The organism is Pseudomonas sp. NBRC 111124, assembly GCF_001320245.1.
In the GTDB taxonomy this organism is placed as follows: Bacteria; Pseudomonadota; Gammaproteobacteria; order Pseudomonadales; family Pseudomonadaceae; genus Aquipseudomonas.
Genome location: NZ_BCBA01000043.1, coordinates 115,344 through 173,014, shown reverse-complemented (window position 1 = coordinate 173,014; position 57,671 = coordinate 115,344). Strand labels below are relative to the sequence as shown.

46 protein-coding genes and 3 pseudogenes (2 of these 49 cut by a window edge) are annotated in these 57,671 nt (G+C 62.3%); 28 read left to right on the top strand and 21 right to left on the bottom strand.

What is annotated here, in order from left to right; translation table 11 throughout:
* From tssA to APH28_RS18150, 15 genes are all read right to left on the bottom strand, one after another.
* A protein-coding gene (gene tssA / locus APH28_RS18220; protein WP_060511742.1) for a type VI secretion system protein TssA crosses the window boundary here: on the bottom strand, positions 1 to 192 show its start. It extends 906 nt beyond the left edge of the window; the window shows 192 of its 1,098 coding nt (coding positions 1-192); its start codon is at positions 190 to 192; the stop codon falls past the left edge of the window.
* A 95-nt stretch (positions 193 to 287) separates the two neighbouring features.
* Positions 288 to 806 carry a type VI secretion system tube protein Hcp gene (locus tag APH28_RS18215; RefSeq protein ID WP_060511740.1) on the bottom strand — a complete coding sequence of 173 codons (519 nt, stop codon included), beginning with the start codon at positions 804 to 806 and terminating at the stop codon, positions 288 to 290.
* A 144-nt stretch (positions 807 to 950) separates the two neighbouring features.
* On the bottom strand, positions 951 to 3,443 hold the full coding sequence (gene tssM / locus APH28_RS18210) for a type VI secretion system membrane subunit TssM (RefSeq protein WP_060511737.1): 2,493 nt from the start codon (positions 3,441 to 3,443) through the stop codon (positions 951 to 953).
* The gene (gene tagF, locus APH28_RS18205) at positions 3,440 to 4,348 is read right to left on the bottom strand and encodes a type VI secretion system-associated protein TagF (RefSeq protein ID WP_060511735.1); all 909 of its coding nucleotides are present in this window, start codon (positions 4,346 to 4,348) and stop codon (positions 3,440 to 3,442) included. The genes tssM and tagF overlap by 4 nt, the downstream gene beginning before the upstream one ends.
* Positions 4,345 to 8,145, bottom strand: coding sequence for a type VI secretion protein IcmF/TssM N-terminal domain-containing protein (locus tag APH28_RS18200; RefSeq protein WP_060511733.1), 3,801 nt, complete (start codon positions 8,143 to 8,145; stop codon positions 4,345 to 4,347). Before APH28_RS18200 ends, tagF begins: the two co-directional genes overlap by 4 nt.
* Before the next feature lie 30 nt (positions 8,146 to 8,175).
* Positions 8,176 to 8,892 carry a type IVB secretion system protein IcmH/DotU gene (icmH, locus tag APH28_RS18195; protein WP_060511731.1) on the bottom strand — a complete coding sequence of 239 codons (717 nt, stop codon included), beginning with the start codon at positions 8,890 to 8,892 and terminating at the stop codon, positions 8,176 to 8,178.
* Positions 8,889 to 10,232 (bottom strand): type VI secretion system baseplate subunit TssK, encoded by a 1,344-nt coding sequence (tssK, locus tag APH28_RS18190; protein WP_060511729.1) that lies wholly within the window; start codon positions 10,230 to 10,232, stop codon positions 8,889 to 8,891. Before tssK ends, icmH begins: the two co-directional genes overlap by 4 nt.
* Entirely contained in the window at positions 10,229 to 10,951 is a 723-nt protein-coding gene (tssJ, locus tag APH28_RS18185; protein WP_060511727.1) for a type VI secretion system lipoprotein TssJ, read from the bottom strand. Before tssJ ends, tssK begins: the two co-directional genes overlap by 4 nt.
* Positions 10,952 to 10,975: 24 nt before the next feature.
* Positions 10,976 to 13,573: a type VI secretion system ATPase TssH gene (gene tssH / locus APH28_RS18180; protein ID WP_060511724.1), complete on the bottom strand. Its 2,598-nt coding sequence runs from the start codon at positions 13,571 to 13,573 to the stop codon at positions 10,976 to 10,978.
* Positions 13,570 to 14,640: a type VI secretion system baseplate subunit TssG gene (tssG, locus tag APH28_RS18175; protein ID WP_060511722.1), complete on the bottom strand. Its 1,071-nt coding sequence runs from the start codon at positions 14,638 to 14,640 to the stop codon at positions 13,570 to 13,572. The genes tssH and tssG overlap by 4 nt, the downstream gene beginning before the upstream one ends.
* Positions 14,604 to 16,424 carry a type VI secretion system baseplate subunit TssF gene (gene tssF / locus APH28_RS18170; RefSeq protein ID WP_060511720.1) on the bottom strand — a complete coding sequence of 607 codons (1,821 nt, stop codon included), beginning with the start codon at positions 16,422 to 16,424 and terminating at the stop codon, positions 14,604 to 14,606. The genes tssG and tssF overlap by 37 nt, the downstream gene beginning before the upstream one ends.
* A complete protein-coding gene (gene tssE / locus APH28_RS18165; RefSeq protein WP_060511718.1) occupies positions 16,424 to 16,906 on the bottom strand; it encodes a type VI secretion system baseplate subunit TssE in 483 nt (160 codons plus the stop codon). Before tssE ends, tssF begins: the two co-directional genes overlap by 1 nt.
* A gap of 26 nt (positions 16,907 to 16,932) precedes the next feature.
* Positions 16,933 to 18,435, bottom strand: a complete 1,503-nt coding sequence (gene tssC, locus APH28_RS18160; RefSeq protein ID WP_060511716.1) for a type VI secretion system contractile sheath large subunit — start codon at positions 18,433 to 18,435, stop codon at positions 16,933 to 16,935.
* Positions 18,436 to 18,449: 14 nt separating this feature from the next.
* On the bottom strand, positions 18,450 to 18,989 hold the full coding sequence (gene tssB / locus APH28_RS18155; protein WP_060511758.1) for a type VI secretion system contractile sheath small subunit: 540 nt from the start codon (positions 18,987 to 18,989) through the stop codon (positions 18,450 to 18,452).
* Positions 18,990 to 19,053: 64 nt separating this feature from the next.
* Positions 19,054 to 19,803, bottom strand: coding sequence for a hypothetical protein (locus APH28_RS18150; protein WP_060511756.1), 750 nt, complete (start codon positions 19,801 to 19,803; stop codon positions 19,054 to 19,056).
* A gap of 539 nt (positions 19,804 to 20,342) precedes the next feature.
* Between APH28_RS18150 and APH28_RS18145 the strand changes: the two are divergent.
* A pseudogene (locus APH28_RS18145) lies at positions 20,343 to 20,914 on the top strand (ADP-ribosylglycohydrolase family protein); the annotation flags it as partial.
* Positions 20,915 to 20,961: 47 nt separating this feature from the next.
* On the opposite strand, the gene APH28_RS18140 reads toward APH28_RS18145, so the two are convergent.
* The 3 genes from APH28_RS18140 to APH28_RS18130 are packed head-to-tail and all read right to left on the bottom strand — an operon-like array spanning position 20,962 to position 22,925.
* Positions 20,962 to 21,279, bottom strand: coding sequence for a hypothetical protein (locus APH28_RS18140; RefSeq protein WP_060511754.1), 318 nt, complete (start codon positions 21,277 to 21,279; stop codon positions 20,962 to 20,964).
* Between the two features lie 60 nt (positions 21,280 to 21,339).
* Complete coding sequence (locus APH28_RS18135) at positions 21,340 to 21,876, bottom strand: hypothetical protein (protein ID WP_060511715.1); 537 nt, start codon at positions 21,874 to 21,876, stop codon at positions 21,340 to 21,342.
* 23 nt (positions 21,877 to 21,899) lie between these two features.
* The gene (locus APH28_RS18130; RefSeq protein ID WP_060511713.1) at positions 21,900 to 22,925 is read right to left on the bottom strand and encodes a hypothetical protein; all 1,026 of its coding nucleotides are present in this window, start codon (positions 22,923 to 22,925) and stop codon (positions 21,900 to 21,902) included.
* A 267-nt stretch (positions 22,926 to 23,192) separates the two neighbouring features.
* Here APH28_RS18130 and tssI point away from each other — a divergent pair, with 267 nt between their 5' ends.
* The 19 genes and pseudogenes from tssI (at position 23,193) to APH28_RS18040 (ending at position 45,593) form a co-directional block, all read left to right on the top strand.
* Positions 23,193 to 25,043: a type VI secretion system tip protein TssI/VgrG gene (gene tssI, locus APH28_RS18125; RefSeq protein ID WP_060511711.1), complete on the top strand. Its 1,851-nt coding sequence runs from the start codon at positions 23,193 to 23,195 to the stop codon at positions 25,041 to 25,043.
* An 11-nt stretch (positions 25,044 to 25,054) separates the two neighbouring features.
* On the top strand, positions 25,055 to 25,642 hold the full coding sequence (locus APH28_RS18120; protein WP_060511709.1) for a hypothetical protein: 588 nt from the start codon (positions 25,055 to 25,057) through the stop codon (positions 25,640 to 25,642).
* 39 nt (positions 25,643 to 25,681) lie between these two features.
* Complete coding sequence (locus tag APH28_RS18115) at positions 25,682 to 26,143, top strand: DcrB-related protein (protein ID WP_054886857.1); 462 nt, start codon at positions 25,682 to 25,684, stop codon at positions 26,141 to 26,143.
* A gap of 4 nt (positions 26,144 to 26,147) precedes the next feature.
* Positions 26,148 to 30,350 (top strand): RHS repeat-associated core domain-containing protein, encoded by a 4,203-nt coding sequence (locus APH28_RS18110; RefSeq protein WP_060511707.1) that lies wholly within the window; start codon positions 26,148 to 26,150, stop codon positions 30,348 to 30,350.
* Entirely contained in the window at positions 30,347 to 30,895 is a 549-nt protein-coding gene (locus APH28_RS18105) for an imm11 family protein (protein WP_060511704.1), read from the top strand. The genes APH28_RS18110 and APH28_RS18105 overlap by 4 nt, the downstream gene beginning before the upstream one ends.
* A gap of 88 nt (positions 30,896 to 30,983) precedes the next feature.
* Positions 30,984 to 32,291, top strand: a pseudogene (locus APH28_RS18100) (type IV secretion protein Rhs); the annotation flags it as partial.
* A gap of 35 nt (positions 32,292 to 32,326) precedes the next feature.
* On the top strand, positions 32,327 to 32,806 hold the full coding sequence (locus APH28_RS28685; RefSeq protein WP_156340916.1) for a hypothetical protein: 480 nt from the start codon (positions 32,327 to 32,329) through the stop codon (positions 32,804 to 32,806).
* 184 nt (positions 32,807 to 32,990) lie between these two features.
* Positions 32,991 to 33,509: a hypothetical protein gene (locus APH28_RS18095; RefSeq protein ID WP_256249903.1), complete on the top strand. Its 519-nt coding sequence runs from the start codon at positions 32,991 to 32,993 to the stop codon at positions 33,507 to 33,509.
* Positions 33,510 to 33,644: 135 nt separating this feature from the next.
* Positions 33,645 to 34,040: a hypothetical protein gene (locus tag APH28_RS18090; protein ID WP_060511702.1), complete on the top strand. Its 396-nt coding sequence runs from the start codon at positions 33,645 to 33,647 to the stop codon at positions 34,038 to 34,040.
* Positions 34,041 to 34,346: 306 nt separating this feature from the next.
* Positions 34,347 to 34,799 carry an NTF2 fold immunity protein gene (locus APH28_RS18085; RefSeq protein WP_256249896.1) on the top strand — a complete coding sequence of 151 codons (453 nt, stop codon included), beginning with the start codon at positions 34,347 to 34,349 and terminating at the stop codon, positions 34,797 to 34,799.
* Positions 34,800 to 34,951: 152 nt separating this feature from the next.
* Positions 34,952 to 35,389, top strand: coding sequence for an NTF2 fold immunity protein (locus APH28_RS18080; protein ID WP_060511700.1), 438 nt, complete (start codon positions 34,952 to 34,954; stop codon positions 35,387 to 35,389).
* 196 nt (positions 35,390 to 35,585) lie between these two features.
* Complete coding sequence (locus tag APH28_RS18075; RefSeq protein WP_177334275.1) at positions 35,586 to 36,119, top strand: DUF4303 domain-containing protein; 534 nt, start codon at positions 35,586 to 35,588, stop codon at positions 36,117 to 36,119.
* A gap of 384 nt (positions 36,120 to 36,503) precedes the next feature.
* Positions 36,504 to 37,679, top strand: coding sequence for a M20 aminoacylase family protein (locus APH28_RS18070; RefSeq protein WP_060511697.1), 1,176 nt, complete (start codon positions 36,504 to 36,506; stop codon positions 37,677 to 37,679).
* Between the two features lie 84 nt (positions 37,680 to 37,763).
* Positions 37,764 to 39,074 carry a citrate-proton symporter gene (locus APH28_RS18065; RefSeq protein WP_060511695.1) on the top strand — a complete coding sequence of 437 codons (1,311 nt, stop codon included), beginning with the start codon at positions 37,764 to 37,766 and terminating at the stop codon, positions 39,072 to 39,074.
* A complete protein-coding gene (locus tag APH28_RS18060; protein ID WP_060511693.1) occupies positions 39,071 to 40,528 on the top strand; it encodes an amidase in 1,458 nt (485 codons plus the stop codon). The genes APH28_RS18065 and APH28_RS18060 overlap by 4 nt, the downstream gene beginning before the upstream one ends.
* A gap of 69 nt (positions 40,529 to 40,597) precedes the next feature.
* The gene (locus tag APH28_RS18055; RefSeq protein WP_060511692.1) at positions 40,598 to 41,371 is read left to right on the top strand and encodes an IclR family transcriptional regulator; all 774 of its coding nucleotides are present in this window, start codon (positions 40,598 to 40,600) and stop codon (positions 41,369 to 41,371) included.
* A 64-nt stretch (positions 41,372 to 41,435) separates the two neighbouring features.
* The gene (locus tag APH28_RS18050; RefSeq protein ID WP_060511689.1) at positions 41,436 to 42,095 is read left to right on the top strand and encodes an ABC transporter ATP-binding protein; all 660 of its coding nucleotides are present in this window, start codon (positions 41,436 to 41,438) and stop codon (positions 42,093 to 42,095) included.
* Positions 42,092 to 44,539, top strand: coding sequence for an FtsX-like permease family protein (locus tag APH28_RS18045; protein WP_060511687.1), 2,448 nt, complete (start codon positions 42,092 to 42,094; stop codon positions 44,537 to 44,539). The genes APH28_RS18050 and APH28_RS18045 overlap by 4 nt, the downstream gene beginning before the upstream one ends.
* The gene (locus APH28_RS18040; RefSeq protein ID WP_060511684.1) at positions 44,529 to 45,593 is read left to right on the top strand and encodes a lipocalin-like domain-containing protein; all 1,065 of its coding nucleotides are present in this window, start codon (positions 44,529 to 44,531) and stop codon (positions 45,591 to 45,593) included. The genes APH28_RS18045 and APH28_RS18040 overlap by 11 nt, the downstream gene beginning before the upstream one ends.
* A gap of 48 nt (positions 45,594 to 45,641) precedes the next feature.
* Here the strand turns inward: APH28_RS18040 and APH28_RS18035 are convergent, their stop codons facing one another.
* Both APH28_RS18035 and APH28_RS18030 read right to left on the bottom strand, forming a co-directional pair.
* Positions 45,642 to 46,637, bottom strand: coding sequence for an aldo/keto reductase (locus tag APH28_RS18035; RefSeq protein ID WP_060511683.1), 996 nt, complete (start codon positions 46,635 to 46,637; stop codon positions 45,642 to 45,644).
* A gap of 99 nt (positions 46,638 to 46,736) precedes the next feature.
* Positions 46,737 to 47,588 (bottom strand): LysR family transcriptional regulator, encoded by an 852-nt coding sequence (locus tag APH28_RS18030; protein ID WP_060511681.1) that lies wholly within the window; start codon positions 47,586 to 47,588, stop codon positions 46,737 to 46,739.
* Positions 47,589 to 47,812: 224 nt separating this feature from the next.
* Between APH28_RS18030 and APH28_RS18025 the strand changes: the two genes are divergently transcribed.
* From APH28_RS18025 to APH28_RS17990, 8 genes and pseudogenes are all read left to right on the top strand, one after another.
* On the top strand, positions 47,813 to 48,547 hold the full coding sequence (locus APH28_RS18025; RefSeq protein ID WP_060511679.1) for a gluconate 2-dehydrogenase subunit 3 family protein: 735 nt from the start codon (positions 47,813 to 47,815) through the stop codon (positions 48,545 to 48,547).
* 3 nt (positions 48,548 to 48,550) lie between these two features.
* Complete coding sequence (locus APH28_RS18020) at positions 48,551 to 50,335, top strand: GMC family oxidoreductase (protein ID WP_060511677.1); 1,785 nt, start codon at positions 48,551 to 48,553, stop codon at positions 50,333 to 50,335.
* Positions 50,336 to 50,347: 12 nt separating this feature from the next.
* The gene (locus APH28_RS18015) at positions 50,348 to 51,583 is read left to right on the top strand and encodes a cytochrome c (RefSeq protein WP_060511675.1); all 1,236 of its coding nucleotides are present in this window, start codon (positions 50,348 to 50,350) and stop codon (positions 51,581 to 51,583) included.
* Between the two features lie 221 nt (positions 51,584 to 51,804).
* Complete coding sequence (locus APH28_RS18010) at positions 51,805 to 52,827, top strand: LacI family DNA-binding transcriptional regulator (protein ID WP_060511673.1); 1,023 nt, start codon at positions 51,805 to 51,807, stop codon at positions 52,825 to 52,827.
* A 69-nt stretch (positions 52,828 to 52,896) separates the two neighbouring features.
* Positions 52,897 to 53,676 carry a sugar phosphate isomerase/epimerase gene (locus APH28_RS18005; RefSeq protein WP_060511671.1) on the top strand — a complete coding sequence of 260 codons (780 nt, stop codon included), beginning with the start codon at positions 52,897 to 52,899 and terminating at the stop codon, positions 53,674 to 53,676.
* A complete protein-coding gene (locus tag APH28_RS18000) occupies positions 53,669 to 54,619 on the top strand; it encodes a sugar kinase (protein WP_060511669.1) in 951 nt (316 codons plus the stop codon). Before APH28_RS18005 ends, APH28_RS18000 begins: the two co-directional genes overlap by 8 nt.
* 63 nt (positions 54,620 to 54,682) lie before the next feature.
* Positions 54,683 to 55,967: pseudogene (locus APH28_RS17995) on the top strand (MFS transporter).
* Positions 55,968 to 55,984: 17 nt separating this feature from the next.
* Positions 55,985 to 56,950, top strand: a complete 966-nt coding sequence (locus APH28_RS17990) for a D-glycerate dehydrogenase (RefSeq protein ID WP_060511665.1) — start codon at positions 55,985 to 55,987, stop codon at positions 56,948 to 56,950.
* Between the two features lie 126 nt (positions 56,951 to 57,076).
* Here the strand turns inward: APH28_RS17990 and cprA are convergent, their stop codons facing one another.
* Positions 57,077 to 57,671, bottom strand: partial view of a cationic peptide resistance protein CprA gene (gene cprA, locus APH28_RS17985; protein WP_060511663.1) — the 3' portion only. 554 nt of this gene lie beyond the right edge of the window; only the last 595 of its 1,149 coding nucleotides appear in the window; the start codon falls outside the window, past its right edge; the stop codon is at positions 57,077 to 57,079.

Below are 57,671 nucleotides of genomic sequence, written 5' to 3'. Positions count from 1 at the left end.
CTGGATGACCTGTTCCCAGTCGGCAGTTTTCAGGTCGGTCTGCCAGTCGCCTTGGGTCAGGTAGTCAGGGTCTGCCCGGCGCGCCTCCTTGATCTGGTCGAACAAGGCAGAGAAGCTCAAGTCTTCGCCACTGCCACCGTCGATCGGTGCGGCCAGCTCGGCCAGCGAAAGGTCGTTGAGGATTTCAGGCATAAAACACTCTGATCAGGGGAGGGGAGCGGTGTGCCGGGTAACCCGGCACACTGCGGAACATGGGCCGCCTGCGCGGCCCATGGGCAAGCAAGTGCTTAGGCGAACACTTTGTTCGCGGTGCGGTCCCAGCCACCGACGATGTTGCCGCCAGCTTGGCCGTCGGTGCGGTTCTGCTGGGTGTAGGTGGTCTTGATACGAGCGAAGTTGAAGCTGATCTCTTCGATCGGCAGGTCGCTCACCGTCTTGTCTTCACCGTTCTGGTTGCCACCGGCGACGAACTTGACCGACGACACCACGACTTCTTCCATGTCGATGGTCAGGTAGGTGACCTTGTCGCCACCGGCACGGTTGACGTTCAGCTTCAGCTTGGCGATGTGCTTGCCGGTGCAGCAGTGTTCGAACAGCTTGGCCGAAGCCTTGTCGACTGCCTTGCGGATCTTGAAGTCGCTCAGGGCAACACGCTCGGAGGACGCACCGCCCGAGGAGCTGGCGGTAGCCGAGGTGGCCTGGGTGGCGCCGTACTCGTAGCCCAGCACTTCGATCCAGTCCTTGTGCTTGTCGTCCAGTACTTCGCCTGGGATGCCGTCGATTTGGATATACGCGTCAAAAGCCATTGTGAAACTCTCCATTAACATCATTTGAAGGGTTGCTCATGCACCCCTTGGTTTTGACCTCGCCGAACGGGTCGGCAGAGGTAGCTTGCCGCCAGCCAGGCCTCCTCCTGTGAGGCCCGGCTGGCCGGTTCTTGCGGCGCGGCCTCAGTTCAGCCCGCGCACTTCGATCTCCACCCTTCTGTTGGGCTCCAGGCACTTGATCAGCTGTGCCCGTGGTTGTTGCATGTCGCAGTTGACCAGCGGCTTGCGGCTGCCTTCACCCTGGGCGACCACCAGTTCGGCGGGCACGCCCTTGCCGACCAGGTAGGTGCGGATGGTCTGCGCCCGTTGTTTTGACACCTGCAGGTTGCCCTGGCTGTCGCCGAGCTGGTCGGCATGGCCGGAGATGACGATCTTGCCAATATTGGGCGTGTTCAGCAGTTTGCTGGCGATCGCGCTCAACTGGTTCTGGCCTTCGTTCTTCAGGCTCTGGAAGTCGGCGCGGCCAAAGGCGAACAGCGTGTCGGACTCCAGCGTGATGGTTTCGATCGAACGCAGCGACTGCGCCCGCAGGCTGTCGATGTAGTTGCGAGAACTCGACATCAGGAACGCGTTGTCGAGGATGCGTGGCACGTCCGGCTCACGGATCTGGTCGCTGTAGAAGGTGATCTGGCGGCTGGCATACAGGTAATCCTGGTTGCCACCTTCGCTGCCGGCCGCCGCCATGCTCTTGCCGATCTGGCGGGCGATGGCCGGGTACCAGTAGTCCGGCAGGCGCGCCTTGAGGAAGGCCGGGTCGGCCTTCTCGCGCTGGGCCGGCGACAGCATCACGTAGGTGTCCAGGGTCGCCTTGCCGAAGTCGGCGATCGACTGGGCGCGGTTGTCATGGGGCAGGGCCTCGGCCTGGACGCTGTCGACACCGCTCACCGGCTGCAGCTCGCGGGCGTTGCGCTGGTAGACCTTGAGCGTGGTCAGCAGGTACAGGGTACGGGTCAGGTTGTCGGCCGTGGGCTTGAGCATCACGTTCTGCAGGGTGGCGAAGTAGCGCGTGCGCAGGACAGGCTCCACCTCATGGCCTTGGTACAGGCCCAGGCGCATGCCCAGTGGCACGCCCTGTTCGTGGTGCTGCTGATAGTAGTGCGCAGTCCAGAAACGCAGGCGGTCGAGGCTACGCCAGGCGGTGTATTGGCCGCTGGCGGCCTTGTCTTCGGCCTTGGCCTGGGCCAGTTCGCCGGAGATGCTGGCCAACGTGGCGCGGTTGTTCAGGTACGACCAGCCCCACAGGCTGCACAGCACCAGGCCCGCCAGGCTGGCAGCGCCCACCCAGGCGCCCTTGCGCCGACGTTCGCGACGGTTGCTGGTGTACAGCGCGACCAGGTGCTGGTCAGGGATGATCACCTTGCGGAACAGGCTGTTGATGAACAGGGGCGCGGGTTGGCTGCCAGCACCGGCGGCGTCCGCGCCCTGTTCGAGGGCGAAGCGTTCGGCCACATGCTGGCCGTGGCTGCCCCATTGGGCTTCGTCAGCCTCCAGTGCCGCGGTGAAATAGAAGCCACGCAGCATCTCGGCATTCTGATAAGGGTTGGCACGCAGCAGGCTGTCGACGAACTGTTGCAGGCGCGGCTTGAGCGCGGCCAGTTCCAGCGGGAAACGGTAGGCAGCGTCGTTCTGCCGGGTCACCTGGATGTCCTGCTGCACCAGCTGCTGGCTCGCCACGTGCTGCCAGTAACCGGTCAGCTCGTCCATCGCCTTGCCAAAGCGCTGGCCCCAGTCGGCCTGCTCGTAGCCCTTGTGCGAGAAGGTCTTGCCCATCACCTCGCCGCGCGCGGCATCATCCAGCTGGCGGTAGAACGGGGTGAAGCCGGGGATCAGGTCGCACTTGGTGAACACCAGGTAGATCGGCAGGCGCACTTCCAGCAACGCGCAGCTTTCCTGGATGCGTTCGCGCAGGCGCTTGGCCACGCGTTCCTGGTCTTCGGCCGAGCCATGCAGGATGTCGGCGATGCTGACGCTGACGATCAGGCCATTGAGCGGGCGACGTTGACGGTGCTGGCGCAGCAGCTGCAGGAAGCCGCGCCATTTGCCGGCTTCTTCGGGGCTGTTCATGTAGCGCCCGGCGGTGTCCAACAATACCGCTTCGGAGCTGAAGAACCAGTCGCAATTACGCGTGCCGCCCAGGCCCGAGACCCGCGCGCCTTCGCGCTCGGCATAGGGGAAGTTCAGGCCCGATTGCAGGATCATGGTGCTTTTGCCAGCGGCCGGCTGGCCGATCACCAGGTACCAGGGCAGGGCGTACAGCGCATCCTTGGCGGCGGTGCCGCGCGGCTTGTTGCTGTGCAGGCGTTCGATGCTTTGCAGCAGGCGCTCGCGCAGCAGGCTGATTTCCTCACGGTCGGCCGGGGTGGCATTGAGCACTGCCTGGTCGGCGTCCTCGCGCAGCAGGCCTTCGAGGTTGTGGTGCTGGCCGGCGCCGCGGTACAGCAGCAGCACATAGCCCGCCGACAACAGCAGGAACACACCGATACCCGCCAGCAGGCTGTGCAGCGAGGCGAAGCCCAGGGCACGGCCGCAGGCCCAGACCAGGAAGATCGCCAGGAAGAACGCCACCCCCAGCAGGTAGGGTTGGTAACGCAGGCAGTAGTACTTGATCTTGTTCATACAGGCGTCGCATCCAACGCATCGACAAACTGGTCGATTACGTGTTCAAGAGGTCGGTCGTAGTCGTGTGCACGCGGCGCCGTTGCCAACGGGCTGAGCAGCTCCAGGTGCTGCTGGGCTTCGGCGCAGCCACTGAGCAGGCGATAGGCGCTGCTGGCATGGCGTGAGGGGAAGCAGTACAGCCGCGGGAGCATGAAGTCGTCGGCCAGCAGGCTCACCGCCGGCACGCTCGGGTGCCCGCTCATGCGCGTCAGCCAGGTCAGCCAGAGGTCGGCCGTGGGGTTTTTCAGCCCGCGTTCGGCCGGCAGCGGCAGTTCGATGCCGCCTGTGAAGTCGCCGTGCAGCGTGGCCCGGCTGGCCTGCAGCCGCGCCAGCGCTGTGGCACTGTCGAAATTCGGCCAGGACCCGTGCAGGGCGCGAGCGACATCGGCAAAGCTGAAGTCGTGGAGGAACTTGGCGTGCACCCGGCGGAACAGGTCGAGGTCCTGCGCCTGCAACGGGCGTAGGGCCTTGATCCGCTCGAACAGGCTGGCGCAGTCGGCGCCTTGCACCGCCTGGTGCAGCAACGGCTTGATCTGCGCGCTGAACAGTTCACCGAGGGTGAACGGGTTGAGCAGTGCCGCACCGTCCTCGCCCTTGAGCAGCTGGAAGATGAAGAACGGGTAGCGCCGCTGGCTGGCGTCACGCGAGCTCAGCAGGCCTCCGAGCAACCAGTTGCCATTGCGCGCTCGGTAGTTGAAGAAGCATATCGGCAGCGCGTCGAACAACGCCTGCCAGTCTTCGCGGTGGCGCATGGCCGCCAGCGAGGACTGCAGCCAGGCGTCGAACTCGCAGACTTCTTCCGCCGCACCATGCAGGCTGACGAAGTCCGCGCTCGACGGCAGCTTGCCGAAGCAACCGATCATTGCGCGCCCCTGTCGTTGAGGGCGCTGAGGGCCTTGACGTCACCCAGATCGGTCAGCTTGACCCCACCGAAGTTGCGCACCACCAGGCTCACCCGGCCATTGGCGGTGTTCCAGCTGAAGCGCTGCTGGATGCCGTCGAGGTCTTCGACCCGGGCGCTTTCGTTCATGCGCAGCAGGCCCCAGCGCCCTGGGAAGTCGAACACGGTAACCCGTGCGCCACTCAGGGTGACAACGTCCAGGCGAGCGCCCGGTGCATTGCTGGTGCCCGGCCAGGCAAAGCGGTTCCAGCTGCTGCGGCCGTTGCGGTAGTGCTGCTCCTGGCCATCCAGGGTGAACACGATGTCGGTGAAGTTGGCCGAAGGTTCCAGCATGATCTCAAAGCCGTTGTCACGGTCCGACAGGCTGGCGATCACCTGGCCTACGGAGCTGGCCTTGTCGATGCTGTTGAGCATGCGCGGGTTGACCAGCGCTGGCCCCTTGCCGTCACCCGCGCCAAGGCCTTCACCGCCGGCCAGGTTACCGATCTCGTTGCGTTTGAAGGCCGGCAGCAGGCCGCTGTCAGGGTCGACGAAGCGCTGCAGGTCTTTCACCGAGGCTTCGTTGCGGCTGCCGCCAGCAATGGGGTAGCGGTGCGCCATGACCTGTTCCCACGGCTTGGCGATCTGCTGTGCCCAGGCCTTGGCGATCTGCTGGCCGGCTGGGTCGCGCAGGGTCGCCCAGGCGTACTGGATGGGCAGGCTGAACAAGCCCTGCAACGAGCGCGACAGGCCGTCCTGGCTGGTGTCGACGCTGCTTTCCACGTAGTTGCGTACGGTGGTGACTTCGCTCGGCTGGCCTTCCAGGGTTTCGCTGATCAGCTGTTTGCTGCTCTTGCCGACATCCTGCGAGCGCTGGATGTTGTTCATGCGCACCTTGAGCTTGCGCAGCGCCGCCAGGTAGCGGTCCATGATGGTGCTGTCGGCGCCTTCGGCGTTGTTCTCGGCAAATACCCGCGCCACCGGCTCGAAACGCTTGGCCAGGCTACCGTCGTCGACTGCCGGCAGCACCGGACCGACATTGTCGGGCAGGGCGTCCTTGCTGTCGAAGATGCCGGAGACCTTGCTCCAGAAGCCGTCCTCGCGGGCGACACCCGGGGTCGGGATGGCGTGCTTGACCGGCAGGTCCCACTGGGTGTTGTCGTTGACCGCTGCCAGTAGGTTCTTCACCGGCGAGTTCTGCACGTCGCTGAGCAGGCCCAGTTGCTCAGTAGCCGTTGCCAGGTCGGTGAAGTGACGCACGCCGACGCTGCTCACCATCTTGTACCAGGCCTGGGTGTAGTCACGCTTGTAGCGGGTCATGAACTCGCGGACGAAGTTGGCTTTCTGCACGATGGCATCGCCACCTTCGCCATCCAGTACCCAGTCCGACTCGTTGCGCAGGTTGCCCGACACCAGCTTGATCAGCTCAGGCTTGACGAAGGTGTCCCAGCCCTGGCGGGTGTAGATCGCCGGCACGCCGGCGGAGCCATACAGCAGCGCGCGGCCCGGTTGCGGCACCAGGTCGTTGAGGCTCAGGGCTGGGAACTGACGGCTCGATTCGAGTTGCAGGCGCAGGTATTCGCGATCGACCAGCGAGCTGGAGATCATGAACGACTTGAGGTTTTCCCGGGTTGCGTTGATCAGCTGCTCGTTGCGTGGCAACGACGGTGCTTCGCCCTGTTCCAGCAGCTGCACGTACAGTGGGGCATTTTCTTCGATCACGCCAGCATCGGCCGGGGTGCCTTCACCGGCAGCGCTGGCCCAGGCCTGGGGCAGGCTGGCGGCAACGAAGGCTGCATCGGGGTGGGTTTGGGGCTCGGTCAGCAGCAGGTACAGCTTGAGGGTGTTGTAGGCATCGATGATCGACGCCACCTGCTGCTCGTCGAGGCGCCCGAGCATTTCCTCGGACAGCGACAGGCCGCCGGTGGTCGCCGACAGTTCGGCGGCATCGCTGGCGGTGGCCAGGTTGACCTTGGCGGCATAGCCACCCATGCGGGTATTGCTCAACGCGGCCTGGGCCTTGGCCGCAACCGCCGGTGCCAATGGCTTGCCACCGCGCTTCTTCTGCGGTGCCGGGGTGAATTCCAGTTCCTGGTTGATGCCGCTGGCAAAGGTATTGAACGCGCGCATCTGCACTTGCAGGCTGCGGGCGATCGGCTCCAGCGCCTGACTGCGCAGTTGCGTCAAGTACGCCGTGCGAGTCACCTGGTGGATTGCCTCGCCATGGTACAGGCCGGCACCGAGTTTCAGCGGCACACCCTGCAGGCGATGAGCTTCGACGGTTGCCATCTGTTCGCGCAGCACTTCCAGGCCCTTGCCAGCGGCCAGCAACTGCTCGCGGTCTTCCGCCTGCTCGATCTGGGCCAGTTGCCCGCGCAGGCTGTCCAGCCACTGGCGGTTGTTGGCGAACGACAGCGCCTGCCAGCCAATGAACAGCACCCCGGTGGCGGCGGCCAGGCCCAGCAGCAGCGGGCTGAAGCCGGCCTGGCGGCCCAGGCGCGAATGGAACAGGGTCAGGTCGCGGTCAGGGAAGATCACCCGGCGGAAGGTGTCGGTGATGAAGTAACTGCGGTTGACCACGGCCTTGCTGGCGCTCTGACTGCCGTCGTCGTAGGCGGCCTTCAGGGCGAACTCGTCGGCGATGGCGTCTTCGTAGACCTGCCCCAGGTGCTGGTCGGTCTGCAGTGCACTGGTGAAGTACAGGCCGCGCAGCAGCAGCGGGGCACCGCCGCGGTGGCCACGGGTGAAGTGTTCGAGGAACTGCTCGAGCACACCGCTGAGGGCGGCGAAGTATTGCGGGAAGTTCAGCAGGGCGCTGTCAGCCTCGGCACCGAGGGCGATCATTTGCGCATCAACGTGCTGGCGGATGTGACCCTGCAGGTTCCTCAGCCGCGTTTGCAGCACGGCGTGCAGGCCATTGTTGCGGATTTCCGACAAGCCGAAGGTCATGCCCAGCGGCTGCTGGCGTTGGTGCAGGTCAAGGCCGTCGAATGCCTGGTTGAAGCCAGGCAACTGGTCGGTCTTGGTCAGCATGAGGTAGACCGGCGGGTTGGCGCCCAGGCACTCGGCGTATTCTTCCACCCGCGCGACCAGCTGGGCAGCCAGGGCGTTGCGTTCATCGCTGTTGGCCGCCAGCAGTTCGGGCAGGCTGACCACCAGCACCAGGCCATTGATGGCGGCCTTGCCCCGCTGCTTGCGCAGCATGCGCAGGAACGCCGAAAACTCACTGGCCGACTGGTCGTCGCGCAGGTAGCGGCCAGCGGTGTCGATCATCACCGCGTCAGGGCTGAAGTACCAGTCACAGTGCTGGGTGCCGCTTTCGCTGTCGTTGGCCGTGGCGATGGTCGCCGACAGGCCCGAATGGGTCAGCAGCGAGGTCTTGCCAGCGGCCGACATGCCCACCACCAGGTACCACGGCAGGTCGGATAGCGCCGCCTTGCCGCCGCCACCGGCCGAACGGTCGGTGCGCAGCATGGCGATGGCGTGCTTGAGGCGCTCGCGCAGCACTTGCTGGTCGCGGAACTCGCCAGCGGCATTCAACGAGCGGTCGACCTCGATCTGCAGCAGGTTCTCCAGGTTGTGCTCGGCGCGGATGCGCTGGTACTGGCGCAGCACGATGACCAGCAGGAAACAGGCGCTGATGATCGCCAGCGCTTCGGGTACGTGATGGCGCAGCCAGGGCACCAGCGGTGCGGCCAGCCAGCAGATCAACAGGCTCGCCAGCCACAGCAGTGGCAGGAGAATCCAGAAACTCTTCAACAAACGCAGTAATGTTTTCATGTCTTCCTGACTCGGCTACCTGAAGTGTGTTCAGGCACTGAACAGCTGGCGGATTTGTTCGGAAAGGGCGGCAACGTCCTTGTCCAGCAACCAGTCGAGCGTCAGGTACACCGCAACGCAGACCAGCGCGATCAGCGCCAGGTACACCCACAGCGGCACCTCATGGCGCAGCATCTGCGACACCTGGTCGGGCAGCGCCCAGTCGGGGGACAGGGCCTTGGGGGCCTTGCGGTAGCGGGCAATATCCTGGCCGAGGGTGTTGGCCAGGTAGCGCAGTTGGTCCTTCTGGCCGATGCTGAACTTGCCTTCGAAACCCAGGGCCAGGCACAGGTGATACACCTCGAGCACGTCGATGTTCTGCTTGACGTCAGCGCGCAGCGTGTCGATTTTCTCGAAGAAGCCTTCACCCGCCAGGTGCACACCGAAATAGCGGAACTGCAGCGGCTGCAGTTCGAAGTGCCGGCGCAGTTCGTTGTCACCCGAGCGCAGCACGCTTTCGTCAAGGAACGCGCACAGCGCGTATTGGGTGTCCTTGACCTGCTCGACGCTGTAGTTGGCGGCGCGGGCATCACGTTCGAGGTTGGCGAAGAAGCGCTCGACACTGCCTTCGAAGGCCTGCACCGAGGTGACCTGACGGCCACGGCGCACGATCAGCGCCATGCTGATGAAGTCCTGGACCAGGTCCTTGAGTGTCGGTTTGTCGTTGGCGGCCGCGACGGCGCCCTGTTGCAGTACGGCTTCGGTCATTTGAGCACCGCCATCAGTTCAAGCTTGAGGTTGGTAAAGGCACTGGGCGCGTAGAAGCAGATGGTCTGGGCATTCATCATTCGCTCATACACATGGCCGTGCGGCTCGATGGCGAAGTACTGGTTGTCCAGGCGCACCGGGATCGCGTTGGGCAGCCGCGCGGCGTGGTTGAGGGTGACGCCGGGCATGGCGCTGTTGACCACCACTTCGATGTCTTCCGGCGAGCCGATCTTGAATGCCCGTGGCACCAGTTCCAGCAGGCTGGCACCGGGCATGTCGGCGTGCACCGAGACATAGAAGTCGGCCTCGGCCAGGCGCGGGTCGCGCAGCTGGCCTTGCCAGTACGACGGTTTGGTCTGGGTGAGGTTGATGACGATGCACTGGTTGGGCACGACGTTGTCGAGCATCACCCGGATCATCTCGTCGAGCTTGACCAGCGATGCTGCCGGGTCGAGATGGTCGTAGTCGGGGATATCGCTGAGCTGGGTGTCCAGGGTAAAGGTCAGCAGGCCGCCAGCCAGGTCGGCGAGGAACAGGTACAGGCGCTCCGGGTGCAGGCGGGGGTGGGCCAGCAGGTGGGCCAGCTGCGGATGAGCGCGGTTGACCGTGTTCAGCAGCCAGAACAGGGTGACGTCGCTGGAGCCGAACTCGGCGATCTGGTCGGCACGCTCGCGGCGCCGGCCGGACAACGCCTTGCTCTTGGCCTGCAGTGCGCCGAGCAAACGCTTGCCGATCCCGGCCAGGGTCTCGTGGTTGCCCAGGTGCAGGGTCGGGTGGACGAAATGCGGGTCGAGGTTGAAGCCGCCCATGCTGTTGCGCGTGAGCTTGGCCAGCGGGCAGTGGCTGTAGCCGTCCAGGTTGTCACCGTCGACCAGCAGCACCACGTTCAGGCGCAGGCTGGTGATTTCGTTTTCCAGCTCGCCTTCGTTGAGGTCGGGCAGGGTGGCGAACTGCTTGCGAAAACGCCGGGCGGCCTTGTGCTCCTGGCCATCCTCGACGTAGTTCAGGCCGAACGGCTCGGGTAGCTTGAGCGCGGCATAGACTTTCAGCTCGTTGGCCTTGAGCAGGTCCTTGAGGTCGCGTGCGGCCGGCAACGGGTCGTGCTGCGGTGCGTCGTACAGGCTGCCGTCGGGAAACACCAGCTTCAGGCGCTTGAGCTGCAGCGAACCGTTGGCCAAGGCATCCTCGTCCACCTGCAGCAGCTGCACGCCCCAATGGAACGGGGTGCCGCGCAGGGTCGCCTCGGCCAGCTGGTGCTGGTGGAACTCATCCTGGTACTGGAAGTGTTGGGGCAGCAGGAACATCCCTTCCGACCACATCACCCGGCTCTGCTTGCTCATTTGACGCTATCCACTAAAGAGTTGAGGGTTTTGTCTGCGGCGTTCTGTGCCGATTGGCCGGCAACATCGGTCGCCTTGTCGAGCACCGCGTCCTGCACTTTGTCGGTGAGGGTCGGTGCGGCTTTCTTGGCTTTCTCGGCGGCCGCCAGCTGGTCTGCGGTCGGCGGTTTGTTCAGCACATCGACGCCACGCGTGGCGCTGATCTCGGTCTTGTCCACCAGAATCCGCAAGCCGTCGGAGGAGAACCAGATGCCGTCCTTGCGCAGCGAGTTGGCGTCGAAGGCGACTTTCCAGCGTGCGTCCTGTTCGTCACGGAAGAACGCCGCCACGCCGACGTAGCGGGCGCTCTTGGCCAGTGGCCACTGGTCGATCTGGCCGATGCCCGGCAGCAGGGTGATCTCGCGGGCTTCCACGAGGGTATTGCCGAGGGCCTTTTCCGGGGTGTCCCAGAGGGTCTCGGCATCGGTGGCGGCGAAGCGTTCGAGGTCGGTCAGCTGATACACGCGCATCACCACCGACAGCGGTTTGCCCTCGACATCGGGGTTGAGCTGGTTGCCGCCGTCGGAAGTCAGGATGACCTTTTCGCTGTCGGCCAGCATGTCGGCCGCCCAGCTGTCATCCATGCGTTTGCCGATGCGGTCGGTGACCCCGCAGCCGGCCAGCGCCAGCAGCAGGGCGGCGGTGGTCAGGCGTTTGAGGGCGGTGTGCTTGTGTAGCATGACGGCTATACCTCCTTGTCCAGGTCAGGCCAGGCGATAGGCGAAATCGCCATCGCTGCCCAGCTCGATCACCAGGCGCTCGATCGGCGCGTCCTGGGCCATGCGCTCCAGTACGCGCTGGGCGAGTTCGGGCATCAGGGTCTGGGACAAAATGTTGTCGATGTTGCGCGCACCGCTGTCGACCTCGGTGCAGCGTGCGGCGATGGCCTTGATCAGCGCGTCGTCGTAGCTCAGTTCGGCCTGGTGGTTGCGGGCGAAACGTTTGGCGATGCGCTCGAGCTTGAGGGCGACGATGCGCTCGAGGATCTGGTCCTGCACCGGGTAGAACGGCACGATGCTCAGGCGGCCGAGGAAGGCCGGCTTGAACACCTGGTTGAGCTCGTCGCGCAGGCCTTCGACGATGGCAGCCGGCGTCGGCAGTTCGCTGGCATTCAGGCAGGTCTGCATGATGCGCTCGGTGCCGGTGTTGGAGGTGAGGATGATCACCGTGTTGCGGAAGTTGATCTCCCGGCCTTCGCCATCATCCAGCACGCCCTTGTCGAATACTTGGAAGAACAGTTCGAGCACGTCGGGGTGGGCCTTTTCCACCTCGTCGAGCAACACCACGCTATACGGCTTGCGGCGCACGGCTTCGGTCAGCACACCGCCTTCGCCGTAACCAACGTAGCCGGGTGGCGAGCCCTTGAGGCTCGACACGGTGTGCGCTTCCTGATACTCGGACATATTGATGGTGATCAGGTTGCGCTCGCCGCCGTACAGGGTGTCGGCCAGGGCCAGTGCGGTTTCGGTCTTGCCGACGCCGCTGGGGCCGAGCAGCAGGAATACGCCGATCGGTTTGTTCGGGTCTTCCATGCGCGCACGGGAAATCTTGATGCGCTTGCCGATCTCGTGCAGGGCGTGGTCCTGGCCCAGCACGCGTTCGCCGAGCAGGGCCGGCAGGCGCTGTACGGTGTCGATCTCGTCACGCAGCATCTTGCCCAGCGGGATGCCGGTCCAGCCGCTGATGACCTGGGCGATGGCGCCGCTGTCGACCAGCGCGTGGACCAGTGGCTGGTCACCCTGCACCTGGGCCAGTTCGGCGCGCAGGGCGTTGAGCTGAGCGGCATCGGCGTCGTTGGCGGCGTCCAGCGCCTTGAGCTGCTCGACCAGCGCCAGCTCCTGCTGCCACTGCCCGTTCAGTTGCTGTTCCTGTTGCTGTTCGGCCTGCAGGGCTGCCTGCAGCTCAGCAAGGCGGCGGGCGTGGTCGTGGCCTTTGCCGGCCTCGTGGCCGAGCACGGCGATTTCGGCCTGCAGGTTGTCGATCTGCCGGCGGCAGTCTTCCAGGGCGCCGGGCTGCGACGATTGCGCCAGGGCGATGCGCGCGCAGGCGGTGTCGAGCACGCTGACGGCCTTGTCGGGCAGCTGGCGGCCAGTGATGTAACGGTTGGACAGGCGCACCGCCTGCACCAGGGCTTCGTCCATCACCGCCACCTTGTGGTGCTCGCGCATCTTGCCGAGCAGACCGCGGAGCATGTAGATGGCCTTGTCTTCGTCAGGCTCTTCGACCTTGACCACCTGGAAGCGGCGGGCGAGGGCGGCGTCCTTCTCGAAGTACTTCTTGTACTCGGCCCAAGTGGTGGCGGCGATGGTGCGCAGCTCGCCACGGGCCAGGGCTGGCTTGAGCAGGTTGGCGGCATCGTTCTGCCCGGCCTGGCCACCGGAGCCGATCAGGGTGTGGGCTTCGTCGATGAACAGGATGATCGGGTGCAGGCTGCGCTTGACCTCTTCGATCACGGCCTTGAGGCGGTTCTCGAACTCGCCCTTGACCCCGGCACCGGCCTGCAGCAGGCCCAGGTCGAGGGTGTGCAGGGCGACGCCCTTGAGGACCGCCGGCACATCGCCCTGGGCGATGCGCAGGGCCAGGCCTTCGACCACGGCCGTTTTGCCGACACCGGCTTCACCGGTGAGGATCGGGTTGTTCTGCCGGCGGCGGGTGAGGATGTCGACCATCTGCCGCACCTCGAACTCGCGGCCCAGCACCGGGTCGATGCGGCCTTCGCGGGCGCTCTGGGTGAGGTTGACGGTGTACTGGTCCAGCGCCGGGGTCTTGCCGCCGGCCTTGGCATTGCCGGCGACCGGTGCGGCCGGGCTGGCCAGGGCACTGGCCTGTTTCGACTCGGCGCTGCCTTCGACCAGGGCGGTGAGGTTCAGGCGCAGGTCGTCGGCGTTGATCTTCTCCAGCTCAGGTGCCGAAGCGACCACCACACGGCGCAGCTCGGCGTCGTCGAGCAAGGCCTGCAGCAGGTGGCCGCTGCGCACCTGGGCAACGCCGTACTCGATCGAGGCCAGCAGCCAGGCCTGCTCGATCATGCGGGTGATGTGCGGTGACAGCGCCGGGGTGCGGGTGTTGCCTTTCTTGAAAGTACCCAGGGCGGTGACCAGCTGCGCCTGGAGGCGCTCGGCGACCACGTCGTAGTGGCGCAGGATCGGCGCCAGGTCGCTGTCGCCGTTGTCCAGCAGCTGCAGCAGCAGGTGCTCCACCTCGACGTCGTAGTGGTGCTCCGACAGGCACAGGGCCGCCGCGGTTTCAGTGGCTGTGCGGCTGGTTTCGTTGAGCTTGGCGAACAGAGACTTCAGGTTCACAAGGCGACCCCATCGTAAGGAATGTGGAAAACGGCGCAACGCGAAGGCTCCGCGTCACGGCCAGGGCGTTTGAGCCAGCCCAGCCAGCCGAGGGCGACATTGCCGCTGCGGCCCAGTTGGGCACGTGGTACGGCCTCGCGCTTGAGGCGCGGGGCGATTTCGAAGTCCAGTTCGGCACCTATATAGAAGCGCACCAGCTCGACCAGCTTGCGATAGCACGCGGTGCCCGGCTGGAAGCGCTGGTAATCGGCCAGGCTCAGCGGCCCCAGTTCGATACGGATGCTCGACTGGTAGTCCCAGACCCGATTGCCGGCGACGGCACTGTGGCCCAGCTGCGCGTTCTTGCGCCCTAGCTGGGTGCATTGCTCAGGCTCCAGATTCAGCCAGCGCCCGGCGAACTGCTTGACCTTGATCGGCAGCGAGAAATAGAAGCCGAGCATCACTTCAAGGTTGAGTGCGTTGCGCGGCTTCTGGCTGAGCAGCCCGGCGAAGTAGCTGAACAGCTCGCGGCGCAGCGCCGAGGGTTGTTCTTCGAACTTGAGCTTTTGCGCGCGCGGGCCCAGGCCGACCAGGTTGAGCAGGTAACCATCGAAGCCCGAGGTGCCATTGCGCTCGTGCTCGATATGGAATTTGTATTTCTGCCACGCCTCGTAGAACAGCGTGGTCATGCGGTGCGAAAAGATGTCGAGAAACGCATGGGCGGCATCGTCGCGGTACTGCACGTGGCGTTCGAGCAACAGCTCGGTGTACGGGCGCGGCAGCACACCCGATGGCCCGACCAGGCCCATGAACGTGATCTGCACCTCCGAAAGCGGCAGGCCGGCCGTGGACACCTTGCCTTCGCGCTCGAAGTGCAGGTCGCTGACCTCGCTGGCCGGGAACGCCAGCGACAGCTGGGTGCGAAAACGCAGCGGGTCTTCGTGCGGCCGGGTTGCCAGGTCCATGCGCCCGGTTCGGCTGTAGTGCAGGCGGAGCAGGCGCACCAATTGAAAGAATTCGAATCGGTGCGGCTCGGCTCGGGCCTGATCGATCAGACCAGGGGCTGATCGCCAGTGCGTGCTGGCCATTGGACGATTCTCTTTTCTCGTTGTTGGGAGCGCAGGCTCAGTCGGGTGAAGCTGTTCATCGAGCAGTACTGGCCGAAGAAGTGGTCCAGCACCATGCCGAACAGGAACACGCCGCTGCCGGTGAACTGGCTTTCGTCGAGGGTCAGGGTGATGCCCACACCCCGCACGAAGTTCGGCCGCGGGTGGCCAATGCGCGCGACCACCGGCTCGCTGCTGATCGCCTTGATGCCGTTGATCTGTTTGCGAATGGCCGAGACGTTGCGGTAGTTGTACAGCGACAGCAGCTCGAGCAGCACTTCGCGGCCCTGGCTGACCAGCGACAGGTGGTTCAGCGACAGGTGTGCGATCAACCGCCAGATCAGGCCCTTGCCCAGCGGCACGCGCACGGTGGCGGTGGGCTTGCGCAGACAGCGAATGTCCTTGATCACCGAGTTGGCCGGGATGATGAAGTCGCCGCGCTCGCCACCGAATGGCAGCATCAACGGCACATCGCGGTTGCTGCAGGTCAGGCCGATGCTCAGGGTGTCGCTGCTGGCGTCGATCAGTTCCAGGTCGCGGTCGACCACGCGGATGCTCATGGCCGTGGCATCGCCCTGGTTACGCCGACGGGCGATCCAGAAGCTGGTGTGCGGGTCTTGCTCGCCACGCGGCTCGAAGAACGGCTGGCAGGTGGCGACCTGATCGATGCCACCGAGCTTGCGCACCCGCCGCACGCGGTCGATCGACACCACTTCGGCGGCATTGTGCAGCCGGGTATCGGGGGTGACCGGGTATTCGTGCTGGGTGTGGGTCAGCTTGATCGGCTCGGCCTGCTGGCGGAACAGGTTGATGATCGGCGTGCAGTTGAGCTTGAAGTTGTTGCGCCCGATGTTCTGGGTCAGCCGCGCCAGGCGCTCGCTGAGGTCGTAGTCGGAGAAATAGAAGTTGATCTCGACCTGCTCGATCGCCTTGCCCTGCAGGATGCGGGCAAAGCCACTGAGGTCGAAGAACATGAATTTGTCGGGGAAGGTGAAGTACTCGTGCAGCAGGCGATAGCCCAGGAACGAGCGCTCGGAGTAGTCCACCAGGCCTTCGTCACGGGCATACCCCACGGCCTTCAGGGCAGTGGCCGGCAGTGCGACTTCGCGGCTGCGGCCTTCGTCCTGGAAGCTCAGGGTGGCTTTGGCCAGGTTGTTGAACAGCAGCTCGTACAGCTGCAGCATCAGCGTCGCTTCACCGTCGAGGAAGAACCGCAGGCGGTCGACTTCCATCTGGCCGAACAGCACATCGCTGGTGGCCTGCAGACGGATGCGCAGGCGTGCCACCAGGTCGGCGCTGTGGCCGTTGAACGCCGACCGCTCCATTTCCGCGAACGACGCCTGTTGCACACTGATCGGCCACAGCTCCACCGGGTAGCAGGTGCGGAACTTGCACACCACACCTTCCACGGCATTGGCATGCATTTCAGTGTGGCGCGCCACACGGTAGGCTTCGGTGACCTTCTCGTGCTTGCCCAGGCTCATCTCGGCGATCGACATCGACGGGGTAGGGCGCAGGTAATGCGGGTACAGCACCTCAAGGAAGGATTCGACGATTTCCGGAAACTCGTCATCGAGCTTCTTGTGCACCCGCGCAGACAGGAACGAGAACGCCTCGATCAGGCGCTCGGTGTGCGGGTCTTCGCAGTTGTCGCCCTCGATCAGCAGCCGCGAAGCAATCTTCGGGTACTGCGCGGCAAACTCCTGGCCGAGGAAGCGCAGGTGCGACAGTTCCTTTTCGTAGTAGGGCAGCAGTTCGTCGAGCATCAGTTGAGGTTCTGCACTTTGTATTCCTGGGTGTTGACCTGCAGCACGGCGTCGAACGACACCTGGCGGCTGATGTCCTGCAGACGCAGCACGGCGTCCACGCGGAAGGTCAACATGCGGTGGCCGTTTTCCTGGGCCAGCAGTTGCACCCGCACCCGGCGGAAACGCCGGTCGCCGGTGCTGATCGCCCGCTCCAGCTGTTGCTGGATGAGCCGGCGATCATGGGGGTCGAGCACGCTGCGGCTGATGAAGTCGGGCATGCCGTATTCAAGGATGGAACCACCAAGCTGGCTGAAGCCGTCGAGCTCCTCCGCGACCAGGGACTGGCGGGTATTCACCAGTACCTCGAGGTCGCGGACGATGCTGGCCTTGTACTCGGCCAGCGAACAGGTGCGCTGCACGGCCGCTTCGGCCGACTGGTACGGACGGTCGTCCAGCAGTCGGTCGAGCAGCGAGGGCAGCAGGCGGGCCTGATTACTCATGTGTCATCCCTGTACACAGCGGCCGGTCAGCCGCGGGCGCCTTGCGGCAGTTCGGCGACCAGGCGCAGCGAGGCGGTCAGTTCGTCGAGCTGGTAGTGCGGGCGCAGGTAGGTCACGGCCTTGTAGACACCTGGTTTGCCGGGCACTTCGAACACCTCGGCGCGGGCTTCGCGCAGCGGGAACTTGGCCTTGGCCTCCTGGCTGGCGGTGTCGTCGAGCAGCACGTAGCTGGCCAGCCACTGGTTGAGGAAACGTTCCACATCCATGCGCGAGGCGAAGCTGCCGATCTTGTCGCGCATGATCGCCTTCATGTAGTGGGCGATGCGCGAGGTGGCGAAGATGTACTGCAGCTGCGCCGACAGGCGTGCGTTGGCGTTGGCGATGTCGGTGTTGTACTGCTTCTGCTTCTGCGCCGACTGGGTGCCGAAGAAGGCGGCGTAGTCGGTACCTTTGCAGTGCACGAGCGGGATGAAGCCGAGGTCCGACAGCTCTTTTTCGCGGCGGTCGGTGATGGCGATCTCGGTCGGGCACTTGAGGGCGATTTCGCCGTCGTCGGTCTTGAAGGTGTGGGTTGGCAGGCCTTCGACCAGGCCGCCACCTTCCACGCCGCGAATCGCCACGCACCAGCCGTAGCGGGAGAAGGCATCGGTGACGCGGGTGCCAAGGGCGTAGGCGGCGTTCATCCACAGGTATTTGTTGTGGTCGCGGCCGTCGACGCTTTCGACGAAGTTGAATTCTTCCACCGGCGTGGTATCCGGGCCATACGGCAGGCGGCCGAGCACGTGGGGCAGGGTGAGGCCGACGTAGCGCGAATCTTCCGAGGCGCGGAACGACTTCCACTTGGCGTATTCGACGGTGTCGAAGATCTTCGCCAGGTCACGCGGGCCGGACATCTCGGTGAACGAGTCCCAGCCGAACAGCTCCGGCGAAGCCGCCGAAATGAACGGCGCGTGGGCCGCGGCGGCGACGTGCGAGATCTCTTCGAGCAGGTACATGTCTTCGGGGCTGCGCTTGAACTCGTAGTCACCGATCAGCATGCCGAACGGGGCGCCACCGAAGGTGCCGTACTCTTCTTCGTAGACCTTCTTGAACAGCGCGCTCTGGTCGAATTCGCTGGCGGCCTTGAGGTCGCGCACCAGGTCTTTCTTCGAAGCGTTGAGCAGGTGGATTTTCAGCGTGGTGCTGGTCTCGGTCTGGTCGACCTGGTACTTCAGGCCGCGCCAGGAGGCTTCCAGCTGCTGGAACTCACGGGCGTGCATGATCTCGTTCATCTGCTCGGAGAGCATCGAATCGATTTCGGCGATACGTGCGTCGAGCACGGCGATCAGGTCCTTGCTCGGGGTCATCTCGCCCTCGAGCACCTGGTTCACCAGTTCGCCGATCAGGTCGCGGGTGCGGTTGCGCTCGGTGTCGGAGCGGGCCACGCGGCTTTGCGAAATGATGCTGTCGAGCAGCGAAGGCTGCGGGGCGAAGTTTTCCACTTCGACCAGGTCGCCGGCCTGTTGCGGTGCGGTTTGCTTGTCAGTCATGTTGGTGCTCCTGCTCAGGCGCGATCGTCGCTGGACGGGTCTTTCACTTCGGCTTCACGGCCGAATTCCTGGCCCAATGTCTTGAGCTTTTCGGTGTTCTGCAGCACGTCCATCAGCAGCTCTTCGAGCTTGTCGTTGCCGCCCATCTTGTTGCGCAGGTCGGCCAGCTTGTTGCGCACTTCCAGCAGCTTGCGCAGCGGCTCGACCTGCTTGACCACGTTCTGTGGCTCGAAGTCTTCCAGGCTGTTGAAGTTCAGCTCGACGCCCAGCTGGGTGCCGTTCTTGGCAAGGGTGTTGTCGACGCGGTAGGTCAGGCGCGGCTTGATGCCCTTGAGCACGCCGTTGAAGTTGTCGCGGTCGATGAAGACGAACTTGCGGTCCTTGAGCTTGGGCAGCGGCTCCAGCGGGTTGCCGGAGAAATCGCCCAGCACGCCGACGACAAAGGGCAGCTCCTTTTTCTCGATGGCATCGCCGATGTCCACGTCGTAGGTGATATGGACCCGAGGCGCGCGAACGCGGTCGAGTTTATGCTGGGTGCTTTCCTTCTTCGCCATCGTGTTCTCCAGTGCGAGCAATTCGCTGCGAATCATTGCGCGGCCCGCCAGCGGGCCCTGCGCGTTACAGTCCTTCGATCGTCAGCAGCAGGCGCTGACGGATTTCGTCGTTCATTTCCAGAATGTTGTCGCGCCCCACCAGTTCTTCGAAGCTGGTGTTGCCGGCAATTTGCGTGCTGCTACGGATGACCGAATCGTCGGGAAGTTCCGAACGTACCGGCGAGCTGATGACGCAGAACGGCAGGTCGCCAAAGCCCTTCAGGCGCTCGAAACTCAGCCCGTAGCGCAAGCCTTCGAACAGCCGGCCCAGGCCTGGCGACTTGCTCAGGCAGTAGAACAGCACCAGGTAGTGCACCACGAAGCGGTACAGCTCGGCGCTGCTGCGGTTGGGGTCTTTGATGACATTGCGGAACTGCGCCAAGTCGAAGGCGTGGAAGCCCACCACCCAGCGCGTCGGGCTGGTGATGCGGATGACCTGGCCGCTCTGTTCGAGGACCTTGTCGTATTCCAGCGGGAACAGTTCGGGGGTGGTGCTGATCAGGTTCAGCGGCACTTCCAGTTCGCTGACCAGCTGGAACGGCGCGGCCGAGCCAATGCGCTCGTAGAGTTCGATCAACGACTGGAAATGGCCCTGGGTTTCGCGGCCGCTGCTGCGCTGGGCGCCTTGCAGGTACTCGCCAAACAGGGTCTGCGGACGGATCAGCGGTGCCACGGTGGCAAGGTAATCCGCCGCCTGCGCTTTCAGCGCATCGGAGATCGCCCGCGTCTGGCTACGCAGTTTGATCAGTGCTTCGACATCGAATGTCTGTGTCATCGGTACATCGTCCATGAGCCTGCTTGATCGTCCTGAAACGCCAATGGCGTGGACCTGAAAATCGCGCCTCTCGGCTACGGCACATTTGAGTACTGGCACATGAATATCGTGTTGCCAGCAATGCCGAGTAGGGCACCCCGCTGCGGAAGAAGTTCCGGCGAGGGGCGCGATTTTTTCCCTGTTTTGTGATGCGGCGCAATGATGGCGTCATGCCATTGGTCATCGGTTTCGAGTGCGGGAAATGGGGGGTTTGGCCCCTAAAGTCAGGGGTCTTAAGTGCTTAGGGAGCGGTAAAAATTGACCTGAAAAGTTTTTTTCAAAAAGTGAAGTGGGTCTCATTTTTTGCGGCCAAGCCGCGGGGATTCGACTTCCATCGCGGCGGGTTTCAATGATGGCAATGCGACGGAATATGCCGCATCAAATCGGGTTTGTACGGTGGCTGCAGCAGCGCTGCGCGAGCTGCAGGGGTCGTTGCCAGTGAGCGGCAGGTTCAGCAGAATGTTCGTATGGATGAACGCAACCCACAGCAAGGAATGAGCATGATCGACCTGCGAAGCTCGGATCCAACACTGAGCGAGTACGTCCGGCGTTATATGGACCTGCTACCCGAGTGGTCGCGCAGTTGCAGCAGCGCATGAACTATACGGTGGAGCCCGATGCCCCCAGGCTGCCGCGTATCAAGCCCGACTGGTTGAGCGACAGACCCTGCAGCTTATCACCGGAACAGGCGCTGGACCGCGCGCAAGGGGCGCTGTTGGGCTTGGCGATTGGTGATGCGGTAGGCACCACCTTGGAGTTTCAGCGGCGCGATCAGGGGCAGGTTAACGATATGGTCGGTGGTGGCCCCTTCCACCTGGCGCCGGGAGAATGGACCGACGATACCACCATGGCTCTGTGCCTGGCGGACACCTACGCAAGCCAAGGCAAGTTCGATTTCGCGACCTTTGCCGATGCCATGGTGCGCTGGTACCGGCAGGGCGAAAACAGCGTCAATGGCCGCTGCTTCGACATTGGCAATGTCACCCGCCGAGCCCTGGAAGGGTGGGAAGCGCAAGGGCTTGGGTGGATGGGCAATCGCGAGGCCTCGACAGCGGGCAACGGCTCGTTATTGATCACTGAGACTCCAGGATGACAGTATCATGCGCGCTAGCATTTCCTTTACTCCTGCGAAGGCTTCTCCCCCATGCGCGCCTTGAGCTTGCGCAGGGTAGGTGACTCGCCCCCCGTCAGCTCGATGCGGAACTCAGCAAAGGCGTGCTCGAGATCGGCATACCGCTGCAGCCCTTCTTCGGTGAACAGGTAGCGCCCAGGGATGTCGCGCCACTCCATGGGGGTGCGGATGCGTTCCTGGTCTGCGGCTTTCAGCAGTGGCTCCAGTTCGACGCTCAGCTTCATCGCGGCAGGAACCTGCGCCTTCAGGCTGTCGATGATCAGGCGAAGCTTCAGAGACTTCTGTTTGAGGGTTTCTGTGTCCATGTTCAACCGTGGTTGGGCGGCTTCAAAGGCTGAGTGCAGCACCCGCTCACCAGGTCAAGGTCAGCGACCATCGACCTGTACACAAACGTCCTTGCCGTCGATGACCTTGCATGGCCAGTTGTCGTTGATGTAGTGGTCCGGCTTGAAGCACACGCGCTCATCGTTGACCCAGAACAGTTGCCAGGCAGAGCCTGATATCAGCAGCTTCGGGCAGGGCGAGTAGCCTCGGCCAAGCAGCACGAGGGTCGTCAGAATCATCACGGCAGGGACGATGTAGAGCAGCGTCTTCAGCGAAAGCCCGAACATCAGTGTCTGGAAGCGGTGCAGGCGTGAACCTGCGGGGGGGTCGAATTTTTTCCCGGTCCAGATACATATCGCACAGCCAACCAGCAGAATTGCCACTGCCGGCGGTGCCATGAGCAGGCCGAACGCGAGGTAAGGTGTTTCCACGACAGGCGCGTCACGCAGCAGCCGGCCGTACAGCGGGAACAGGTAGTTGATGTAGGCGTAGACCGAGAAGGCCGCGACCAACAGCATGGCGATGATCATGCCGACAGCCAGCAGCCTGATCTTGAGGGGCGAAAGCCCAGCGGACATCTGTGAAGAGCGTGTATTCATCGTCAGAATTTAGGCAGGTTGAACGTGGGCAGCGATGGCAAGGAGGGCATCGATGGCAGCTTGGGGGCGCTCGGCCAGCTTGGCAGATCGAGCCCGTCGGGGCGTAGTTTGCGGATGACCCATGACTTGGCCTCGTCGTAGAGTTCGTCGGCGATTCGGCCAGCGATGTTTGCGGCGGTTTTCTCGGCGTAGCGCTGCAGGTCGCCCGGTTTGATCTCAGTGATCGTCTTGTGGATTGCCTCGATATGATCCACGGCATAACGCAAGCCGGCCTTTACCGCGTTCTTGATGCCGTAATGGTTGTCCAGTGCGTTCAGCCCGAGGCCCACGGCGAAGACCACAAGCGCACCCGCAATGACCGGAGCGGCGGCTGCCGTGAACAGGGCCCCGGCTGCCAGTGCAGCGGCATAGCCCAGCGCCGAGGCGATACCGGCTTTGATCAGCTCAACGCCAATACCGCCAAACAGGTCGCTCATCACATGCTCGTCGGCAAATACCCATTCGGCGACTTCGATGGCTACCGCCACATAGCAGGAAAGCTTGAAGCCTTTGATCGACGAACCGCGCACCCCGTATTTGCCGATGCCCATGCTGACCAGCTTGGCGTTCTGGATACCATAACGGGGCGCATTGAGCGTCTTGCGCAGGCCTGGGTAGCCGGTGAGGATCACGTACTGCTTGCCGTTGCGCACGGTGTAGCGCACTTTCGTGCCCAGCCCGTTCATGTCGCGAATGAAGCCGGCAGTGTTTTTTACGTCCCATGCGGCCATGGCCGTAGGCACGCCCCAGGTCGTGTTGACGAAGGTGTGGGGTAGGCCGTTGTAGGTGGATTTCACGCCCTGCCAGGTACCGGTGAGCATGTCGCCCTGGGTGCGTGTGCACACTTGTGGAGCCTGCGTTGCACCGTGAGTTCTCTGGGCGAACTGGGCTTGTGCCTGGAAGTCCTCGATCGACATGATCACCATTTCACGGTGGTTCTGATCCATCTCCCGGTCCAGTTGGCTGAGTTGGTTTTCACTCACGCTCATGGCGATTCTCCCTGAAATTCGCAGTGTAGTGCCTCTCGGCTGGGCGCAAGGAGCCTACACCCCCGATGTCCGACAGATCAAACCGATGGACACAATACGATGTAATTAATCAACAAACCGTCTACTGCTCCACAGCCCGCGATACGCCTTCGCGTAGAGGCATTTTGGCGTCAGCTTGATGGCATCTGGCTTATCGCCATCATTTGACAGCCTCTGTTAAGCGCGTTTTCATTGGAAGATTTCCAGCTTGGTGCAGGATGCATTGACATGATTACGGACGCCCTCGAATCGATCCTCACGCAGCATCAACGTCTGTTTACCTTCGACTCGCCGTTGCCTCCCGAACAAGAACTGCAACTGCTGAGTTTCAGCGGCCGCGAGGCGATTTCGGAGCTGTTCAGTTTCCAGGTGCAGCTCATCTCCCAGGATGCGCGCATCGAACTCAAGAAGCTCATCGGCAAGAAAGTGACGGTAGGCATCGCGCTGGCTGATGGCAGCACACGCTACATCAGCGCGCATGTGTCGGACTTCGTCCATGCTGGTGCCGACGGCGGCATTGCCAACTACACCGCCGAGCTCGTGCCGTGGATATGGATCCTCAGCCGTCGCCGCGATTCGCGGATATTCCAGGACAAGACCACCGAGCAGATCGTCAAGGACGTCTTTGCGTACTACCTGACCCTGGCCGAGTACGAGTTCCGCCTGAGCCAACCGCTCAAACCGATCAGCTACTGCACCCAGTATCAGGAGTCGGACCTGAACTTCGTGTTGCGCCTGCTCGAGCAAGAAGGGCTGTTTTTCACCTTCGAGCACACCCAGGAAGGCCATCGCATGATCATCAGCGATGACAGCAGCATGCTTCCGCAGCTCGAGCGCCAACCGCTGATTCGTTACCACAGTGCCTCAGTCACCGAAACCGCAGACTCGATCACCAAATGGTCTTCGGCGCGGCGGATGCAACCAACGCGCCTGGCCTTGAAGTCGTTCGACTACAAGCAACCGGGCAACCCGCACCTGGTGCAGTTGAATTCCGTCAACCAGCAGGGCGAGGTCGGCCAGTATGAAGTCTTCGAATACGAAGGCCTCTACGGCTATGCCGACGCCGATGAAGGCGTGCGCAAGGCACGGCGTCGGCTGGAGGCGATGGAAGTGGACGGCAAGACCTTCCATGGCGAGAGCAACTGTCGCGCCATGGAGCCTGGCCACTACTTCGAACTGAGCCAGCATTACGATCACGACAATGACGCCCCGGACGACCGGCAGTTTCTGCTGCTGTCGGTTACCCACTGGGGGCAGAACAACTACGCCAACGACGGTGAGGCGGGCTACCGCAACAGCTTCAGCTGCATTCGCCGGAAAATCCCGTTCCGCCCCGCCTTGCATACGCCCAGGGCGGGTATCAGCGGGCCGCAGACTGCCATCGTCGTCGGTCCCCCGGGCGAAGAGATCTACACCGATGAACTGGGCCGAGTGAAGTTGCAGTTCCACTGGGACCGCAACGGCGAGTTCAACGACCAGAGCTCCTGCTGGGTGCGCGTCGCCCAATCCGGTGCCAGCGGCGGCTTCGGCAGTATTCTGATCCCCCGCGTTGGCGACGAAGTGGTGGTGGTGTTCCTCGACGGCAACCCGGACCGCCCGCTGATCATGGGCAGCCTCTACAACAGCACCAACACCCCGCCATGGTCGCTGCCGGCGAACAAGACCCAGAGCGGCTTCCTGACCCGTTCGATGAAGGGCGACGGCGGTACCGCCAACTTCTTCCGCTTCGAGGACAAGGCCGGCGCCGAGCAGATCATCATGCATGCCGAGCGCAACATGGACACCGAGATCGAGCTGGATGAGACCCATGACGTGGGGAACAACCGGACGATCACCGTCGGTGGGGCGCACACGGAAATCATCAAGAAAGATACGGTGGTGAACGTCAAGGAGGGGGCTTACACCTTGCAGGTGGACAACAAGTTCATCCAGGTAAGCGCCAAAGAGAGCATCCTGCTGCAAGTCGGCACCAGCAAGATAACCCTCAAACCGGATGGCATCACCATCGAAGCAGACAGCATCGACATTCTGGGCAAGAACACCTTTGTCAAAGGTGACCGGGTCGACATCAACGAGTAGGGCGTAGCGTGATGATCAGGGGAAACATCTACGACAGGCTCTCGCAGAGGCGAGAGGCCGCCGAGGCGCTTGCCCGGCAGCAGGCTGAGGAAGCACGCATTGAGGCGCAAGCTACGGTAGAGGCTGCGCAACCGCCACAGCCACTGCTGATGGATTCAGAGCAGAACGCATTGCGCATTGCAGGCTTGAATATGCTCATGCCTCAAGGTTTCGCTTTTCGTGATATCGACACCACGCTGGAATTTGCCGGTTGCCATGTGCAGTTCAGCGCGCGCCGCCGCCCTGCGCCTGATGGGCTTGAACTTGATAATGCGGTCGAGTTGTTTATCAAAAAACTGTGCGAGCGACATGCAGAGCTGATCCCGGTGCGTAAAGCCGAAGCCTTGTTGGCTGGCCACCCTGCGATCAGCCTCGACTACCAGTTCAATGCAGGCCAGGAGCGCCGGCACGGTCGCGCCGTGTGCACGATCATCGCTTCTGCGGACGGCAACAAACGGCAGTGGCTGAACGTGTCTACGGTAATCAACCCGGACCAATCGCAACTGGCCGATTGGCTGATCGCGTTCGACGCCATGCTGGCTGGTATGACCGCTCAGTAAGGCTCAAATCTTTTCACGTTTTCATGGAACACTCAGACAATGGACTATCAGCTGCAGGAAGGATCTATCACGTTGCCGGAAGGCTTCCAGGATCGCACAGTCAACATGTTTATCCTGGGGGACAGTATCCCAGCCCCGCTGAACATTACGCTCTCGCGTGACAACCTGATGCCCGGCGAGGACCTCAAGGCCTATATCGAGCGTCAGGTGAAGCTGATCGCATCCAAATTGCGCGGCTACACCATCCTCGGCAAGAAGCCCGCCAGCCTGTCTTCCAGCCAGCCCCAGGCAGGTATTCAGGTCGATGGCTACTACCTCAAGGATGGCCGGCCGGTCTATCAACGGCAGGCGGCTTTCGAGGTCGCGCCTGGGCGCATTCTGGTTTTCTCCACGACCAGTCAGGCCGACTTCGATGGCAAGCAGAACGACAGTTGGCTTGGGCTGTTGAACAGCTTCGAGCCACGCCAACCAAGCTCCCCAGAAAACACCACGCAGGGTTGAACCTATGTTCGAGGCTGCGCGGCTGCACGACGAGATTGAACACACCAGTGCCCTGGCAGGTTTTCTTGCTGGCGCAGTGATTGGCCTGGCGATCGCTACGGCTGCTGCCTTCACCATCTGCACCGCCGGCCTCGGCGGCTTCTTGCTGGGGGCAGTGATCGGTATCGGTGCGGGCGTGCTGCCAATGTTGGGCGAGAAGTTTGGCTCGATGTTCAGTTCGCCCGCTGGACAGATCGAGCTGCCCGGTTGTTCGACAGACGTATTCATCAACAATCGCAATGCGGCCCACGCCACATTGAGTACCGCCAAATGTGACAAGCATCCGGCGCCGGTACTGGTTGCAGAAGGCTCCACCAACGTATTCATCAATGGCGTTGCAGCGGCCCGCAAAGGTGACAAGCTGACGTGCGGCGCAAAGATTTCGGGCGGTTCGAACAACGTGTACATCGGTGGCGGTACTCAGCGGTACCTGCCCGTGGATGATGAAGTACCGGAATGGCTGCGCGTCACGGTCGATGTGTTGATGATCGTTGCCTCGATGGGGCGATCGGTACTGGCGGTCGGCCGCCTGGGGCTTCAGGCTGGCCTCAAGGCCGCTGGTCCGTGTGCACTTCAGACAGGCGCTACCATTGCAGCCAGCTATCTTGCAGGGCGCTTCATCATCGGCCCAGCTGTTGGTCGAGCGATCGAGGGCTTTACCGGTAATCCGGTGGACATGACCACCGGCCGCAAACTGCTGGCCAACGAAACAGACTTCGTTTTGCCTGGCCTGATGCCTATCGAGTGGTCGCGGTTCTATGCCAGCGACCTTACCGTCGACAGTGCATTGGGCCAGGGCTGGATCCTGCCTTGGGAGCAAAGCCTGCGTCGTAGTGGTGGGTTCGTCTATCTGACCGACAACCAGGGCCGCAGCGTCCCGTTCGTCGATCTGGAGCCAGGCGAAAGCATCTACAACCCCAACGAGCGCATCTACCTCGTGCGTACCGAGGGCGGCCACTATCTTCTGCAAACGCTCGACAACCTGTTCTTCTACTTTGGTGAAGTACCGGACGGCAATACCCGTGTGCCTTTGCAGCGCCTGGAAAATGCGCTGGGCCATTACCTGCACTTTACCTACAGTGCCGAAGGTCGGCTCACGGACATCACCGCGCCAGGAGCCGTGCGTGTCCACCTGCACTATGACAACCCGCTTGGGCGTTTGACGGACGTCAAGCGAGTGGTCGATGACACCGCTGTCGAAACGCTGGTGCGTTACCGCTATGACGATAACGGCCAGCTCACTGAAGTGATCAACCGCAATGGCGATTCTGTTCGTCATTTCAGCTACGCAGAGCACCTGATGACCCGGCACAGCAATGCCTTGGGCCTGATCTGCGAGTACCGTTGGGAATCCCAGGATGGCAAGCCACGGGTGGTCGAGCACTGGACCAGCGACGGCGAGCATTATCACTTCCGATACGACCCGGCCAAACGCACCAGTTGGGCGACCGACGTGCTGGGCCGTGAACTGGAGATCCGGTACAACGAAGACAAACGCGTCATCGCCAGCCGCGACTTTGGTGGCGAGCGTTACGGCATGGATTTCGACGCCACCGGGAATCTGATCGGCATCGATCTGCCCGATGGCAACCACCTGGCGCTCAAGTACGACGAATTCTCCCGGCTGATCGAAGAAACCGACCCGCTGGGCCGCAAGATCAGCTACAAGCACCACCTCGCCACGCCGCTGGTCACCGAAACCCGCTTCCCCGACGGTAGCGTCTGGCAGTCCCGTTACGACGACAAAGGCAACCTGATCACCGAGATTGATCCGCTGGGCCACAAGACTCAGTACTTCAACAGTGATGACGGCTTGCCGCACACGATCCTTGATGCCAACTTCAAGTCCAAGTATCTGTGGTGGAACGCCTATGCCCAGGTCGAACGTTTCCAGGACTGCTCGGGCAAAAGCACCTATTACCGTTATGACGAGCGTCAGCACCTCGTCGCGGTGACCGATGCACTGAACCAGACCACCACGCTTGAACGCAAACCGGATGGCGAAGTACTGCGCATCGACCACCCGGACGGCACCGCGGAGACCTTTACCTACAATACCCTCGGCCAGGTGCTGACCCATACCGATGGCAAAGGCCAGACCACCCGCCTGCAACGCACCTCGCGCGGCCTGCCGAGCAGTCGTCAGGATGCCAAGGGCGAGTGGGTACGCTATGAGTACGACAAGGCTTTGCGCCTGACTGCACTGGTCAACGAGAACAGCGCGGCGTACCGCTTCGCCTACGACGCATCGGACCGCCTGAGCGAAGAAGTGCGGGTCGATAATCTGACCCGACGCTTCAGCTACGACGCTGGCGGGCATCTGGTCCGGCTGGACGAAATCGGCTACGGCGAAAGCGGTGAGCGCCCTGAGCGCAGCACGTTGTTCGAGCGCGATGCCATTGGCCGGTTACTGGCCAAGGTCAACCGCGATGCGCGGCAAGACTTCGCCTACGACGATGCTGATCGCTTGCTGAGCATTCAGCGCCGGCCGACGTCTACAGGCAAGCAGCTCGGCATCACCGATGAGAGGCTCGGTTACAGCTACGACCTGCTAGGTCGACTGACACAGGAACTGACCCCAAGTGGCGCACTGGACTATGAGTACGATGCCCTCAGCAACCTGACCACACTGACCCTGCCGGATGGCCGCAAGCTGAACCACCTGTACTACGGCAGCGGCCATTTGCATCAGTTGAACCTGGACGGCCAGGTGATCAGCGACATGGAGCGCGATGACCTGCACCGCGAGGTCTACCGCACCCAGGGCAAGCTCACCAGCTGCTTTGGCTACGATGCAATGGGGCGCAAGGCTTGGCAGTTTGCTTCGACCTTGCCTGCGGACAAGCTTTCGCAAGTGCATAACACTGGTATCAATACCTCGTTACTGGTGGAGCATGCCTATAACCCGATTCACCGTCGTTATCAGTACGACCCGGCAGGTGAGTTGGTGCGTACCCTCGACAAGCTGCGGGGCGAGATCAAGTACGAGTACGAAGCCAACGGCCAGTTGCGCAGCCGCGATACCGGTTCGCTGGTGGGCAGCGAAGAATTCCGCTACGACGCGGCCGCCAACCGCCTGGACTTCAATGCGCGGCAGTTTGCCAAGGTCAAGGACAACCGGATCAAGCAGTGGCGGGACCAGGAGTACCGCTACGACCCTTGGGGCAACCTGATCGAGAAGCGCTCGGGGCACAGCAAGCTGCAGAGCTTTGCCTATGACTGCGAGAACCGGTTGGTTCGGGCTGAAACAGTGGTCAATGGCAAGCTGGAGAGTACCGGGCAGTACCGGTACGACAGTCTTGGGCGGCGGGTGGCCAAGCGGGCTGAGATCAAGGGTGTAGTCGAGCAGAAGCGCTTCCTCTGGCAGGGCTTGAGGATGCTGCGTGAGGAAACGCCTGGCCAGAGCATCTTGTATGTGTACGAGCCGGATAGCTACGCCCCGTTGGCGCGGGTTGATCAGGTCGAAGGAGAAGGGCAGAAGATCTACTACTTCCACACCGACCAGATTGGTACGCCGCTGGAGCTAACGGATAGCGATGGCAGGATTGTTTGGCAAGCGACATACCGGACTTGGGGGGCGATTGAAAGCCTGATAGTTAATCAGGTTCAGCAGAACTTGCGCTTCCAGGGGCAGTATCTAGATGGTGAAACGCAGCTGCATTACAACACCTTTAGGTATTTCGATCCAGAAGTTGGCAGGTTTATCACTCAGGATCCAATTGGATTGTCTGGTGGGAGAAACTTATACAGCTACGCGCCAAACTCAATTGGTTGGGTAGATCCTTTGGGCTGGTGCTCAAAAGCGTTGGGGAAAAATCTGGAAAGTAGCGGCGTGGCTCGACCTCAGAACACTGCGGCCCACCATATTGTCGGAGATAGCGCAAAACTCGCCGCCCCTGCTAGAGCAATTTTGAATAAACATGGAATTGACGTTGATGGCGCGGCTAACGGGGTGTTCTTGCCTAATAGATTTAATAATGACGTCGGCGTGCCAGGGATTCTGCACAACGGAAAGCATCCTAATAGTTACTTTGAATCCGTCAATAAAATTATAGCAAGTGCCGATGCCGCAGGTGGTAAAGATGCGGTGCTAAAAGCAATAGGGAATATCCGCCAGAAACTATTGGATGCTCCTAGAAATTCCAACTGGAAAGATATTTTTGGATGATTATGAAATATTATTATATAACCCAGGGTGATGAATTTAAGACGCTTGTCGGCAAGGGCGACGAGCTAAGCTTGCATGATGCCGCGCAGCAGTATGCCTTTGGTAAAGACCCTAGCGCTGTATTTTCCAGGCAGTATGAGTTGGAGTTTAACTCTGACGATAAGAAAAAAAAGAATGGCGCTGATGTGTTTACTTTTTTTAGCCCCGTTCTTATTTTGACATCCAAGGCTAAACAATTGCTTCAATCTATAGCTCCTGAATCTTTTGCGGATATAGATATTCGATCCCCAGATTCAGATCATTTAGGTGTGGTAATTGAAGCGAAAGTTGATGGAGCGCTTAATAGGGGGTTGTCAGAATTTGATGAATACCCTAATGGCTTTGTTGTTTACAAAGCTGTTTTGAATCAGCTGGCGGTGCAGGGGCACGATGTGTTTCGCGTAGCAGAAAATCCACTTTCCATCTATGTGTCCGGTAGGTTTCTGGAGGCGGCAAAGGGGGTTGGCTTGAAGGGGTTAGATTTCAAGGAAGTTAAGACAGTGTGATTAATACTGTTAGGGCAACTGTTTATATTAAATTGATCTTTAAAAATCCAGAGTGAAGGGCTGAGCCGCCAACCTCAGCCCTATTGACGAAGTACAAGACATCAACGCTGAGGTGCCGCTGCACCGCGCCGAAAACGCCTTTGGCCATTTCCTGCACCTCAGCCACACGCCCCACTGCGTCCAGACAGACATCAAGCGCGTGGTCGACAACCAGGCCGTCGAAACGCTCACCCAGTACCGCTACGACGAACACGGCCAACTGAGCGCAGTAATTAACCGCAACGGTGACACCGTGCGCAGCTTCAGCGACGCCGAAGGCCTGATGGTCACCCACAGCAACGCCTTGGGCCTGGGCTGCCACTACCGTTGGGAAACCCAGGGCGGCAAACCCCGGGTGGTCGAGCACTGGACCAGCGACGGTGAGCACTACCATTTCCGCTACGACCTCGACGCCCACACCAGCTGGGCCACCGACGTGCTCGGCCGTGAACTGGAAGTGCAGTACAACGACGACCATCGCGTGGTCGCCAGCCGAGACTACGGTGGCGAACGTTACGCCGTTGAACTGGACGAGCAGGGCAACATGGTCGGCCTCGACCTGCCGGACGGCAATCGCCTGACCTTCAAGTACGACGAGTTCGCCCGCCTGCTCGAAGAGACCGACCCGCTGGGCCGCAAGATCGCCTATGAGTATCACTACCTGACGGCGCTAGTGACCAAAGTCACATACCCGGATGGGAGCACCTGGTCGGCGCGTTACGACGACAAGGGCAACCTGATCACCGAGATCGACCCGCTGGGCCACAAGACCCAGTACCTCAACAGCGATGACGGCCTGCCGCACACGATCATCGATGCCAACTTCAAGTCCAAGTACCTGTGGTGGAACGCCCATGCCCAGGTCGAACGTTTCCAGGACTGCTCCGGCAAAAGCACCTGCTGCCGGTATGACGAGCGTCAGCACCTCGTCGCAGTGACCGATGCGCTGAACCAGACCACCTCGCTGGAACGCAAGCCGGACGGCGAGGTACTGCGTATCAAGCACCCGGACGGCACTGCAGAGACCTTCACCTACAACACCCTGGGCCAGGTGCTGACTCATACCGACGGCAAAGGCCAGACCACCCGCCTGCAACGCACGTCGCGCGGCCTGCCGAGCAGCCGTCAGGATGCCAAGGGTGAGTGGGTTCGCTATGAGTACGACAAGGCCCTGCGCCTGACCGCGCTGGTCAACGAGAACAGTGCGGCGTACCGCTTCGCCTACGACGCATCGGACCGCCTGAGCGAAGAAGTGCGGGTCGACAACCTGACCCGACGCTTCAGCTACGACGCCGGCGGGCAGCTGGTCTGGCTTGATGAAATCGGCTACGGTGAAAGCGGTGAGCGCCCGGTGCGCATCAAGAATTTTACTGTCACAGACATGGGTTTTTCATGCCGGACGTCGAGAAGATTATTGATGATATAACAGAGGCTTCCTTCTTCTGTGCGATGGGTAAAGTTGGAGAGGTCGCGGAGGGTGTGATCTATGTTGAAAACGTATCAAGAGTATTCATATTCCCGCATGATTTGGATCTGCCAGGTGGAATTGAAGATCTTGTGTGGCTGCCAACATCCTCCACTCAAGACGATCCGTTCTACCACTTTCCTGCATTCCCCGCGGAGCTGACAGCCCTCCGGCTGAAGGTCAGCAAAGCAGTTATGCAGTCAATCAGACAAGCACCTAAATCTCCATTCATAGCAGGTGCGCATGATTTCAGTCTCGCTGCTCGAAATGCAGCCTGCTTCGCATTTCGTCAATATGTGACTGAGGATTTTTTTGGAAATGGCGCGGTTTGGTCGGAGATTGTGAGGTTGTACTTGTCCGGCAGGTGGCCAGTTGGGTTCATGAATGGCCGAATCGTTGTTATCTGATCTGGAATTAAGTTAAGGCGGTGAAGTCGGCGCTGGGTAAAACGACTAATGAATCAGTGCTAGGTTGGGCTCCCGCGCTCCGCCTCGCCAGTTTATTGTGAGGTGTCATGAAAGAATTTTACGTGATTGATGCTGATGAGATTCTTGGGGTGCCGCTTTTTTTGATATTGAGTGGGCGCCTCGTTTGCCAGAGTTTAATTTGGTTTTAGAGAGCCCCGATAGTGATATGTTTAGCAATTTTTATAAGGCTAAAATCGATCTTGATACATTAAGTGGAGATGCGTTTTTTGAGCAGTACATCGTGTCTTCAGATTTCCTGAATCTTTGTGAGTTGTATGGCTGCAAGTACTTTAGTCTGCCTTTGATAATTGAGTTGTGCAAAGGGGGTACGGTAGATAAAGGCTATAATCTATTTTTTGCCCACAGCAGGTGTTCAATACTAGATTCAAGTAAGTCAAAATTCACTCTCATGGATGAGGGGCTTTTAAGGCCTGAAGCAGAACGCCAGGGCATGCCTTTGATCTATGACCGAATCGAAGAATTCGTTATAAGGGCCGGCGTTGGCGAGGATCTTTTTTATTGCGAAGAGTTGAAACAAATGGTTTGCTCTTCAGAGTTCAGGCACGGTTACTTCGAAAGAAAACTTGTTGGATTGAAATTTAAGAAAATTGATAGTGATTTCAGGTATGCCCCTTGGGGATAATTCTTGGTCGATGTATGTTGCATTTCGGCTATTAATGCTTGGCCAGAAATCACTTTAAAGCGTTAGCGAAAATAAAGAGGCTCGGCTTTTGAGCGGAATGGGATCTATGCAAGTAGGTGACCTTTTTTTATTCGAATGGAAGATGGAAGGTTCGCAATTAGCCAAATAATTTGGCTTGGGACAGAAAGTAAGGAGCAGAAATTTAAGAAAATCTTTGCTTTTGGGGTGTTGGCAATAGGTAATGATGAGCGAGTTTCTGAGAGTGAAGAGTATTTGGTATTCAAAGATTGCCGAGAAAACTTTACGGTGATATTTGCAGCTGTGGATAAGTTAAAGGCTGGAGAATGGCCTGTCCTGCAGCGTGGCGTAGTTTATGATGCCTCGCTTGAAGAGTTGGAATTTAATATGGCGGGCACTCTCTATCGACGGGGAGTTCCAGTTAGGGTCTTGCCTATTGATGAATATCAGAATCATAGGTTGATGGCGGTTTCTGGCTTTGCTTTGATCGAAAATTTTTTACAGCAATATTAAATGTCTAGACTTTTTGTGTTGGCTTATCTCTTGTAGAGCATACTGGATTGAGAATTGTATAGTTTAGAGTCTTTGGTGTGCGCCCTCGTCCAAGTGCTGATCCACTGCTTGCTGAGGGGGAGATGAGATTTTCCTCAATTGATGTGGCATTAATCGAGGCGAGTTGAGAATCGAATCTGCAGTCTCAATTGTGACTTATAAGAGGAGGTTTTTTGGGGGTTAACTGAAACCCATAAAGGGTAATGGTGATACGCACCGCACATCATGTAATCTATGAAGCCTACCATAAAGGCATGTAAATTCTTCATGGCACGTTTGGAAATTAATATGGCGAGAAGAAATATTTCAGAGAATGTGCCGGGTGCGCTTATCGCGTTCATGGCGAAGATGAAGGTATGGGAGGTCGAATTTTTTGATAGGCGAAAACAAGCCCTTAGCAAAGGGGTTGATGATTCAGAATTAAAGGGTGAATATGCGCAGTCATTAGAGGTGATTCTTTGTGAGTACGCCATAAAGGATAAGTCTAATTATGGGCGCTTGATAGATTTAGGCTGCACAAAGCCCGCAACCTATGATCCTGATACGGACGAAATTCAAGTTGTGGGGAGTGATGAAAAGGGCTTGACTGTCCAAGTGCAGCAAGTCGGGGGCGCTGAAACGGCTTCACGAATTTACGTCGTGTGCCAAAAAGGTGAGTGGAAAATAAAAAAGAAGGAGATATTGGACTTTGATGAGAAGTGGCGTCGCGCGCCTTTATGAGTCCCTGGCGTAAGCTAGCGATGCGCCAGTGGCGTGAGTCGACCAGGCGGAAGGGGAAGGGCAGAAGCTGTTGACCTCGTATTTTGATTACGTCGCGGGCGGCAAGGTCAACAAAAGTACATTTTGAGGTATCTATGAATGGAGGATTATAGATGGAAAAATACTCAGCAACTGATCTTCGTGGTGAATTTGCCATGACGCTTAAGGGCTTTATGCATGAAATGTATAATTGGGAGGTGTCGTACTATCAAAAAAGCATCAATGCCTTTGGAAGTGACTTGTCAGAAGTGGATCTTGAAGAAGTTATGCGTAAAGATCTCTTGAAAATCTTTCGGCAGTACGTAGTTGAAGAGGGTAGAAATTACGAAAGATTAGAAAATTTGGTATGTGGCAGAAATCCTGATTACGATGAAGATAATGATGAGGTCGAAATAATTAACCGTGATGAGAAAAAGGTCTCGGTTATTATAAAAAAGACGAAGGGCTTGATCGCAGTGTTTCGATTGAGCTTTGTCATGATTGATGGTGTATTTATGGTTGAAGGACGGGATTTAAAAAGTGGGCAAAAGTGGCACAAAACTTATGTTTGAATTCAGTTCGTAAAAATGATGTTGTCTTGTTTTCTGATTTGTTGTTTCCGATGTTAGAGTATTTCGCCTCGCTGGGGTAGATTATGTGAAATATTGTGATCGCAGAGTGTGGTGAATTCCGAAGCCATCTTCTAATGGCTTAAGTTTTTCGAGAAGATATTTATTTGCTGGCATGCGGAAACATAGGAAATACACAATGGATTGGAAAGCACTTGAATCCCGCACTGCCGCCGCAGTAAAAACCGTGCTGTCTGACTTGCGCGCTACTCACCCTGATGAAGTGTTCTACGCCTGCGCAGTCTACACGGACAGCGGGGCAATGACGCTGGGGGTAGCTGCCAACTCACAGCAAGCCCTTGACCGGAAGCTCGACAGCGAAGCTGAAGCGGAGCGCTCGGAGCTGCGGCCGTATTACACCTGGTGTTCATCGGAGTGGACTTATGAAGCCTGGCGGGGCGAATGTTTCCAGGCTGTGTGCAAGGACCTGGCATCGGCCGAACCGACCGGGGACTTCGGAGTATTCAGCGAGCGCCTGAATCAGTTGATGATCGATGTATTGGCGGGGCTGAGGAGGGAAGGGTTCTTCGAGGCTGTGTTTTCAGAGGTTCCGGTATTGTTTGTCACCATCACTGATGACGACGGAGCGGAGGGACTTAAGGATCGTTCGGCAAGGGTGTTGAACAGTGAGGCTGTTTTTCTGGAGTTTGTGCAGCGGTACTCAACTGATTGAGTGTTCAGCCGCACCGTTGAACGGCTGGTAGGCTTGGTGCTGGATGGCACGGGCTGCGCCCGTGTTCGCGGGGCAAGCCCGCTCCCACAGGGCGCGCGCTGGGTTCTAGAAATTCAGCAAGACAGTTCCTCCCACAGGAGTCGCGCCAGTCTCTGGAAGCTGGGCATTACCTTGTGATCAAGACTGCCATTCGCAAGTGCGGGTTCCGAGACCTCTCCACTGTCTGGCCGCCTGTTCCCCAGACCTGTTCCACTACGCGGAACCACATTCGTTTGTACTCCCTCGCCACTCGCGCTTATCTGTCGCCAAGCACGACCTGCCTTCCCCGTCGTGATCTCAAGGCGAACAACAAGAACGGGCCCCACCCGCGCGAGGAGATTCCCCATGCAGCAACACCAGCACATCCTGGCCTGGCTCAACGACGTGGCCAGCGACCTGCACGCCATCCGCCACGATATCCACGCCCATCCTGAACTCGGTTTCGAAGAAAGCCGCACCTCATCCCTGGTCGCCGCGTTACTGCAGCAGTGGGGTTACGAGGTGCACACCGGCATCGGCAAAACCGGTGTGGTCGGTGTACTGCGCAACGGCAGCAGCCCGCGCAAGCTGGGCCTGCGCGCCGACATGGATGCGCTGCCGATCCATGAGGCCACCGGCGCCGCGTACAGCAGCCGCCACCAGGGCTGCATGCACGCCTGCGGCCACGACGGGCACACCACCATGCTGCTGGGCGCGGCGCGCTACCTGGCGGCGACGCGGCAGTTCGATGGCACGCTGACGCTGATCTTCCAGCCGGCCGAGGAGGGCCAGGGTGGCGCCGAGGCGATGCTCGCCGATGGGCTACTGGAGCGCTTCCCCTGTGATGCGCTGTTCGGCATGCACAACATGCCGGGGCTGCCGGCAGGGCAGTTGGGCTTCCGGGAGGGGCCGATGATGGCTTCGCAGGACCTGCTGACGGTCACCCTCGAGGGCGTCGGCGGGCATGGCTCGATGCCGCACCTGACGGTCGACCCGCTGGTGGCGGCGGCCAGTGTGGTGATGGCGTTGCAGACGGTGGTGGCGCGTAACATCGATGCCCAGGAGGCGGCGGTGGTCACGGTCGGTGCGCTGCAGGCAGGCGAGGCGGCCAACGTGATTCCGCAGCAGGCGCTGCTGCGCCTGAGCCTGCGTGCGCTGGATGCCCAGGTGCGGGCGCAGACCCTGGAGCGGGTGCGGGCGATCATCGTCAGCCAGGCCGAGAGCTTTGGCTGCAAGGCCAGCATCGAGCATCGGCCGGCGTACCCGGTGCTGGTCAACCATGCGGCGGAGAATGCGTTTGCCCAGCAGGTCGGTGAGGCGCTGCTGGGCGCCGACAAGGTCGATGGCAACACCCGCAAGCTGATGGGCAGCGAAGACTTCGCCTGGATGCTGCAGCGCTGCCCGGGTGCCTACCTGTTTATCGGCAATGGCCTGCAGCGGCCGATGGTGCACAACCCGGCCTACGACTTCAACGACGACATCCTGCTGACCGGCGCCGCCTACTGGGGCGCGCTGACCGAGAGCTGGCTCAAGCCGGCCTGATCGACCCTGTATTGACGACTGCCGCTGGAACCCGGGCGCGGCTGCGCCTGGGTGATCACTTGAACAGTAGATGGAGTGTTCCGCATGCAGATTTCCAATACAGGCGCGTCGCGTACCCGGCAAGTGGTCGCGGCGGTCATCGGCAATGCGCTGGAGTGGTATGACTTTATCGTGTACGGCTTTCTGGCGAGCATCATCGCCCGCCAGTTCTTCCCCTCGGACGACGAATACAGCTCGCTGTTGATGGCCCTGGCCACCTTTGGCGTGGGCTTTTTCATGCGCCCGGTGGGTGGGGTTTTGCTGGGCGTGTATGCCGACCGCAAGGGGCGCAAGGCGGCAATGCAGCTGATCATCCGCCTGATGACGGTGTCGATCGCGATGATCGCCTTCGCCCCCGGTTACCTGGCCATCGGCATGGGCGCGCCGTTGCTGATCGTGGTCGCACGCATGCTGCAGGGTTTTGCTACTGGCGGCGAGTACGCCAGCGCCACGGCGTTTCTGGTGGAGAGCGCACCGGCCAACCGCAAGGGCCTGTATGGTTCGTGGCAGCTGGTGGGGCAGTGCCTGGCGGTGTTTTCCGGGGCGGCGATGGTCGCGCTGGTCACCCACCTGTGCACGCCTGAGGCGCTGGACAGCTGGGGCTGGCGGATCCCGTTCGTGCTCGGCTTGCTGATCGGCCCGGTGGGGCTGTGGATTCGCAAGCACATGGAAGAGCCCGAGGAGTTTCTGCAAGCGCGCAAGCAGGCCAAGGGCCAGGCGCCGAGCCTGCTGCAGGTGCTACGTGAACACCGCCGCAGCCTGCTGGTGTCGATGGGCCTGGCCTGTGGCGCGACGGTGTCGTTCTACGTGGTGCTGGTGAACATGCCGACCTTCGCCCACAAGAACCTCGGCCTGCCGCTGGACCAGGTGCTACTGGTGCAGATGCTCGCCGTGGGCCTGATGACCGTGGTAATCCCGCTGTCCGGCGCGCTGTCTGACCGCCTCGGTCGGCGGCCGGTGCTGATGGCCTTCACCCTGGCGTTCTTCGTCATGGTGTACCCGCTGTATGTGTGGGTGGCGGCGGCGCCGTCGATCGAGCGCCTGCTGGTGATGCAGCTGCTGCTGTGCAGCGCCATCGGTGGCTTCTTTGGCCCGGCGCCCACCGCCCTGGCCGAGCAGTTCCCGGTCGAGGTGCGTTCCACCGGCGTGTCGGTGGCCTACAACGTGGCGGTGATGGTCTTCGGCGGTTTCGCCCCGCTGATCGTCACCTGGCTGAGCAAGGTGCTCGGCACCCCGGTGGCGCCGTCCTTCTACGTACTGTTCGCCTGCCTGCTGACACTGCTTGGCACCTATTGCCTGAAAGAAGCACCGCGCGCTGGCAAGCCCGCCGCCTACAACCTTGGAGTGAAACCGTGAATGCGTTAGCTATCGACCCGATCGTCGCCCTCGATGCCGAGGCCTTGTCCCGGGCCATTCATGCTCGCCAGGTGGCGTGCCGCGAGGTGATGCAGGCTTACCTGGGCCATATCGAGCGCTGCAACCCACAGGTCAATGCGCTGGTGTCGCTGCGCTCGGCTGAAGACCTGCTGGCCGAGGCCGATGCCTGCGACCGCGAACTGGCGCGTGGCAAGTCTCGTGGCTGGATGCATGGCATGCCCCAGGCGATCAAGGACCTGGCCGCCACCGCCGGGTTGCGTACCACGTTGGGCTCGCCGCTGTTCGCCGAGCAGGTGCCGGCGCACGACGCCATCAGCGTGGCGCGGGTGCGGGTTAGTGGGGCGATCATCGTCGGCAAGAGCAACGTGCCGGAGTTCGGCCTGGGTTCGCAGAGCTACAACACGCTGTTCGGCACCACCACCAATGCCTACGACCACCGCCGCGTGGCCGGTGGCAGCAGCGGTGGTGCGGCGGCGGCGCTGGCCATGCGCCTGCTGCCGGTGGCCGATGGCAGCGACATGATGGGGTCGCTGCGCAACCCGGCGGCGTTCAACAACGTGTTCGGCCTGCGCCCGTCGCAGGGGCGGGTACCCTATGGGCCGACGCCGGAACTGTTCGTCCAGCAACTGGCCACCGAGGGGCCGATGGGGCGCAGCGTCACCGATGTCGCCCGTTTGCTGACGGTGCAGGCCGGGTATGATGCGCGGGTGCCGTTGTCGCTCAATGACGGCGGGCGGGACTTTGCGGCCGGGCTGCAACGTGACTTCACGGGCGCGCGGATCGGCTGGTTGGGTGACTACGACGGTTACCTGCCGATGGAAGATGGCGTGCTGGGCCTGTGCGAAGCGGCACTGGCGGATTTCGCTGAGCTTGGCTGTGAAGTCGAGGCTTGCCAGCCCGCGTTCGATCAGGCCCGGTTGTGGCAATGCTGGCTGACTCACCGCCACTTCCTGGTGCACGGCAACCTGGCAGCGGCCTATGCCGACCCCGGCAAGCGGGCGCTGCTCAAGCCCGAGGCGCAATGGGAAGTGGAGGGTGGCCTGCAGCTCAGTGCCGCCGCTGTCTATCAGGCATCGCTGGACCGCAGTGCGTGGTACCAGGCCCTGCACACACTGTTCGAGCGTTACGATTTCCTGCTGTTGCCTTCGGCCCAGGTGTTCCCTTTCGACGCAGCCGAGGCGTGGCCGAAGGTGGTCGGGGGGCGGCACATGGACACCTACCACCGCTGGATGGAGGTGGTGATCGGGCCGACCCTGGCCGGCTTGCCGAGCATGAGCGTGCCGGTCGGTTTCAATGCCGCCGGGTTGCCGACGGGCCTGCAGATCATAGGCCCGGCCCAGGCCGACCACGCCGTGCTGCAGCTGGCCTATGCCCATGAGCAATTGACCCGTTGGGTGGAGCGGCGCCCGCCGCCGAGCCTGTTGGTGCGTTGAAGGGGCTGGCCCGGCCCGTATCTTGCTGGGCATGATGACCATCCACGCACAGACAGGGAGGTCGGATACATGGGCACAGCAACAGACAGCGGCGGCGTGCGCTCAGTGGAGCGTGCGCTGGCCATCGTCGAACTGCTTGGCGAGCATCAGGCCCTGGGGCTGGAGGAACTGCATTACCTCACCGGCCTGCCCAAGGCCACGGCCTCGCGCATGCTCGCCACCTTGCAGGAGCAGGGCTGGGTCTACCGCGGGCTCAGCGACCGGCGATACCGGCTGTGTGCCCGCCGCCTGTTTGGCGACCGCCAGCAGCGCTTCAAGCGTCAGCTGGTGGAAAGCGCTGCGCCGCTGTTGCTGGAGCTGAGCGAGCGCACCGGGCTGGTGGTCGACCTGTCGTGCTTCGACGGCGAGCGACTGGAGGTGATGGAAAGCGCCATTCCGCAGGTGTTGCGCAAGCGCTATCCAAACAACTGCCAGATCGTCGGCCAGCATGCCAGCCTGTTCCATTCGGCGATGGGCCGGGCGTGCCTGAAGGAGTTGGCGGTGGATGAGGTGCAGCGCCTGGCCCGGCATGAGCGGGTCGGCGGCGAAGAGTTGCTGCGTGGCCTGGAAGGGGATGCGCTCAAGGGCTTCGGGCAGCGTACCGAGGGGTATTGGGAGTATCCGGTGCGCTTGCCGTTCCTGATCCGGGCGATTGCCTTGCCGGTGCGGGTGCAGGGGCAACTGGCCGGGAGCATTGCCTTGCACTGGCCGTTGGACCAGGCGCCGGTGGAGCAGGTGTTGAGCCTGCACCTGAACAGCCTGGCGGCGACGGTGGGGGAAGTGCAGCATGCGTTGGTGAACTAGGTTGCCAACAAGCGCTATATGCAGCTATGCCTAAGGTCTGACCTCACAAAAGGCCAAAGCCCCCATGCTGGTCATCGAGCAACTGCACAAGTCATTCCCCACCGCCCAGGGGCCGCTCCAGGTCCTGCGCGGCATCGACCTGACCCTGGCGCGCGGCAGCAGCCTGGCCCTGATGGGCGAATCCGGCAGTGGCAAGAGCACCCTGCTGCACCTGGTCGCCGGCCTGGACCGCGCCGACAGCGGGCGCATCCTCATCGACGGCGAACCCCTGCACGGCCACGGTGAAACCGCCCTGGCCCGTTGGCGGCGCGAGGGCATCGGCCTGGTGTTCCAGCAATACAACCTGATCAGCAGCCTCGACGTGGCAGCCAACCTGGCCTTCCAGGCGCGCCTGGCCAAGCGCCACAACCCGCAGTGGCTGGCCTACCTGGCCGAACGCCTGGGTTTGGCGGCTTTGCTGGACCGCTATCCAGAGCAGCTGTCCGGCGGCCAGCAGCAACGGGTCGCCATTGGCCGGGCGTTGGCCAGCCGGCCGGCGCTGTTGCTCGCCGACGAGCCCACCGGCAGCCTCGACGAAGCCAGCAGCGACGAGGTGCTGGCCTTGCTCCTGCAACTGGTCGGCGAGGCCGGCAGCAGCGTGCTGATGGTGACCCACAGCCCGCGCCTGGCCGCTCGCCTGCAGCACCGTTGCGTGCTGCACCAGGGCCGGGTGCAAGGGTCATGAACAACCTGCTGATCGCCCTGCAGGCACTGGGCAGCCACTGGTGGCGCCACCGCCTGCAGTGCCTCAGCATCTTCACCGGCCTGTGGCTGGCGACGGCCTTGTGGACCGGTGTGCAGGCCCTCAACGCCCAGGCGCGCAGCGACTATGCCCGGGCCAGCGCCGTACTGAGCGGGCCGGCGCACCTGCAGATCACCCCCCGCGACGGGCAGCGTTTCGACCAGGCGCTGTATGTGCAACTGCGCCGGCAAGGCTGGCAGGTGACGCCGGTGCTGGAGGGGCGCTTGCGCCTTGCCGGTGAACCCGCCGTTGCCGTCAGGCTGATCGGCATCGAGCCGCTGAGCCTGCTGCCGGGCATGGCGGTCGCCGGTGCCGACCCGGCAAGCTTCGACTTGCAGGGCTTCATCGACACCCCGGGGCAAGCCTGGGTCGGGCCGGACACCTTGCGCCAATTGGCGGGCAGGCTGCGCACGCTCGATGGCCAGGCGTTGCCGCCACTGATGCTCAACGAACAGCTGGCGCCCGGGGTGATGCTGGTCGATATCGGCGTGGCCCAGGCCTTGCTCGATGCGCCGGGCCAGCTGTCACGGCTGATCAGTGATAGCGACCAGCCGTTGCCGCAGGCGCTTGCCGACCGTTTGAAAGTGCAGCCAGCGGACGATGACACCGATCTGCAACGCCTGACCGCCAGCTTTCATCTGAACCTGACAGCGCTCGGCCTGCTGGCGTTCGTGGTCGGTCTGTTCATCGCCCATGCGGCCATCGGCCTGGCGTTGGAGCAACGACGGGGCCTGATGCGCACGTTGCGCGCGTGTGGCGTCAGCCTGAAGGTGTTGCTGGCGGCTTTAGCCCTGGAGCTGGGCTTGTTCGCTGTGGCCGGTGGCCTGGCCGGTGTGGCGGCGGGTTATCTGCTGGCAGCACTGTTGCTGCCCGATTTTGCCTCCAGCCTGCGTGGCCTGTATGGCGCCCAGGTCTCTGGGCACCTGCATCTGCCGCCGTACGGGTGGCTGATGGGCATAGGGGTGAGCCTGCTGGGTGCCTTGCTGGCCGGCATCGACAGCCTGCTGCGCGCAGCACGGCTACCGCTGCTGGCGTTGGCCCAACCTCAGGCTTGGCGCTTGGCACAGGTGCCCTGGTTGAAGCGCCAGGCTATGGCCGCCGCAGGGCTTGCGGTCATTGCCCTGGGTTGCGGCTACTACGGCAACAGCCTGCCCAGTGCCTTCAGCCTGCTTGCCACGCTGTTGCTGACGGCCGCCTTGTTGTTGCCGGGCGCGTTGGCCGTGTTGCTCGCTGGCCTGGCGCGGCACACCCGGCGACCACTGGCGCAGTGGTTCGTCGCCGACAGCCGCCAGCAATTGCCAGCGCTGAGCCTGGCGCTGATGGCCTTGTTACTGGCATTGGCTGCTAGCGTTGGCGTTGGCGGCATGACCGAAGGTTTCCGCCGAACCTTCGTTGGCTGGCTCGACCAGCGCCTGGCCGCGGACCTGTATGTCACACCCCGCGACAGCGCGCAGGCGTTGCAGATTTACCAGCAATTGCAGCATGACCCCGACGTCAACGCCGCGCTGCCCAGCTGGCGCGTGGAATGGCGCCTGCAGCACTGGCCGGTGCAGGTACAAGGGGTGATTGATCATCCGTTCTACAGCAGCCACTGGCCATTGCTCGAACAGGCGCCAAAGGCATGGGAGCAGGTGGCGATCGGGCAGGGCGCCATGCTCAGCGAACAGCTGGCACGGCGCCTTGGGGTGGGGGTCGGGGCTACCGTGCAGCTGCCGGGCGAGCCGCCGCAAGGCATGCGGGTGGTAGGCATCTACGCCGACTACGGCAACCCGAAAGGGCATGTGCTGGTCAACGCCGACTGGCTGCGCCAGCACGCGGCGACAGCGAGCCTGAGCGGCCTGAGCCTGCTGATTCGGCCTGGGCAGGTTGCGCGGGTGAAGGAGGATTTGCAGCAACGCTATGGCCTGGACGGATCGCAACTGGTCGAACAGGCCAGCCTCAAAGCCTGGTCGACGCAGATATTCAGCCGTACTTTCGCCGTCACCGCCGCGCTGAACAGCCTCACCCTCGGTGTCGCTGGTGTAGCGCTGTTCATCAGCCAGCTGACCTTGGGCCAGCAGCGCCTGGGGCAGTTGGCCCCCCTGTGGGCGTTGGGTGTGCCGCGCCGCTGGCTGGCCTGGCTGAGCCTGGGCCAGACGCTGATGCTCAGCGGTTTCACCGTGTTGCTGGCGATCCCCCTCGGGCTGCTGCTGGCCTGGTGCCTGGTGGCGGTGGTGAACGTGCAGGCATTCGGCTGGCGGTTGCCCTGGCATGTGTTTGCCAGCCAACTGGTACAACTGGCCGCGCTCGGTGTGCTGACCAGCCTGCTGGCCAGCGCGTGGCCGTTGTGGCAACTGGCGCGGCGCCAGCCGAGCGAGCTGTTGCGCAGGTTCGCCGATGAAGGTTGAGGCCTGGCTGTTGCTGGCCTGCCTGCTGCTGGCCGGGTGTGATGCGCCTGCGCCACCGGCCAGGAGTTATGCCGGCCTTGGTGCCGAGGCGGCAGCGTTCAAGCAGGTCACCCGCGACACCGCGCTGTTGTTCCCCCGCGACCATGGCGCCCACGACGGCTATCGCATCGAGTGGTGGTACGTCACGGCAAACCTGCGTGATGCCAAGGGGCGTGACTGGGGCGTGCAGTGGACGCTGTTCCGCTCGGCTTTGCGTCCCGGTCCCGAAACCCACGGCTGGAACAGCCCCAACCTGTGGATGGGCCACGCTGCCCTGACCGATCCGCGCGGCCATCAGGTCAGCGAAACGCTGGCACGTGGCGGCATTGGCCAGGCTGGCGTTGAAACCGGGCCGTTTCGGGCGTGGATCAACAACTGGTCGCTGCAAGGCGATGACAGCATCCACCGTTTGCAGATGCATGCCAGCGGCCAGGGTTTTGCCTACGACCTGACCCTGGCCAGCGACCAGCCACTGGTGCTGCACGGTGATCGGGGTTACAGCGAAAAGTCCGGCAAGGGCCAGGCTTCGTACTATTACAGCCAGCCGTTCTACCAGGTCAGCGGCGAAGTCGAGCGGGACGGGCAACGCATTCCGGTAACCGGGCAGGCCTGGCTGGACCGGGAGTGGAGCAGCCAGCCGCTGGCGGCCGGGCAGAGCGGCTGGGACTGGTTCTCGCTGCACCTGGGCAGTGGTGCCAAGTTGATGCTGTTTCAGGTACGGGAAGACCAGGGGCAACCGTACCGGGCCGGGACTTGGGTTGGCCCTGACGGGCAGGTACGGGCGCTACAGGGTGCAGAGGTCGCGCTGACGCCGCTGGCCTGGGCTGATCAGGACAACGGCAAGCGCGTACCGACCCGTTGGCGGGTTCAAGTGCCCGCCGTGCAAGTGGATGTGCAAGTCGAAGCGGTGCAAACCAGGGCCTGGATGGGCACGCGGTTCCCGTATTGGGAGGGGCCGGTGCGGGTGAGTGGCAGCGCACAAGGGCGCGGGTATCTGGAGATGACGGGGTATTAGCGCCGTCATCTACGGGTGCCGGCAGGTCTGGATTATCGCCCAGGTGTTTTACTTGAAGCCTGTCACCGCATGCGGCACATAAGGCGCTTCCAGCCGGGCGATTTCCTCGGCGCTCAGCTGGAACGCCAGCGCCCCGATCGCATCATCCAGCTGTGTCACCTTCGAGGCTCCGACAATCGGCGCCGACACCCCACGCTTGGCCAGCACCCAGGCCAGCGCCACCTGGGCCATCGGCACGCCGCGCTCGCCAGCGACCTGCTCGACCACATCGATCACCCGGCCATCTTCCGCTTCGGTCTTTTCATAGAACGACTGCCCGGAAATATCAGTGCGGGTGCGTTCGGTCTGCTGCCCATGGGGGCGGGTCAGCCGGCCGCGGGCCATCGGGCTCCAAGGCATCAGGCCGACACCCTGGTCGAGGCACAGCGGGATCATCTCGCGCTCTTCCTCGCGGTAGATCAGGTTGAGGTAGTTCTGCATCGACACGAAGCGGCTCCAGCCGTTGCTGGTCGCCACCTGCTGGGCCTTGGCGAACTGCCAGGCATACATCGACGAGGCGCCGATATAGCGTGCCTTGCCGGCCTTGACCACATCGTGCAGGGCTTCCATGGTCTCTTCGATGGGCGTGTGGTAGTCCCAGCGGTGGATCTGGTACAGGTCGACGTAATCGGTGCCCAGGCGGGTCAGGCTGGCGTCGATGCTGGCCATGATCGCCTTGCGTGACAGGCCCTGTTCGTTAGGGCGGGTGCTGCCTTCCCACATGTTGGCGGGGAAGAACACCTTGGTGGCGATCACTGTTTCGTCGCGGCGGGTGAATGCCTTCAGCAGCTTGCCAAGGATGATTTCCGAGGTGCCGGCCGAGTAGCTGTTGGCGGTGTCGAAGAAGTTGATGCCTTGCTCGACGGCGTGGCGGATGATCGGGCGGCTGTCGGCTTCGCCCAGGGTCCAGGGATGGGTGCCGGCGTCCGGCTCGCCGAAGGTCATGCAGCCCAGGCACAGTTTCGAGATGTCCAGGCCGGTGTTGCCCAGTTTGACGTATTGCATCCGCGGCTCCTCAGTGATCGGTTGTGCGATGCAGGGCAGCTTAGCGGTGATGGGTGCCTGCGAAAATCCCGAATCGGTGCAGGCGCATTCTGCATAAATTCACAAGCGCAGCAGCGGCTTGACCTGTTGCTGCAAGAAGTCGGTGACGGCCTTGATGCGGGGTGTGTTGCGCACATCCTCGTGTACCGCCAGCCAGATCTCGATGCTCATGGTCTGTTCGTCCTTGCCGGCGACCTCCAGGCCATGCTCCTGCGCGATGAATGCCGGCAGGCAGGCGATACCGACGCCGCCAGCCGCCGCTTGGGCCTGGATGCGCAAGTCGTTGCTCTGCAGCACGAAGGGCTGGTTGCCGCTCTGGCTGAGCAGCCACTGTTGCTGAGGTGACTTGGCCTGGGATTCGTCGTAGCCGATGTAACGCGGCGTGCCAGCGCTGCGCAGGTAGGCGGTTGCGGCATACAGCCGGTAATCCAGGTAGCCCAGCAGGCTGGCGACCAGCGTCGGTTCGGTGGGCCTGGCCAGGGTGATGCTGATATCGGCTTCACGCCGGGCCAGCGAGGCCCGCGACTTGCTGCCGACCAGCTTCAGGCGCAGTTGCGGGTAGCGCTGCAGCAGCGCGCCCAGGCGCCGGGCAATGATGCTGCCAAGCAGCGCGGGCGGGGCGGCCATCACCACTTCGCCTTCCACGTGCTGCTGGCCGGCATTGGCAAAGTGCTCCAGGGCAAATGACGACTGGGTCATCTGCTCGGCGTATTCGCCCACCCGGCGGCCTTCCTCGGTCAGCGCGTAGGCCCTGGGACGGCGGTCGACCAGCTTGAGGTTCAAGGCGGCTTCCAGCGCGGCGATGCGCCGGGCCACGGTGGCGTGGTCGACATTCAGTTGCCTGGCCGCAGCTGACAGCGATCCGGTACTGATGAAGGCGGAGAAATGGCGCAGATCTTCCCAATCGAACATGGCAGGCCTCTGAAGTAGAGCGGCATGATACGGCCTTTGCGCGATTGACAGTCGTAGAGCAGTGCTGCTTTATCAGGATGGGTATGTCAATCGCCAAATCGACGCATCCAGTGAAACCGGTTTCAAAAGATGTCCAAACCCGCTAGATTACGCGGCTTTTCCGGCCCTGGCCGGACACCAGATGGCGCAACCCAAGGCCGCCCTAATGCTGATGAGGATTCGAAATGTCTGAGCATGCCCCCGACAACCCGCGCCGGGACTTCCTGCGCAAGACCTTGACCTTCATACCGGTGGTCACCGTGGCCAGTACCGGCCTCGGTGCCGGTCAGCTGCTGGCCGAGCCGGTACGCGAGCCCAAGGTGCCGGCCACCCCGCCTGCGGGCCACTATCAGCCGACCTTCTTCACCGCCGAAGAGTGGGCCTTCGTGCAAGCGGCCGTGTCGCGCATCATCCCCGCCGACGAACTCGGCCCGGGTGCGCTGGAAGCGGGCGCCGCCGAATTCATCGACCGCCAGATGAACACCCCTTACGCCACCGGCGCCCAGTGGTACATGCAAGGCCCGTTCAAGGCCGATGCGGCCCCGGAGCTCGGCTACCAGCTGCAACTCAGCCCGCAACAGATTTACCGCCTGGGCATCGCTGCCACGGAGGCTTGGTGCAAGAACGCCAGCGGTAAAACCTTTGCCGAGCAAGATAGCGCTACCCGAGACAAGATTCTCGCCAAGATCGAAGCCGGTGAGATCGTCTTCGAGCAGTTGCCGGCCAAGGTGTTCTTCAGTTTGCTGGTGCAGAACACCCGTGAAGGCTTCTTCTGCGACCCGATCCACGGCGGCAACAAGGGCATGGTCGGCTGGACGCAGATTGGCTTCCCGGGCGCCCGGGCAGATTTCATGGATTGGGCCGAGCGCAACGAGCCTTACCCGTTCCCGGCCGTTTCGATTCGTGGCGAGAGGGCATAAGACATGGCCAATGCAATGAAAAAGGCTGACGTGGTGATCGTCGGTTTCGGCTGGGCCGGCGCGATCATGGCCAAGGAGCTCACCGAAGCCGGGCTGCAGGTGGTGGCGCTGGAGCGCGGGCCGATGCAGGACACTTACCCGGACGGCAGTTACCCGCAGGTGATTGATGAACTGACCTACAGCGTGCGCAAGAAGCTGTTCGTCGATGTGTCGAAAGAAACCGTCACCATCCGCCACAGCGTCAACGATGTCGCGCTGCCCAACCGCCAGCTCGGCGCCTTCCTGCCGGGCAAGGGCGTTGGCGGTGCCGGCCTGCACTGGTCGGGCGTGCACTTTCGGGTCGACCCGATCGAGCTGCGCATGCGCAGCCACTATGAGGAGCGCTACGGCAAGCGCTTCATCCCCGAAGACATGACCATCCAGGACTTCGGCGTCAGCTACGAGGAACTGGAGCCGCACTTCGACTTCGCCGAGAAGGTGTTCGGCACCTCGGGCCAGGCCTGGACCGTGAACGGCAAACGAGTGGGCGAAGGGAAGGGCGGCAACCCCTACGCCCCTGACCGTTCCAACCCGTTCCCGCTGGCATCGCAAAAGAACGTGGTGTCGGCCAAGTTGTTCGAAAAGGCCGCGGCCAGCCTTGGCTACAAGCCCTACAACCTGCCGTCGGCCAACACCTCCGGGCCGTACACCAACCCGTACGGCGCGCAGATGGGGCCGTGCAACTTCTGCGGCTTCTGCAGCGGCTACGTCTGCTACATGTACTCCAAGGCTTCGCCGAACGTGAACATCCTGCCAGCGCTGCGCCAGGTGCCGAATTTCGAGCTGCGCGCCAACGCCCATGTGCTGCGGGTGAACCTGGACGACAGCAAGCGCAAGGCCACCGGCGTGACCTACATCGATGCCCAGGGCCGCGAAGTGGAGCAGCCGGCGGATATCGTCATCCTCGCCGCCTTCCAGTTCAACAACGTGCGCCTGATGCTGCTGTCCGGCATCGGCAAGCCTTATGACCCGATCAAGAACGAAGGCGTGGTCGGCCGTAACTTCGCCTACCAGAACATGGGCACGGTCAAGGCGTTTTTCGACAAGGACACCTACACCAACAACTTCATCGGCGCTGGCGGCAACGGCGTGGCCATCGACGACTTCAACGCCGACAACTTCGATCATGGGCCGCACGGCTTCGTCGGCGGCTCACCGATGTGGGTCAACCAGGCCGGTACCCGGCCGATTGCCGGGGGCGGCACGCCACCGGGCACCCCGGCCTGGGGCAGCGCCTGGAAAAAGGCCACCGCCGACTATTACACCCATCAGGTATCGATGGACGCCCACGGTGCGCACCAGTCGTACCGCGGCAACTACCTCGACCTCGACCCGACCTACCGCGATGCCTACGGCCAGCCGCTGCTGCGCATGACCTTCGACTGGCAGGAAAACGACATCAGGATGAACCAGTTCATGGTCGACAAGCTGAGCAAGATCGCCCAGGCGATGAACCCTAAGTCCATCGCCATCCTCGGCAAGAAGGTCAAGGAGCACTTCAACACCGCCAGCTACCAGACCACCCACCTCAACGGTGGCGCGATCATGGGCAGCGACCCGAAGACCAGTGCGCTCAACCGCTACCTGCAGAGCTGGGACGTGCACAACGTGTTCGTCCCTGGGGCTTCGGCGTTCCCCCAGGGCTTGGGTTACAACCCCACGGGTCTGGTAGCCGCGCTGACCTACTGGTCGGCCCGGGCGATCCGCGAGCAGTACCTGAAGAACCCCGGCCCGCTGGTCAAGGCTTGAGGAGCGATGAACATGAAGAACCTGTTGATCGCAACCTTGTTGCTGGGCGCCACGGCAGCCCAGGCCGACGATGCCCTGGTGAAGAAGGGCGAGTACCTGGCCCGTGCAGGTGACTGCGTGGCGTGCCATACGGCCAAGGGCGGCAAACCCTTTGCCGGCGGCTTGCCGATGGAAACCCCGATCGGCACGGTGTACTCCACCAACATCACCCCGGACGCCAGTGGCATCGGCCAGTACAGCTTCACCGACTTCGACCAGGCCGTGCGCAAAGGCATCGCCAAGGACGGCAGCACCTTGTACCCGGCCATGCCGTACCCGTCCTATGCGCGGGTCAGTGATGACGACATGCAGGCGCTGTATGCGTACTTCATGCAGGGCGTCGAGCCGGTCGTGCAACCCAACAAGCCGACCGATATCCCCTGGCCCCTGAGCATGCGCTGGCCGCTGTCAATCTGGCGCGGGCTGTTCGCCCCCGAGGTGAAGGCCTGGCAGGCACCAGCCGGCGCAGACCCGGTGGTCAGCCGTGGTGCGTACCTGGTCGAAGGGCTGGGCCACTGTGGCGCGTGCCATACCCCACGCGCCCTGACCATGCAGGAAAAGGCCCTGAGCCCGGCCGATGGCGAGCAGTTCCTCGCCGGCAGTGCGCCGCTGGAAGGCTGGATCGCCAAGAACCTGCGCGGCGACCACAAGGACGGCCTGGGCAGCTGGAGCGAGGAGCAGCTGGTGCAGTTCCTCAAGACCGGCCGCAGCGACCGCAGCGCGGTGTTCGGCGGCATGAGCGACGTGGTCGAGCACAGCATGCAGCACCTGAGCGACGCCGACCTGACCGCCATTGCCCGTTACCTCAAGACCCTGCCGCCAAGCGATCCGAACGACACGCCGCACGTGTATGACAAGCAGGTGGCCGATGCCTTGTGGCAGGGTGACGACAGCAAGCCCGGAGCGTCGGTGTACATCGACAACTGCGCGGCCTGCCACCGTACCGATGGCCATGGCTACACCCGGGTGTTTCCGGCGCTGGCGGGCAACCCGGTGGTGCAGACGGCCGATGCCACCTCGCTGATCCATGTGGTACTGGCAGGCGGGACCGTGCCGGCGACCCATACCGCGCCGTCGAACTTCACCATGCCGGCGTTCGGCTGGCGCTTGAGCGACCAGGAAGTGGCCGATGTGGTGAACTTCATTCGCAGCAGCTGGGGGAACCAAGGCAACGCGGTGAGCGCCGCTGAGGTGAAGAGCCTCCGTTAGGCCCGGCGCATGAATTTGTAGGAGCGGCCTTGTGTCGCGAAAGGGCCGCAAAGCGGCCCCAATAATCAGCATCGTCGGTGAATTCTGGGGCTGCTGCGCAGCCCTTTCGCGACACAAGGCCGCTCCTACAATCAATGGTAGGTTGACGAACGCGCAAGGTTTTGCTGTATTGAAACCGGTTTCATTGGCCGTCACCCGACAACAATCACAAGGGCTCCGCAATGACCGATTCACCCTCCAATCCCCGCGAGCGGGTGACCATCAGCGAAGTGGCACGTGTGGCCGGTGTGTCCAAGGCCACGGTCTCGCGCTACATTGGCGGCGATCGTCAGCTGCTGGCCGAAGCCACCGCCAAGCGCCTGGAAGCGGTCATCGAACGGCTGGGCTACCGGCCCAACCAGATGGCCCGCGGCCTGAAGCGTGGCCAGACACGCCTGATCGGCATGCTCGTGGCCGACATACTCAACCCCTATTCTGTGGCCGTGATGCACGGCGTGGAAACCGCCTGCCGCCAGCACGGCTACAGCCTGGTGGTATGCAACACCAACCGCGACGACGAGCAGGAGCGCCACCACCTGAAGGCCCTGCAGTCCTATAACGTCGAAGGGCTTATCGTGAACACCCTTGGCCGCCACCCGGGCGAACTGCTGAACCTGCAGCGCGACATCCCCATGGTGCTGGTCGACCGACAACTGCCGGAGCTCAAGGTCGACCTGGTGGGCCTGGACAACACCGATGCCATCGAGCAGGCGCTGGACCATCTGCAGGCGCGGGGCTACCGCGACATTCTCGCGGTCACCGAACCGCTCGACGGCACCAGCTCGCGCCTGGAGCGGGTGCAGGCCTTTACCGCCTCCATCAGCAATCGCAACGGCATGCGCCAGCAATTGCTGGAGGTCGACCCCGGTTTGCCGGCCAAGCTTGGCGCCTTCCTTGCCAGCAACGGCCATGGCCCGCAGGCGATCTTCACCTTCAACGGCGTGGCCACATTGGCGGTTAGCCGGGTACTGCACGATGCGGGCTGCAATCTGTTCAGCGACGTGGGCCTGATCGCCCTCGACGAACTGGACTGGTACCCCCTGGTCGGCAGCGGCATCACTGCACTGGCCCAGCCAACCGAGCGCATTGGCGTGGCCGCATTCGAGTGCCTGCTCGAACGCCTGCGCGGCAGCAACGACGTGCCTCGACGCATCGACTTCAAGGCACAGCTGATTACCCGCGGTTCCACTCAAGCACAGGAATAACCTGCGGTCAGCAACGCTGCCCGCTTTGATGCAACTAAAAATGAAACCGGTTTCATAAGGATAACAACAATGCATGCGAACCCCGTTTCCATCAGTCTCTCCAGCTACGGCGCCGGTCTCGTGCGCCAGCGTGGCCAGCAGAGTTTTGTCGAACTGCTGGCGGCTGCCGGCGTCAGTCGCATCGAACTGCGCGAAGAGTTGTTCGATGCAGCGCCCGACACGGTCGCGCTTTCGGCAGCGATCGCAGCCTCTGGTCTGGAATGCCTGTATTCCTCGCCGCTGGAGTTGTGGACGGCGCAAGGCGAGCCAGCCCCGCAACTGCCGGCGAAGCTGGCGCTGGCCAAGGCCCTGGGCGCCGTGGCGCTGAAGGTTTCACTGGGGCATTACCATGAGCAATGCGATCTCAGCGCCTTGCAGGCACTGCTGCGCGAGGGTGATCCTGTGTTGCTGGTGGAGAATGACCAGACCCCGCAAGGCGGGCGCATCGAGCCACTGCTGCGTTTCTTCCAGCATGCGCAGGGCTGGGGGATGCCGCTGGGCATGACCTTCGACATCGGCAACTGGCAATGGCAGGGCGAGTCCGCTTTGCAGGCCGCTCGCCAGCTCGGCCGCTGGGTGCGCTACGTGCACTGCAAGGCCGTGCAGCAAGGTGCAGATGGCCGCTTGCACGCCGTGCCGCCCAAGGCTGGCGACCTGCTGGCCTGGGAGGCGCTGTTCGATGAATTCAGCCCCGGCCTGGTGCGCGCGGTGGAATACCCCCTGGTCAGCGATGACCTGTTGGCGCTGACCCGCGCCCAGGTGCATGACCTGGCGCGGCTGGGGCTGGGCGAGGAGGTGAGCCATGCTTGAGCATGACGTGCTGTGTTTCGGCGAAACCATGGCCATGTTCGTCGCCGAGCAGGCCGGCGACCTGGCCAGTGTCGGCGCCTTCGGCAAACGCATCGCCGGCGCCGATAGCAACGTTGCCATCGGCCTGGCCCGCCTGGGCTTTCGCGTGCGCTGGCTGAGCCGGGTCGGTGCCGACTCGCTGGGGCGGTTCGTGCTCGAAAGCTTGCGCCAAGAGGGTCTGGATTGCAGCAGTGTCGAGGTTGATGCCAGCCGGCCAACCGGCTTTCAGCTGAAAAGCCGCTGCGATGATGGCAGCGACCCGGTTGTGGAGTACTTCCGCAGCGACTCCGCCGCCAGTCGCCTGTCCACCGCGCTGCTCGACCCGGCGCTGCTGCAGGCCCGCCACCTGCATGCCACAGGCATTCCGCCTGCGCTGTCGGCCAGCTGCCGGGCACTGTCCCATGCGTTGATCGACGGCATGCGCGCGGCCGGGCGCAGTGTTTCCTTCGACCCGAACCTACGCCCGTCGCTCTGGCCGGACCGCATGACCATGATCCGTGAAATCAACGCCCTGGCGGTGAAGGCCCACTGGGTGCTGCCCGGCCTGGAAGAGGGCCGTTTGCTGACCGGCCAGCACACACCCGCCGATATCGCTGCCTTCTACCTCGACCAGGGCGTAGAGCACGTGGTGATCAAGCTCGGTGATGCGGGGGCCTACTACCACAATGGCCGTGGCGCGGGGCAGGTTGCCCCGGTGCCGGTGGCCAAGGTGGTGGACACCGTGGGCGCCGGTGATGCCTTTGCCGTCGGCGTGGTCAGCGCGCTGCTCGAAGGCCGCCCGCTGGCCGACGCCGTGGCGCGCGGCAACTGGTGCGGCAGCCGCGCCGTGCAATCGCGTGGCGACATGGAAGGCCTGCCACACCGTCATGAACTGCAGGCGCACGAACTGCGCAGAAGTGCCTGAACCGCTGAACGCCGGCCTGCCGGCCCTGTTGCGACAAAAACAACAAGCTCAGGAGAACGTTTCATGCAACCGACTCGCCTCGCACCACGCCGCTGGTGGTACATCATCCCGATCGTCTTCATCACCTACAGCCTGGCCTACCTTGACCGCGCCAACTACGGCTTTGCCGCAGCCTCGGGCATGGCCGACGACCTGAAGATCACCCCTGTGTTGTCCTCGCTGCTGGGGGCGTTGTTCTTCCTTGGCTACTTCTTCTTCCAGGTACCGGGCGCGATCTACGCCGAAAAGCGCAGCGTGAAGAAATTGATCTTCGTGAGCCTGATCCTCTGGGGCGGGCTGGCAACCCTGACCGGGATGATCAGCAACGTCTACCTGCTGATCGCCATTCGTTTTCTGCTCGGCGTGGTGGAAGCAGCGGTGATGCCGGCCATGCTGGTGTACCTGTGCCACTGGTTCACCCGCGCCGAGCGCTCGCGGGCCAATACCTTCCTGATGCTCGGCAACCCGGTGACCATCCTGTGGATGTCGGTGGTCTCGGGCTACCTGATCAAGCACTTCGACTGGCGCTGGATGTTCATCATCGAGGGCTTGCCGGCGGTGCTCTGGGCCTTCATCTGGTGGCGCCTGGTGGATGACCGGCCAGCCCAGGTGAAGTGGCTGAGCGAACAGGAAAAGGCCGAACTGCAGCAGGCCCTGGCCGCTGAGCAGCAAGGCATCAAGCCCGTGAAGAATTACCGCGAGGCGTTCCGCTCGCCACAGGTGATCGTGCTGTCGCTGCAGTACTTCTGCTGGAGCATCGGGGTGTATGGCTTCGTGCTGTGGTTGCCGTCGATCCTCAAGCAGGCGGCCAATGTCGATATCGTCGAGGCCGGCTGGCTGGCCTCGGTGCCGTACATGGCGGCCGTGCTGGGCATGATCGGTGTGTCGTGGGCCTCGGACCGGCTGCAGAAGCGCAAGCGCTTCGTCTGGCCCCCGCTGCTGATCGCTGCCGTCGCGTTCTACGGCTCCTACGCCTTGGGCGCCGAGCACTTCTGGCTGTCCTATGCACTGCTGGTGATTGCCGGCGCGTGCATGTATGCCCCTTATGGCCCGTTCTTCGCCATCGTGCCGGAGATCCTGCCGAGCAACGTGGCCGGTGGGGCCATGGCGCTGATCAACAGCATGGGCGCGCTGGGTTCGTTCGGTGGCTCGTGGCTGGTGGGCTATCTCAATGGCGCCACTGGCGGCCCGGGCGCCTCTTACCTGTTCATGTCGGGGGCGCTGCTGACTGCAGTGGCGTTGACCGCCGTATTGAAAACCTCACAGACCTCAGGCCGGGCCAAGCGCGGCGGCCCGCGCCTGGCCATGAGCCAATAGGAAACAGCCATGAAGAAACGCATCGTCTTGTACAAACGCCTGTCCGACGCCTTGCTGGCGAAGCTGGAGGAGCAGGTGGAGGTGACCTGGGTGGACACCGCCGCCGCCGATGGCCTGGCGCGCCTGCGTGACGCCCTGCCGGGGGCGCATGGCTTGTTGGGCGCCAGTTTGCGCCTGGACAGCGAGCTGCTCGACCTGGCACCGCAGCTGGAGGTGATCTCCAGCGTGTCGGTGGGCGTCGACAACTACGATATCGCCGACCTGACACAGCGCGGGGTGATGCTGACCAACACCCCTGACGTACTCACCGAGACCACGGCCGATACCGGCTTTGCCTTGATCCTGGCCACCGCGCGGCGGGTAGTGGAACTGGCCGATTGGGTTCGTGAGGGGAACTGGCAGGCCAGCCTGGGGCCGGCGCACTTCGGTACCGATGTGCATGGCAAGACCTTGGGCATCGTCGGTATGGGGCGCATTGGTGAAGCGCTGGCGCGGCGTGGCGCTGCCGGGTTCGGCATGCGAGTGCTGTACCACAGTTCGCGGGCCAAGCCCGAGGTCGAGGCGCGTTACGATGCGCGCTACAGCAGCCTGGATGCGCTGCTGGCCGAGGCGGATTATGTGTGCCTCACGGTGCCGCTCAGTGCCAGCACCGAGGGCTTGATCGGCGCCCGTGAGCTGGGCTTGATGAAGCCCGAGGCGATCCTGGTGAACATTGCCCGTGGGCGGGTGGTGGATGAAGCTGCGTTGATTGATGCGTTGCAGGCGAAGCGGATTCGCGGGGCAGGGCTGGATGTGTTCGTGCAAGAGCCGTTGGCCGTCGACTCGCCGTTGTTGCAGCTCGAAAACGTGGTGGCGACACCGCATATCGGTTCGGCGACCTACGAGACGCGGGAGGCCATGGCGCGCTGTGCAGTGGTCAATCTGCTAAGCGCCTTGGCAGGCCAGCGCCCGCCGAACCTGGTCAACGAGCAGTAACGCCGAAACCTGTGGGAGCGGGCTTGCCCGCGAACACCGGCGAAGCCGGTGCCATGCACCGAGTCGCTTTCTTCGCGGGCACGCCCGCTCCCACAGGGAAGGCGGGTCATGCGTTGGCAGGGTGGCTTACTTGAAATCCCACTGCATCTGGGTGGCGATACTCACGCCGCTGGACGATTTCACGCACACATCCAGGTAATCGGTGAACCGCGGCGGTACGGCGATGCCTTCTTCAAGCAGGCGGCTGTTGTCGAACAGGTAGTTGAGGTCGGCAAAGCCGCTGTACAAGCGCAGGGCGCGCAGCACCAGGCGCGGGTTGGCCGGGCCGATGCGCGCTTCAAAGTCCTGGGCCAGGCTCTTCAGGTCATCCACATCGACCTTGCGGTAGCGCTCGCCCACTGGCTCCGCGCCGTTGGCGTGGGCAAAGGCCTGGTCGATCTCGCCAAAGGTGCAGGCCGCCTGGTGGCCGGCGGAGATGTGGTACAGGTTGTGCTCCAGCCGTGGTTTGAGGGTCAGGCCGATCAGCGCTTCGGCGCAGTAGTCGACCGGGATCACATCGATCTGCTCGTCCAGCTCGCAGGTGAAGCTCTCCAGCGCAAAGCCCATGCGGAACACCCAGAAGATGCTCGCCGACGCCTGGCAACCGAGGGTGCGGTGGCCCACCACGATGGACGGGCGCGCCACCACCAGCGGCAATTGCGGCAGCTGCTCGCTCATGCGC

What these genes read in the sequence shown, in the direction of transcription:
- APH28_RS18215 (WP_060511740.1), bottom strand. Translation starts at nt 806, where the DNA reads ATGGCTTTTGACGCGTATATCCAAATCGACGGCATCCCAGGCGAAGTA.
- tssM (WP_060511737.1), bottom strand. Translation starts at nt 3,443, where the DNA reads ATGAACAAGATCAAGTACTACTGCCTGCGTTACCAACCCTACCTGCTG.
- tagF (WP_060511735.1), bottom strand. Translation starts at nt 4,348, where the DNA reads ATGATCGGTTGCTTCGGCAAGCTGCCGTCGAGCGCGGACTTCGTCAGC.
- APH28_RS18200 (WP_060511733.1), bottom strand. Translation starts at nt 8,145, where the DNA reads ATGAAAACATTACTGCGTTTGTTGAAGAGTTTCTGGATTCTCCTGCCA.
- icmH (WP_060511731.1), bottom strand. Translation starts at nt 8,892, where the DNA reads ATGACCGAAGCCGTACTGCAACAGGGCGCCGTCGCGGCCGCCAACGAC.
- tssK (WP_060511729.1), bottom strand. Translation starts at nt 10,232, where the DNA reads ATGAGCAAGCAGAGCCGGGTGATGTGGTCGGAAGGGATGTTCCTGCTG.
- tssJ (WP_060511727.1), bottom strand. Translation starts at nt 10,951, where the DNA reads ATGCTACACAAGCACACCGCCCTCAAACGCCTGACCACCGCCGCCCTG.
- tssG (WP_060511722.1), bottom strand. Translation starts at nt 14,640, where the DNA reads ATGGCCAGCACGCACTGGCGATCAGCCCCTGGTCTGATCGATCAGGCC.
- tssF (WP_060511720.1), bottom strand. Translation starts at nt 16,424, where the DNA reads ATGCTCGACGAACTGCTGCCCTACTACGAAAAGGAACTGTCGCACCTG.
- tssE (WP_060511718.1), bottom strand. Translation starts at nt 16,906, where the DNA reads ATGAGTAATCAGGCCCGCCTGCTGCCCTCGCTGCTCGACCGACTGCTG.
- tssC (WP_060511716.1), bottom strand. Translation starts at nt 18,435, where the DNA reads ATGACTGACAAGCAAACCGCACCGCAACAGGCCGGCGACCTGGTCGAA.
- tssB (WP_060511758.1), bottom strand. Translation starts at nt 18,989, where the DNA reads ATGGCGAAGAAGGAAAGCACCCAGCATAAACTCGACCGCGTTCGCGCG.
- APH28_RS18150 (WP_060511756.1), bottom strand. Translation starts at nt 19,803, where the DNA reads ATGACACAGACATTCGATGTCGAAGCACTGATCAAACTGCGTAGCCAG.
- APH28_RS18140 (WP_060511754.1), bottom strand. Translation starts at nt 21,279, where the DNA reads ATGGACACAGAAACCCTCAAACAGAAGTCTCTGAAGCTTCGCCTGATC.
- APH28_RS18135 (WP_060511715.1), bottom strand. Translation starts at nt 21,876, where the DNA reads ATGTCCGCTGGGCTTTCGCCCCTCAAGATCAGGCTGCTGGCTGTCGGC.
- APH28_RS18130 (WP_060511713.1), bottom strand. Translation starts at nt 22,925, where the DNA reads ATGAGCGTGAGTGAAAACCAACTCAGCCAACTGGACCGGGAGATGGAT.
- tssI (WP_060511711.1), top strand. Translation starts at nt 23,193, where the DNA reads ATGATTACGGACGCCCTCGAATCGATCCTCACGCAGCATCAACGTCTG.
- APH28_RS18120 (WP_060511709.1), top strand. Translation starts at nt 25,055, where the DNA reads ATGATCAGGGGAAACATCTACGACAGGCTCTCGCAGAGGCGAGAGGCC.
- APH28_RS18115 (WP_054886857.1), top strand. Translation starts at nt 25,682, where the DNA reads ATGGACTATCAGCTGCAGGAAGGATCTATCACGTTGCCGGAAGGCTTC.
- APH28_RS18110 (WP_060511707.1), top strand. Translation starts at nt 26,148, where the DNA reads ATGTTCGAGGCTGCGCGGCTGCACGACGAGATTGAACACACCAGTGCC.
- APH28_RS18105 (WP_060511704.1), top strand. Translation starts at nt 30,347, where the DNA reads ATGATTATGAAATATTATTATATAACCCAGGGTGATGAATTTAAGACG.
- APH28_RS28685 (WP_156340916.1), top strand. Translation starts at nt 32,327, where the DNA reads ATGCCGGACGTCGAGAAGATTATTGATGATATAACAGAGGCTTCCTTC.
- APH28_RS18090 (WP_060511702.1), top strand. Translation starts at nt 33,645, where the DNA reads ATGGAAGATGGAAGGTTCGCAATTAGCCAAATAATTTGGCTTGGGACA.
- APH28_RS18085 (WP_256249896.1), top strand. Translation starts at nt 34,347, where the DNA reads ATGGCACGTTTGGAAATTAATATGGCGAGAAGAAATATTTCAGAGAAT.
- APH28_RS18080 (WP_060511700.1), top strand. Translation starts at nt 34,952, where the DNA reads ATGGAAAAATACTCAGCAACTGATCTTCGTGGTGAATTTGCCATGACG.
- APH28_RS18075 (WP_177334275.1), top strand. Translation starts at nt 35,586, where the DNA reads ATGGATTGGAAAGCACTTGAATCCCGCACTGCCGCCGCAGTAAAAACC.
- APH28_RS18070 (WP_060511697.1), top strand. Translation starts at nt 36,504, where the DNA reads ATGCAGCAACACCAGCACATCCTGGCCTGGCTCAACGACGTGGCCAGC.
- APH28_RS18065 (WP_060511695.1), top strand. Translation starts at nt 37,764, where the DNA reads ATGCAGATTTCCAATACAGGCGCGTCGCGTACCCGGCAAGTGGTCGCG.
- APH28_RS18055 (WP_060511692.1), top strand. Translation starts at nt 40,598, where the DNA reads ATGGGCACAGCAACAGACAGCGGCGGCGTGCGCTCAGTGGAGCGTGCG.
- APH28_RS18050 (WP_060511689.1), top strand. Translation starts at nt 41,436, where the DNA reads ATGCTGGTCATCGAGCAACTGCACAAGTCATTCCCCACCGCCCAGGGG.
- APH28_RS18045 (WP_060511687.1), top strand. Translation starts at nt 42,092, where the DNA reads ATGAACAACCTGCTGATCGCCCTGCAGGCACTGGGCAGCCACTGGTGG.
- APH28_RS18040 (WP_060511684.1), top strand. Translation starts at nt 44,529, where the DNA reads ATGAAGGTTGAGGCCTGGCTGTTGCTGGCCTGCCTGCTGCTGGCCGGG.
- APH28_RS18035 (WP_060511683.1), bottom strand. Translation starts at nt 46,637, where the DNA reads ATGCAATACGTCAAACTGGGCAACACCGGCCTGGACATCTCGAAACTG.
- APH28_RS18030 (WP_060511681.1), bottom strand. Translation starts at nt 47,588, where the DNA reads ATGTTCGATTGGGAAGATCTGCGCCATTTCTCCGCCTTCATCAGTACC.
- APH28_RS18025 (WP_060511679.1), top strand. Translation starts at nt 47,813, where the DNA reads ATGTCTGAGCATGCCCCCGACAACCCGCGCCGGGACTTCCTGCGCAAG.
- APH28_RS18020 (WP_060511677.1), top strand. Translation starts at nt 48,551, where the DNA reads ATGGCCAATGCAATGAAAAAGGCTGACGTGGTGATCGTCGGTTTCGGC.
- APH28_RS18015 (WP_060511675.1), top strand. Translation starts at nt 50,348, where the DNA reads ATGAAGAACCTGTTGATCGCAACCTTGTTGCTGGGCGCCACGGCAGCC.
- APH28_RS18010 (WP_060511673.1), top strand. Translation starts at nt 51,805, where the DNA reads ATGACCGATTCACCCTCCAATCCCCGCGAGCGGGTGACCATCAGCGAA.
- APH28_RS18005 (WP_060511671.1), top strand. Translation starts at nt 52,897, where the DNA reads ATGCATGCGAACCCCGTTTCCATCAGTCTCTCCAGCTACGGCGCCGGT.
- APH28_RS18000 (WP_060511669.1), top strand. Translation starts at nt 53,669, where the DNA reads ATGCTTGAGCATGACGTGCTGTGTTTCGGCGAAACCATGGCCATGTTC.
- APH28_RS17990 (WP_060511665.1), top strand. Translation starts at nt 55,985, where the DNA reads ATGAAGAAACGCATCGTCTTGTACAAACGCCTGTCCGACGCCTTGCTG.